A 56,822-nucleotide genomic window follows, 5' to 3' on the forward strand; every position below is an offset into this window, starting at 1 on the left:
GCGAGGCGCTCTCCGCCGGCGAGCTCGCACAGCTCGCCTTCGCCTGGAAGGCCTGCCGGGCGGTGAAGTCCAACGCGATCCTGCTCGCCAAGGACGGCGCCTCGGTCGGCGTCGGCATGGGCCAGGTCAACCGCGTCGACTCCTGCAAGCTCGCCGTCGAGCGGGCGGGCGAGGAGCGGGCGCGGGGCGCCTACGCCGCCTCGGACGCGTTCTTCCCCTTCCCCGACGGTCCCGAGATCCTCATCGCGGCGGGTGTGAAGGCCATCGTCCAGCCGGGCGGCTCGATCCGCGACGAGCAGGTCGTGGAGGCCGCCGAGAAGGCGGGCGTGACGATGTACTTCACCGGTACGCGGCACTTCTTCCACTGATTCCACTGATCACCCGAGCGTGACGCACCAGGGCCGTGCCCCCCTTGTACGGGTGGGACACGGCCCTTGGTGCGGAGGGAGCGCAGTGCTCAGTAGCGCGGGCGGTTGAACCAGGCCGAGCCGTTGGAGCCGCCGACGAAGCAGGCGATCAGAATGGCGAGCACCGTGTGGACGAGGCCCACGATGATGAACGGGTACAGGCCCAGGACCGCGGTGATGATGCCGAAGACGAGGGTCGTGACGCGGACGCCGTTGCGGCCGGTGTTGAACTTGATCGCCAGCACCGCCGCGAACACGCCCCAGGCCAGCGCGAAGACCACGAACGCCCACAGCATGCCGGAGGAGTAGTCGGCCACCCGCTGGAAGGCGGCGTCGTTCTGGAAGGTGGCGTCGTTCTTCGCGGCGCTGACCTTCGAGGCGGCGTAGGCGAAGGCGATGACGCCGATCAGCTGCAGAGCGACGATCACCCAGAGCATCACACGGGCCGCGCTGACCGAGCCGGGCATCGACTCCGGCACCGGCGCGCCGTACTGCTGGACGGGCGGGGCCTGCGGGTAGCCGTAGCCGGGGGCCTGGCCCTGCTGGGGGTAGCCGTAGCCGGGCTGCTGGGGGGCCTGCGGGGCGCCGTAGGGGTTGTTCGGGTCGCCGTAACTCATGGCGGTCTTTCCTCCGTTGATCAAGTGCGGGGACGACGCGCGGCACCGTACGGAGGAGAGTTCTACAGAATGCGGTCATTCCCCCCGATGAGCTGCCCGCGGCACTGTGCTGTTCATCGTTCTTGACCGGATGGTTACTTGTCCAGCCGCATTTCGCATGTGTTGTGCAAGTGCAACATCACTGATCATGGGCCGGGCCCGGGGCTGAGGGCCAAGGGGCACCCGGATTGGAACCACGGCGGGTTCATCCGCGAGGATGGGGGCATGACCGCCCAGATTCTCGATGGCAAGGCCACCGCAGCCGCGATCAAGTCCGATCTGACCGCCCGCGTGGCGGTGCTGAAGGAGAAGGGCGTCACGCCCGGCCTCGGCACGATCCTGGTCGGGGACGACCCCGGCAGCCGCAAGTACGTCGCAGGCAAGCACCGCGACTGCGCGGAGGTCGGCATCGCCTCCATCCAGCGCGAGCTGCCGGCCACCGCCACCCAGGAGGAGATCGAGGCGGTCGTCCGGGAGCTGAACGAGGACCCGTCCTGCACCGGCTACATCGTCCAACTGCCCCTGCCCAAGGGCATCGACGAGAACCGCATCCTGGAGCTGATGGACCCCGGCAAGGACGCCGACGGCCTGCACCCGATGAACCTCGGCCGTCTCGTCCTCAACGAGCCGGCCCCGCTGCCCTGCACCCCCAACGGCGTGCTGACGCTGCTGCGCCGCTACGGGGTGGAGATCAAGGGCGCCGAGGTCGTGGTCGTCGGCCGCGGCGTGACCATCGGCCGCCCGATGCCGCTGCTGCTGACCCGGCGCAGCGAGAACGCCACGGTGACCCAGTGCCACACCGGCACCCGTGATCTGTCCGCCCATCTCAGGCGGGCCGACATCATCGTCGCCGCGGCCGGCTCCGCGCACCTGATCCGCGCCGAGGACGTCAAGCCGGGCGCGGCCGTCCTGGACGTCGGAGTCTCCCGCAACGCCGAGGGCAGGATCGTGGGCGACGTCCACCCGGACGTTGCCGAGGTGGCCGGCTGGATCTCGCCGAACCCCGGCGGCGTCGGCCCGATGACCCGGGCCCAGCTGCTGGTCAACGTGGTCGAGGCGGCGGAGCGCAGTGTCGGCTGAGGCGGGCGGCGCCCCGCGTGACGCGGCCCCGGACCCGGTGTCCGTGGAGCCGGAGATCGAGGTACGGGATCCGGTCAGCGCGCCGGACGCCGAGGCCCGGGCGCGCCGGGTCACGCGCCGCTTCCCGCTGTTCACGAGGGACACCGCGCGTCCCGAGGGCGGCGGCCGCGCAGCGCCCGGCGACGCCCCGGCCCCCGCCCGGCAGTGGCCGATGCTCGCCGTGCTGTCCATGGTCGGGCTCGGGCTGCTGGTGACCGCCTTCGACGCCTTCCGGGTCGGGCTGCTGCTGATCGGCGCGGCCCTGCTCGGCGGCGCCGTGATGCGCTGGCTGCTGCCCCGCGTCGGCATGCTCGCCGTCCGCTCCCGCTTCACGGACATCGTCACCTACGGCGTCCTGGGCTCCGCCATCGTCCTGCTGGCGCTGATGGCCCAGCCGAAGCCCTGGCTGGAGATACCGTTCCTGGACGACGCGCTGCACTTCACGGTCCGTAACAGTCAGTGACCGCCGTGTGCGCGGTGCCGAGGGCACTGCGGTGCGGTGCGCGGGGTGCGGTGTGCGGGATGACGTGCAGGCACGGCGACGGCGGCCCATCCTCTCCCCCGAGTCAGGACGGGCCGCCGTCTCGTGTCCAGCCTGCTGCACAGTGCAGGGGCTGTTCAACGGCTGTCCGTACGCTGTGGCACGGAAGTGACCGTTCCGCTACGGTGTCCGCGCTCTGCCACAGCGGCGCCCGGACCCGGCGTGGGAACCGATCGGACCGCCCGTGTCGTCACTCGCTGCGATCGGGCCACGCGAGGGACGCCGGGAGGTGAGCGATGGGCGCCTGGCAGCCGCTGCCGGACGATCTGCCGCCGGAGGTGCGGCACTTCGTGGAGCAGCTGCGGCTCCTCAAGGACCGCACCGGTCTCAGCCTGGTCGCGCTGGGCGCGCGGACCGCGTACAGCAAGTCCTCCTGGCAGCGCTACCTCAACGCCACCCAGCCGCCGCCCAGGCAGGCGGTCGCCGCCCTCTGCCGGGTCGCGGGGCTGACCGGCCCTGACGCCGAACGCCACACCGTGCGCTGGGAGATGGCCGTCAAGGTCTGGCCCCGCCCGGCGACGGCGCTGCCGAGAGACGCGGAGACCGAGGAGTACGAGGAGGACCCCACCGTGCCGTGGTGGGACCGGCCGGAGGAACGGCCGCGGTCCGGGCCTGGCGGACGCCTTCTGCTGTACGCCGTCCTGCTGCTCCTGGTCCTGCTGCTCACCGCGGTCGTGGGCGCGATGACTCTCGGGTGAGCCGAGAGCCCGACACCTCTGTCACCTTCTGGGGCGTACGGGGCCGGGTGCGTGCCACCGGTGTGTCGATGTATTGACACACCGGGGAGACCGGGGTCAACTCGGCCGACATCCGGTCGCAGCACTGGCGTGGGCAATCGGCGCAACGGCGCGAACGGCGTGCGCCCCGGCCCGAATGCTCCCGTGCGCCCCCGCCCCGGTGCCTGAGACCCTGGCGGGGAGCGTCTGCGTGGGTAGCCACAACGGGGGTTCGGCACAGGGCGCGACGCGCGGGGAACAGCCGGCACGTACCGGGGGAAGAGGGGGGAAGCGATGCCTCGTTGGAAGGCCTTGCCCGAGGAAGTCGATCCGCAGGTGAGGGAGTTCGCGAGCCAGTTGCGGCGGCTGGTGGACCGCAGCGGCCTGAGCGTCGCCGCGCTCGCCGACCGCACGGGCTACAGCAAGACGTCCTGGGACCGTTACCTCAACGGCCGGCTCCTGGCGCCCAAGGGCGCGGTCATCGCCCTCGCCGAGGTCACCGGCACCAATCCGGTCCACCTCACCACGATGTGGGAACTCGCCGAGCGTGCCTGGAGCCGCGCGGAGATGCGGCACGACCGGACCATGGAGGCCATCCGGATAGCCCAGGCGCGCGCCTCGCTCGGGGAGTTGGGCGCGGCGGCGCCCACCGCCGGGGCGAAGGGCGGCAAGACGCCCCGCAGGGCCGCCGGCACCACGGCAGCCCCGGGAGTCCCGGGCACCGCGGGCGTGTCCCCGGCGGTGCCGGTACAGCCGACGGCGTCCGACGCTGACGTACGGGAGGGGGCGCTGGGGACGGCCCCGCCCGCTTCGGGGCCTGCCGACTCCCGCTCCCGCTCCGAGTCCGGGGCCGAGTCCGGGGCCGAGCCCGGGTCCGGGGCCAAGTCGGGGGCCAGGTCCGGTTCGGGGCCGGACTCGGCCCCGGTGCCGTCGACCGGTGGCAATTCCTGGGGGCTGGCCGGATACCGGGGGCCGTCCGGGGCGGCCGGGCGTGCCGCCGGACCCGGCGCGTCCGCGCCCCAGGGAGCGAACCGGACACCGGGCGTCGAGAGCCCGCACGGCCAACCCGCGCAGGCCGCGCGGCCCGTGGCCGCCGGTGGCGAGCGCCGCAGTGGCGACGGCGGTGGCGGGGTGCGCCGGCGGCAGGTGACGATGTTCCTCGCGGGCCTGGTCGGTGTACTGGTGGTGATCGGCGCCGTTTTCTTCCTCACCGGCGGCAACGGGGGCGGCAAGGCCCGGAGCGCGGCCAAGTCGCCGTCCCCCTCCGCCAGTACGCCCCTCGATCTGCCGCCCGGCGTCAAGTGCGGCGGGGCCGGGTGCACCGGCAAGGACGCCGAGAGCATGGGGTGCAGCGGCGAGTTGGTGAGCACGGCGCAGAGCGCCACCGTCGGCAGCACCGTTCTCGAGGTCCGCTACAGCAAGACCTGCGGCGCCGCCTGGGGCCGTATCACCCAGGCCGCCCGTGGCGACGAGGTCCAGGTCACGGTCGGTACGCGCAAGGAGGCCGGCACGATCACGACGGCCGGCGACACGATCGCGTACACGCCGATGATCGCCGTGAAGGACGCCGCCCAGGCGAAGGCGTGCGCCACCCTGCGGTCGGGGCTGAAGGGGTGCACGAAGTAGCGGAACGGGGGCAAGCGGCCCTTAGGCCGCCGGCCGCCGTGCGGGGTCCGGGAAGCGGAGAGAAAAAAGTGGCCTGCGACGGGCATGAGGTCCGCCGATCGGGGCAGGCGCACTTCACCCCCACGGGAGTCCGGTTCTCCGGCAACCCCACCCGGCGGCCGTCTCCGTCCCCCCTCTCCCGGACGGGCGGCCGCCTTTCGCGTGGCGGCCCCTTCGCGTGGACCCGGTCGCTCTGTGGGCCGGGCCACAGGGGCCCGTACGTCCGGGGTCCCGGATGCGCGATAGCCTGACGGCTGGATCTCTCTTGACGCCAAGAGATCGATCATTCGTACCCGTGATCGATCAACGCGGTGGACGGGCGCCGGATCACCAGACCGGCGACCGGTCACCGCGAACCGGCTGCGGGGATCCCGCATCCCGGGGCAGGGACGCCCCACCGCCAGCTGTCATACGGAGAACGCCATGACCCGCACTCCCGTGAACGTCACCGTCACCGGCGCGGCCGGCCAGATCGGTTACGCCCTGCTCTTCCGCATCGCCTCCGGCCAGCTGCTCGGCGCGGACGTGCCGGTCAAGCTTCGCCTTCTGGAGATCACGCCGGCGCTGAAGGCCGCCGAGGGCACGGCCATGGAGGTGGACGACTGTGCGTTCCCGCTCCTGCAGGGCATCGACATCTCGGACGACCCCAACGTCGCCTTCGACGGCACCAACGTCGCTCTCCTCGTGGGCGCCCGCCCGCGCACCAAGGGCATGGAGCGCGGTGACCTGCTCGAGGCCAACGGCGGCATCTTCAAGCCGCAGGGCAAGGCCATCAACGACCATGCCGCGGACGACGTCAAGGTCCTGGTCGTCGGCAACCCGGCGAACACCAACGCGCTGATCGCCCAGGCCTCCGCTCCGGACGTACCGGCCGAGCGCTTCACCGCGATGACCCGTCTGGACCACAACCGCGCGCTGACCCAGCTCGCGAAGAAGACCGGTTCGACGGTCGCCGACATCAAGCGCCTGACCATCTGGGGCAACCACTCCGCGACCCAGTACCCGGACATCTTCCACGCCACGGTCGCCGGCAAGAACGCCGCCGAGGTCGTGAACGACGAGAAGTGGCTGGCCGAGGACTTCATCCCGACCGTCGCCAAGCGGGGCGCCGCGATCATCGAGGCCCGCGGCGCGTCCTCGGCGGCCTCCGCCGCCAACGCCGCCATCGGCCACGTGCACACGTGGGTCAACGGCACCGCCGAGGGCGACTGGGTCTCCATGGGCATCCCGTCGGACGGCTCCTACGGCGTCCCGGAGGGTCTGATCTCCTCCTTCCCGGTCACCTGCAAGGACGGCAAGTACGAGATCGTCCAGGGCCTGGACATCAACGAGTTCTCCCGCGCCCGCATCGACGCCTCCGTCAAGGAGCTCGAGGAGGAGCGCGACGCGGTCCGCGGCCTCGGCCTCATCTGAGGTCGGCCCACCCCGGCCCGTCCGGTCGACCGGTTCCGGTCCGCCGGCGGGTTCGGGTTCGCGGGCCGTTTCCGGTCGGTCCGGCCCGATCGTCGCCGTCGCATGCAGGCCCCGTCCCGTTTTCGTCAGGGACGGGGCCTGTCGGCGTGTACGCCGCTATCGTCGAGTTCTGTACGGCTTCTGGGGGACGGTACGTGATGCGCCAACGGTGGGACGCGGAACAGCAGCGGTGGGTGGACGACGACGGGAGCACCGGTAGGCAACCGCCGCCGGGAGGCCCGGAAACCCCGTGGTGGGCGGGGGCCGAGACCCAGGTTTCCGGCGTTCGCCCGCCGTCGCCGTCGCCGTCGCCGTCGCCGCCCACGGCGCAGCCCTCCGTGACGCCGGCGGCCCCGCCCCCCACCCACGCACCCACACCCACACCCACGCAGGCCTCCATACCCGCGCTCATGCCCGCGCCCGCGCCGATGCCCGCGCCCGGGCCGGCTTCCGGGGCGTCCCGGACCGCACTGGTCCTGGTCGCGGTGCTGGCCGTGCTGGCCGGGGGCGGGGCGGGCGCGGGAGTGTGGTGGCTGGCCCGCGACCACGCCAAGAACCATCCCCAGGCCCGCCCGTCCGTGACGGTCACCACCACCCGGGCCCCGGCGGCCCAGCCCACACCGGCGCCCACGCCCTCGGACACCCGGGCCTCCTCGTCGGCCACCGCGGAGACGCTGACCGGCCCGCAGCCCTCCCCGGGCTACCGCCGGGCGGTGGACCCGGTCGGCTACAGCCTCGATGTGCCGGAGAACTGGGTGCGCAAGGAGGAGCGGGGGGTCAGCGCCGAGGTCGTCACCTACAAGTCGCCCGGTGACGGCCGCAGCCTGAAGCTGTTCGAGGTGGTGGAGCGGACGCCCGCCGACTCACTGGACCTCGCGGAGAACGGCCCGAGCGGCTTCGTCCAGGAACTCTCCGGCTACCGTGTCCTGAGCCGCTCCTCCGGCGCCGGCTGGGCCGAACTGGACTACCGCTACGACGACGCCGGCTCCGGCCCCACCCAGGTCATCGACCGCCGCTTCACCGCCCCCGACGGCAGGCTCTACGCGATCCGCTCCAGCGGCCCCGAAGGCTCGGACGTCACGGAGCCGTTCACGGCGGCGTACAACTCCTTCTGCCCGACCGGAACGAGCTGCCCGGCCACCTGAGCCGTCGTACACGCCCGGTCACCCCCGGCGGCCGTGGTGCGCCGGCACCCGGTCGGCCCCGGACACGGAGGCGGGCGCACCGGGCCTGGCGCGGTCGCGGTGCTCCAGCACCACCGCGGCCGTGGCCGCCAGGAGCAGCAGGCCGGTCGTGCGCAGGGCCGGGCCCAGGCCGTGGGCGAGGTCGGGGTGGGCGGCCAGGACCGTGCCGGTGACCGCCACGCCGAGGGCCGCCCCCACCTCGCGGGCGGAGGTGCCGAGGCCGGAGCCCAGTCCCGCCTGGTGCGGCGGCAGCGAGGTGACGACGCCGAGGGTGAGCGTGGGCATCGACAGGCCCGTACCGGCGGAGACGACGAGCAGCCAGCAGGCGTAGACGGCGTACGGAGTACCGGAGTTCACCGTCGACACGCCCAGCAGCCCCAGGCCGATCAGGGCGAGGCCGCCGCCGATGACCGTGCGCGGACGGTCCGGCCAGCGGACCGCCAGCCTCGGGACCAGGGCCATGCCGGCCGTGAGCGGCACGATCGCCGCGCCGGTCAGGGCGGGGGCGTAGCCCTTGATCTCCTGCAGATACTGCGAGTTGACGTAGAACAGGGAGAACAGGGAGAACAGGGAGAACAGGGAGAACAGGCCGAAGAAACCGGCCGCGGTGCCCAGTGTGGTCGCGCGCAGCCTGGGCGAGGCGAACACCCGTGGGCCGAACAGCGGGGCGCGCGAGCGCAGGGCGTGCGCGGTGAACCCGGCGACCAGCAGCGCGCCGAGCGCGAAGGCGCCGAGGATACGGATCGACGCCCAGCCGTAGGACGGGCCCTCGATGATGCCGAAGAGCGCGGCCAGCAGACCGGAGGTCACCAGCAGCGTGCCGAGCGGGTCGAGCCTCGCGCAGGGAGGGGGCGTCTGCTGGGCGTGGTGCGGGTGGGACACCCGCTGCTGGACGGTGAGCTGACGCCGCGCCGGTTCGCGGAGGAGGCCGATCACCTGACCGTGCCACGGCGCGGCCGGTTCAGCGGCCCCGTCGACGGCGCCCTCGCCGAACTCGGCCTCGAGCGGAGGGTGGTGGCCAGCGTGGGCACATTTCTGGCGTCCCTCTTCACCGTCCGCGGCACCGATCTGGTCGGCCTGGTCGCCGCCTGGACCCGCCCGCGGGCCGAGGCGCTCGGGCTGGTCACCTTCCCCGTGCCGCTGGACCTGCCGCCCCTGCGCCTCGGTATCGCCTGGCACCCCCGCCACGAGGCCGACCCGGCCCACGCGTGGCTGCGGCGGTGCGTACGGGAGCTGCTGGCCGCGGCCCCGCCGCCGGCCCGCGAACGGTCACAGCCGGATGTCGGCGGGTGACCATCCGCTTCCGGCGCACCGCGTGTCCCTCTATGCTGATGACTCATCAAACAACGTGTGACGTCAGCAGGTTCGGACCATCGGGGGATGGGCGTGAGCACCGCCTACGTGCCGCAACAGCCACAGCCGGCCCGGGCCGCAGCACCGGCGCCGGCGACCCCGCCGTACGCCAGTGAGGCGACCCGGCTGCTGTGCGCGGGCACCTATCTGGATCCCGGTTACCGCGACCGGGTCATCGACGAGCTGTACCTGAACGAGCAGCGCATCGCCGCCCCGTCGCTCGGCTACGACGCCGCCCGCGTGCTGGCCCACGCCCTGCGTGCCCGGCGTCTGGAGCTGGCCTGGGGCGGGGCGGTCCTCGGGCTGTGGGCGGTGGGCGGCGCGCTGAGCGAGGGCTGGCTGCTGGTCTTCCTGGGGCTCGGCCTGCAACTCGCCATCGCCTCCCTGATCAGGGGCAGAAGCGACAACCCGCCGCTCTACCGGCGGCTGCCGGCCTGGATCCTGCGCTGGTGGAGCCGCATCGGCCTGCTGTACTGGGTCGTCGCCACCGGGTTCCTCGCCTTCGGCGGCGGGGACGACCCCTCCTCCGGCACCCCGTCGGCCTACGACAGCAGGTACGGCACGCCGACCACGTCGAGCAGCTTGTGGACGGACACCCTCGACCCCGGCGGAAGCAGCGGCTTCGGCACCCTGCATGCCTGGCTCTCGCTCGCCGTCCTCGCGCTCATCGCCCTCTGCCTCGCCGCCCAGCGCGCCCAGGTCACCCGCTCACTGACCGCGGAGCTCTCCGCGCAGCGCTTCCCGGACGCGGCGGGCGATCCGGCCTTCCGGTCGGAGGGCGGACGGTTCCGGCGACTGGTCGCGCGGATCCGCACCGAACAGCACCAGCCGCTGATCATGTACCACGAGGCCCGTCCGTTCTGCGGGGCGGGCGGCGCGCACGACACCTGGGTGCTCGCCGTCGAACTTCGGCCCGACGGCATGAAGAAGCAGCGCCCGCTGAGCAACCGGACCGTCCTGGACACCGTCCGGCCCCTGCTGGAACAGTTGCGCGAGTCCGCCACGACCGCCCGGTTCCCGGTGCGCGACCGGTTGCGCCGGCTGGAGATCGACGAGTGCGTTTTCCTGCCCGTGGAGGGGCTGCTGCGCCGCTCGGACGCCCCCTACGATCCGCAGGTCTTCGAGGACCACCGGGCGCGGGCGGTGGAGGAAGGCGCAGAGAAGCGGCGGCACTTCCTGCGCGTCCGGGTCGGCGGCTGGGAGGAGGAGCTGGTCGTCAGCGTCTTCGTCCGCGTCCACACCCAGGGCCGGATGCTCATGCTGGAGGTCGCCCCGCACGTACTGAACCCGGTGCGCGAGGAGTTCAAGGACGCCGACCGCACCGCCCACCGCTACAACCGCAACAACCTGCTGGGCAAGGCCGCCTACGCCGTGCCGCGGGTGGCCGGATCGGCGGGTCTGGCCCTGCTGGGCCTGGGGCGGCTGGCCCTGTTCGGCTGGCGGCTGGTGACCTCCGGGAACGCGGGCGCGCTGCCGGAGGGCCCGGCCCTGTCGGTGCGCGAGCTGGGGTCGGCCCCGAACGGCTCGCTGTTCCAGGAGATGGACGTCGACCGCTACCTCCGTACGGTGCAGGACCGGATCGCGCACGGGGTGCGCACCGCCCTCGCCGACGCCGGCTACCAGACCGGCGAGTTCGTCCAGAAGATCGTCAACGTCAGCAACGGCGGCGTGAACATCGACTCCGTGGAGGGCTCCACCTTCGCCGTCGGCTCCCACGCCACCGCGAGCAGCGGCACCGAGCCGCAGAAGGGAACGGACAGCGATGGCCGGCCCGCATGAGCCGAACGTGACCATGGGCAACGTCTCGGGCAGCACCTTCGCCATCGGCAGCCACGCCAGGGCGGTCGGCCACCACGGCACCGGCCCGCGGCGCGACGAGGCCGCCGAGCAGCTGCTGGCCGCGGTGCGCGAGCTGCGCGCCGACCTGACCCGGGTGCGCGGCACCGAGCAGACCGCGGCGCTGGACGCCGAACTGGCCGAGGTGGAGGAGGAGATCACCAGCACCGGCCAGGCCGCCCCGACCCGCCGCGAGCGGCTGCGCGCACTGCTCGCCGACTCCCAGTCCCTGCTGAACGTCCTCGCCTCCGCGGGTGCCGTGGCGGGGCTGCTGGGTCTGTGAGAGCGCGATGAGCGGGGGACAGCGGTACTGGAACGAGGAGACCCAGCGCTGGGAGGACGCCACCACCCGCCCGGCCCCGGCGACCGCCCCGGCCCCGGCCCTTCCGGAGCGGCTGCCACCACCGTCACCAGTGGCATCGAGCGCACCGGCGACACCGGGCGCATCAACAGCCTCCGAGGCACCAGCGGCCTCCAACGCACCAGTGGCCTCCGAGGCACCGGGCGCCTCCAATGCACCAGTGGCCTCCGAGGCACCGAGCGACTCCGAGGCACCGGTGGCACCATCACCCGCACCACCACTGCCTTCGGTACCCCCGGTGCCGGCGGAGTTCGCCGGCCCTCCGGCGGCCTCCGAGCCCGACGCCGGATGGCGGGCGCCCACCGTGCCCGTGGCGCCCGCCCCCGAGTACCGGGAGGCCGGGCGCGGGGAGGCCGGGCGCGGGGATGCCGGGCGCGGGCTGTGGTGGAAGGTGGCGGTGGTCTCCGCCGTGGTCGGGGTCGGTGTCGCGGTGGGCGTGGTGAAGCTGGGCGGCGGCAGCGGCTCCGACGCGTCGCGCACGTCGGCGAGTACCTCACCCTCCACGGGCGCCGCGGCCACCGCCCAGCCGCCCTCCGGCACGGCCACCCCCACGGACGGCGGTGCGGCCGGCGCCACGGCCTCCGCCTCCGCGTCCTCCTCGGCGTCCGCGGCACCCGCGGGGTACCACACCGTGGCCGACCCCGCCGGGTTCACGATCGCCGTACCCGACGGCTGGCAGCGCAGCGAGCGCTCGACCGGCGTCTTCTACGCCACGGACGGCGACCGCAGGCTGCTGCAGATCTTCGTCGTCACCGAAGCCGGGATGACGCCGTACGAGGCGGTCCGGCAATCCTCCGCGAACCTGAGCCGGCAGCCCGCGTACGAGGAGATCAGCCTGGACGGGGCGGCCGCTCCGTCCGGCGCGTCCAGCGCGGTGGGCAAGGACGCGGCCAGGCTGGTGTACGCCTACGACAGCGAGAAGCTGGGGGAGCGCAGACAGGTGGTCGAGTACGCCTTCACCGCCGACGACGGCAAGAAGTACGCCGTGCTGGCGGCCGGCCCGGCCACCGACTGGCCCGCCCCGAAAGCGGACGCCGACACCGCACTGAGGTCCTTCGCGACGCACTGAATTCCGTCTCTTTTGTCCTGCTCTATCCTCAGGCTCCGTGACACACGACACTTTCGGTCATGGATTGCGCATGCAATCGGTCGGGAGGGGCATGCGCTCACGGTCCCTGTGGGTGACATCGGCGTAACCCAGGGCCACTGAGCAGGAGCGGAAGGCAGTATCGATCATGGCGGACAGTGCGAAACGCAAGGCGCGCAACACCATTCACGCGGGAGGGGAATGGCTGGAAGCGGTCTCCGGTGCCACGCGCGACATCCTCGACCCCGCGGACGCGACGCCGTTCGCCGTGGTCGCCGAGGGCGACGAGAAGGACACGGACCGCGCGGTGGAGGCCGCCCGGCGCGCCTTCGACGGCGGCGAGGGCGCCTGGCCCCGCACGCCGGTCGCCGAGCGCGCCGCCCTGCTGCGCCGGGTCGCCGACCTGCTGGTGCGTGACCGCGAGCGGCTCGGGCTGCTGGAGAGCCGCGACGCCGGCAAGACCGTGGAGGAGGGCCGCGTCGACGTCGACTGCGTCGCCGACGCCTTCCGCTACTTCGCCGACCTCGTCGCCGCGGAAGCCCCCGGCCGGGTCGTCGACGCGGGCTCACCCGACATCCACAGTGTCGTCGTGCACGAGCCCGTCGGCGTCTGTGCGCTGATCACTCCCTGGAACTACCCGCTGCTCCAGGCCAGCTGGAAGATCGCGCCGGCCCTCGCTGCCGGGAACACCTTCGTGGTCAAGCCCAGCGAGATCACCCCGCTGACGACCGTCGCCCTGATCGAACTGCTCGTCGAGGCGGGCCTTCCCGCGGGCGTCGCCAACATCGTCACCGGCCCCGGCCACACCGTCGGCGCCCGGCTCGCCGAACACCCCGACGTCGACCTCGTCTCCTTCACCGGCGGCCTGGTCAGCGGCACCAAGGTCGCCCAGGCCGCCGCCCCCACCGTCAAGAAGGTCGCCCTCGAACTCGGCGGCAAGAACCCCAACGTCGTCTTCGCCGACGCCTGCGCCACCGACGAGGGCTTCGACACCGCCGTCGACCAGGCCCTCAACGCGGCCTTCATCCACAGCGGCCAGGTCTGCTCGGCCGGCGCCCGGCTCATCATCGAGGAATCGGTCCGCGAGCGCTTCGTCGCCGAACTCGCCCGCCGGGCCGAGCGGATCCGCCTGGGCCGCGGCACCGGAGCCGGCGTCGAGTGCGGCCCGCTCGTCTCCGAGCAGCAGCGTGCGAAGACCGAGGCCTACGTCGCCTCCGCGCTCGCCGAGGGCGCGGTGCTGCGCTGCGGCGGCAAGCGGCCCGAGCCCGGCGAGACCAGGCCGGCCACCGGCTACTTCTACGAGCCGACCGTCCTCGACCACTGCAACCGCCAGATGAAGGCCGTCAGGGAAGAGGTCTTCGGCCCCGTCCTGACCGTCGAGACCTTCCGCACCGAGCACGAGGCGGTCGCGCTCGCCAACGACACCGAGTACGGCCTCGCGGGCGCCGTCTGGACCGCCGACGCGGGCCGGGCGCGCCGGGTGGCGGGCCGGCTGCGCCACGGGACCGTCTGGATCAACGACTTCCACCCCTACCTCCCGCAGGCGGAGTGGGGCGGCTTCGGCAAGAGCGGCACCGGCCGCGAACTCGGCCCGGCCGGGCTCGCCGAGTACCGCGAGACCAAGCACGTCTACCAGAACCTCGCCCCCAGGCCGGTGCGCTGGTTCGCGGGCCGACCCCCCGCCTCCCGCGGCGGCAGGCCCGGCCCTCCGGCCGCCCCACCCGGCCCCAAGGACTCCCGAACTCCTCATCCCCCCACCGGAGTACCACCACGATGCCCGACAACACCCACGAGTACGACTACGTCGTCATAGGCGGCGGCACGGCAGGCTCCGTCATCGCCTCCCGCCTCACCGAGGACCCGGACGTCACCGTCGCCGTCATCGAGGGCGGCCCCAGCGACGTGGACCGCGAGGACGTGCTGACCCTGCGCCGCTGGATGGATCTGCTCGGCGGCGATCTGGACTACGACTACCCGACCACCGAACAGCCGCGCGGCAACTCGAACATCCGGCACAGCCGCGCCCGGGTCCTCGGCGGCTGCTCCTCCCACAACACCCTCATCGCCTTCAAGCCGCTGCCGTCCGACTTCGAGGAGTGGGAGGCGGCCGGCGCCAAGGGCTGGGGCGCGGTCCCGATGGAGGCGTACTTCGCCCGTCTGAAGAACAACGTCGTCCCGGTCGACGCCAAGGACCGCAACGCCATCGCCCGCGACTTCGTCGACTCCGCGCAGACCGCGCTCGGCGTGCCGCGCGTCGAGGGCTTCAACCGCAAGCCGTTCACCGAGGGCGTCGGCTTCTTCGACCTCGCCTACCACCCCGAGAACAACAGGCGCTCGTCGGCGTCCGTGGCGTATCTGCACCCGGTGATGGACGAGCGCGCCAACCTGACGATCCTGCTGGAGACCTGGGCGTACCGGCTGGAGCTGAACGGCACCCGCGCCGAGGGCGTGCATGTGCGCACCAAGGACGGCGAGGAGATCCTCGTAAGGGCCCGCCGCGAGGTGCTGCTGTGCGCCGGCGCCGTCGACTCGCCCCGGCTGCTGCTGCACTCGGGCATCGGCCCGAAGGCCGACCTGGAGAAGCTGGGCGTCCCCGTCGTGCTCGATCTGCCGGGTGTCGGCGAGAACCTGCTCGACCACCCCGAGTCGGTCATCGTCTGGGAGACGAACGGCCCCATCCCGGAGAACTCCGCGATGGACTCCGACGCGGGCCTGTTCGTGCGCCGCGACCCCGAACAGGCGGGTCCGGACCTGATGTTCCACTTCTACCAGGTCCCGTTCACGGACAACCCCGAGCGCCTGGGCTACGAACGGCCGCCGTACGGCGTCTCGATGACTCCGAACGTCCCCAAGCCGAAGAGCCGCGGCCGGCTGTACCTCACCAGCGCCGACCCGTCCGTCAAGCCGGCCCTGGACTTCCGCTACTTCACCGACGAGGAGGACTACGACGGCCGGACCCTCGTCGACGGCATCCGTATCGCCCGCGAGATCGCGAAGACCGAGCCGCTGGCCGGCTGGCTCAAGCGGGAGGTGTGCCCCGGCCCCGGCGTCACCGGCGACGAGGAGCTCGGCGAGTACGCCCGCAAGGTCGCGCACACCGTGTACCACCCCGCGGGCACCTGCAGGATGGGCGCCGCCGACGACGAACTTGCCGTGGTCGACCCAGAGTTGCGTATCCGAGGCCTGGACGGCATCCGTATCGCGGACGCGTCCGTCTTCCCGACCATGACCGCCGTGAACCCCATGATCGGGGTGCTCATGGTCGGGGAGAAGGCCGCCGACCTGATCGGAGATGAAGCCTGATGGCTCTCGCAGTCCCCACCCGCAAGCCCCCCGCCGGCGACTCCGCCGACGCCCCCGTCTTCTCGGTCGAGGGCCTCTGGAAGGTCTTCGGCCCCAAGGCCGGCCGGGTCCCGGAGGACCCGGAGCTCAGCGCGCTGAGCCCAGCCGACCTGCGCGAACGCACCGGCTGCACGGCCGCCGTCCGGGATGTCGGCTTCGATGTGCGCAAGGGCGAGGTCTTCGTCGTCATGGGCCTGTCCGGCTCCGGCAAGTCCACCCTGGTGCGCTGTCTGACCCGGCTGATCGAGCCCACCGCCGGCGCCATCGCCATCGACGGCGAGGACGTCCGTGCCATGGACAGGTCCCGGCTGCGCGAACTGCGCCGGCACCGCGCCGCGATGGTCTTCCAGCACTTCGGCCTGCTGCCGCACCGCAGCGTCCTCGACAACGTCGCCTACGGCCTGGAGATCCAGGGCATGGGCAAGTCCGACCGCCGCGAGAAGGCCGCCGAGGTCGTCGCGAAGGTCGGCCTGGAGGGCATGGAGCAGCGCCGCCCGGCCCAGCTCTCCGGCGGTCAGCGGCAGCGAGTCGGCCTGGCCCGGGCCCTGGCCGTCGACCCGGAGGTCCTCCTCTTCGACGAGCCGTTCAGCGCCCTCGACCCGCTGATCCGGCGGGACATGCAGGAGGAGGTCGTCCGCCTGCACCAGGAGGAGGGCCGCACGATGGTCTTCATCACCCACGACCTCCAGGAGGCCCTGAGGCTCGGCGACCGCATCGCCCTCATGCGCGACGGCCGCATCGTCCAGCTCGGCACCCCCGAGGAGATCGTCGCCTCCCCGGCCGACGACTACGTCCGCGCGTTCGTCCGCGACGTCCCGCGCGAACAGGTCCTGACCGTGCGTACGGCCCTGCGCCCCGCGTCCGGGGCGGAGGCCGGCGACGGACCCGCCATCGCCCCGGACGCCACGGTGTCGGAGGCGATCGAGGCGGTGGCCCGCGCCGGTTCCCCGGTCCGGGTGATGGACAGGGGCCGCTGCCTGGGAGTCGTCGACCACGAGCGGCTGCTCGCGGTGGTGGCCGGAACGGAGCCGCGCAAGGAGGCCAACTGATGGCGACGATCACCGCATCCGCCGCCCGGCCCGCCCTGTCCGCCGCCCTGCAGCACCGCGCGGTGCGCAAGCTCCTGGTCCTCGCCGTCCTCGCCGCGGTCCTGGTGCCGCCGGCGGCCGCCCGCTGGTCGAGCGGCACCTGGCCGCACGAGCTGACGGTGGACCTGTCCAGACCCCTCACCGGCGCCAGCAACTGGATCATCGACAACCGCGACAGCCACCCGCTGTTCCTCTACTTCTTCGGCTACATCAGCAACGCGGTCGTCCTCTGCGTCCGCGCCGTGTACCTGTTCCTCCTGGCCGCGGGCTGGGCGGGCGTCACGGCTCTCGGCGCGGCCGTCGCCTGGCGCGTGGCGGGAGTCCGCCTCGCCGCCGGCACAGCGGCGGCGCTCCTGGCCTGCGGCCTCCTCGGCATGTGGGTCCCGACCATGCAGACCCTCGCCCTGATGGTGGTCGCGGTGCTCGCCTCGGTCGCCTTCGGCGCGCTGCTCGGTCTCGCCGCCGGACTGTCCGACCGCATGGACCGCGCCCTGCGCCCGGTCCTGGACACCATGCAGGTGCTTCCGGCGTTCGCCTACCTCCTCCCGGTCGTCCTGGTGTTCGGCATCGGCGTCCCCGCCGCGGTCCTCGCCACGGTCGTCTACGCCGCCCCGCCCATGGCCCGGCTGACCGCCCTCGGTCTGCGCGGCGCCGACAGCGAGGTGCTGGAGGCGGTCGACTCCCTCGGCGCCACCGCGCGCCAGCGGCTGCTGACCGCCCGTATACCGCTGGCCCGCAAGGAGCTCCTGCTCGGCGTCAACCAGGCGATCATGATGGCGCTGTCCATGGCCGTCATCGCCTCGGTCATCGGCGCCGGCGGCCTCGGCGACCGCGTCTACCAGGCGCTGGCCTCGGTCGACGTGGGCGCGGCCCTCGCGGCCGGCATCCCCATCGTGCTGCTGGCCGTCGTACTCGACCGCGTCACGGGCGCGGCGGCAGGGGGGCACCACCCCGCTCCGGCGAAGTCGGGAGTTCGGGGCAGCATCGGGCAGGAACAGCGCGGCCTGCGCACCTGGCAGTACGCCACGGTGGCCGCCGCGGCCACCGTGGCCGTCGCCCTGGCCGCGCGTCTTTCCGGCCATCTCGACTGGCCCTCGGGCTGGACCGTCGACATCGCCGAGCCGGTCAACCGCGCCGTCGACTGGATGACCGCGCACCTGTACTCCGGAGTCCCCTACATCGGCGGTACGGCGGACTGGGCCGGCCACTTCACCACCTGGGTCCTGGACCCGGTCCGTTCGGGCCTGCTGTGGCTCCCGTGGTGGTCGGTGCTGCTGATCGTCGCCGCGCTCGCCTGGCTGATCGGCACCTGGCGCACCGCGCTGACCGCTGTGCTCGCCATGGCCGCGGTCGGTGTGCTCGGTGTGTGGAAGCCGTCCCTGGACACCCTCTCCCAGGTGCTCGCGGCCGTCGCCGTGACCCTCGTCCTCGGCTTCGCGACCGGCATCGCGGCCGCCCGCAGCGACCGCTTCGAACGAGCCCTCCGCCCCGTCCTGGACGTCTTCCAGACGATGCCGCAGTTCGTGTACCTGATCCCGGTCGTCGCGCTGTTCGGCGTGGGCCGCGCCCCCGCGGTTGCCGCGGCCATCGTCTATGCCCTTCCCGCGGTGGTACGGATCACCGCACAGGGCCTGCGCCAGGTCGACCCGGCGGCCCTGGAGTCGGCCCGCTCGCTCGGCGCGACCAGCGGGCAGCAACTGCGCCAGGTGCAGCTTCCGCTCGCCCGCCGGGCGCTGCTGCTCGCGGTCAACCAGGGCGTGGTCCTCGTCCTCGCCGTCGTCATCATCGGCGGCCTGGTCGGCGGTGGCGCGCTCGGCTACGACGTCGTCTTCGGCCTCGCCCAGGGCGACCTGGCGACCGGTCTGGTCGCGGGCCTCGCGATCGTCTGCCTCGGGCTGATGCTCGACCGGGTGACCCAGCCGACCCGGCGCCGAACGCAGAAGGGAGCGTGACATGAGGCTCGAACGCAGGGCGGCCCTGATCGCCGCCGGAGCGGCCACGTGCTCGCTCCTCACCGGCTGCGGCGCCGCCGACATGACCAAGCAGGCCTCGCCGTTCGCCAACGCGCAGGGCTCCAGGACCGTGACCCTGTCCGTGCAGTCGTGGGTGGGCGCCCAGTCCAACGTGGCCGTGGCGCAGTACCTCCTCGAACACGAGCTGGGCTACCGGGTCGACACCGTTCAGGTCGACGAGGTGCCCGCCTGGGACGCGCTCAGCCAGGGCCGGGTCGACGCCATCCTGGAGGACTGGGGTCACCCCGACCAGGAGAAGCGGTACGTCGAGGACAAGAAGACCATCGCGCGCGGTGGCGGACTCGGGGTGACCGGGCACATCGGCTGGTACGTCCCCACGTACCTGGCCAGGCAGCACCCCGACATCACCGACTGGCACAACCTCGACAAGTACGCCTCCCTCTTCCGCACCGCGGAGAGCGGCGGCAAGGGTCAGCTGATGGACGGCTCCCCGTCCTACGTCACCAACGACAAGGCGCTGGTGACGAACCTGAAGCTGAACTACCAGGTGGTCTTCGCCGGTTCCGAGGCGGCGCAGATCACCCAGATGCGGCAGTTCGCCAAGGAGAGGAAGCCCTTCCTGACGTACTGGTACGCGCCGCAGTGGCTGTTCAAGAAGGTCCCCATGACGGAGGTGAAGCTGCCGCCGTACAAGGAGGGCTGCGACGCGGACGCGGCCAAGGTCGCCTGCGCCTACCCGCACACGCCGCTGCAGAAGTACCTCAACGCCGGCTTCGCGAAGTCCGGTGGCAGGGCGGCGGCCTTCCTGAAGAAGTTCAAGTGGACGACCGAGGACCAGAACCAGGTCTCCCTGATGATCGCCGACCAGAAGCTCACCCCGGCCGAGGCGGCGAAGAAGTGGGTGGACAGCCACCGGTCCACCTGGAAGGCGTGGCTGTCCTGAACCCTGCTACGGGCGCAGGCCGCCCGCGATCTCCCGCAGCGCCGCCGTGGCCCGGCGCTGCAACCCGGGCCCGAAGGTGATCCGGGTGGCCCCGAGTTCGCCGAGGTCGGCGGGCGAGGGGCCCTCGCCGTCGAGCCGCGCGAACACGTTGAGCGGCCCCTGGACCGCGGACCGCAGCAGCGGCAGTACGTCCGCCGGGGCGCCGATGGGATACACGCAGTCGGCGCCGGCGGCGACGTACCGCGCGGCCCGGTCGATGGTCCGGTCGGGATCGGTGACCCCGTGCAGGAACGTGTCGACGCGGGCGTTGACGAACAGCCGGCCGGCCGCGGCCCCGCATACCTGTGCCAGCCAGTCGGCGTGCCGGCGCGGGTCCTTGAGGACACCCCCGTGCGAGTCCTCCAGGTTGCAGCCCACGGCCCCCGCCTCCAGGAGCCGTTCCACCAGTTCCCCGGGCGCCAGGCCGTACCCGTCCTCGACGTCCGCCGAGACGGGCACGTTCACCGCCCGCACGATCCGCGCCACGGCGGCGAACATCTCGTCCGCCGGGGTCGCCCCGTCCTCGAAGCCGAGGCAGGCGGCGATCCCGGCGCTGGGCGTGGCGAGCGCCGGGAACCCGGCCTCGGCGAACACCCGGGCACTGGCCGCGTCCCAGGGGCCGGGCAGCACGAGAGGATCACCGGGCACGCGGCCCCGGTGCAGGGCGCGGAACGCCTCGACCCCGGTCACCACCGCGTGCTCCCGGCCGGGACCCGCCGGGCGACCATCAGCCGGTTCCAGCTGTTGATGACGGTGATCAGCCCGATCGGATGGGCCAGCCGGGTCCCGTCGAAGTGCTTGGCGGCCTGCTCGTACACCTCGTCGGGCACGAAGCCGTCGGTGAGGACGGTGATCGCCTCGGTCAGTGCCGGCGCCGCCCGCTCCCGCTCGCCGAAGACGTCCCCCGCCTCCTCGCGGGCGGCCAGGAGTTCGAGCTGCCTCTCCCAGGCTCTCGGCTCCGTTCCAGCGGGGACCGGCGTGCTCACGCCGTACCGCCGGGCGAGCGCGAGGTGCATGTCGGGGCAGAACGCGCAGTGGTTGAGCTGCGAGGCGCGCACCTGGACCAGCTCGGCGAGGGCGGGCTCGCCCAGGCCCTTCTTCGCGGCGGCGCCCACGGCCTGCAGCGCGGTGCGCATCCCGTCGTCCAGCAGGGTGGTCCGGGCCGTCACCTGTACTGCCCCGGTGTGTAGTGGCCCGGCGTCATCCGGGTGGTCACGCCGAAGCGGTTCCAGGCGTTGATCACCGTGATCGCGGCGATCAGCCGGGCCAGTTCGGCCTCCTCGAAGTGCTTGGCGGCCCTCTCGTAGACCTCGTCCGGCACGAAGCCGTCCGTCAGGACAGTGATCGCCTCGGTCAGCTCGATCGCCGCGAGCTCCTTCTCCGTGTAGAAGTGCCGCGACTCCTCCCATGCGCTGAGCTGCACGATCCGCTCCACGCTCTCGCCGGCCGCGAGCGCGTCCTTGGTGTGCATGTCGAGGCAGAACGCGCAGTGGTTGATCTGTGAGGCGCGGATCTTCACCAGCTCGTACAGCGTGGGGTCAAGGCCCTGCCTGGCGGCGGTGTCCAGCCGGATCATCGCCTTGTAGACCTCGGGGGCGTGCTCGGCCCAGCGCAGCCGCGGGGCGTTCTCGGTGGCGTACTCGACCGTTTCCTCAGTGCTCATGCCTTCGACCCTAGGAGGCAGGCAGCCCAGGAGTATGGTCCATTTCCATGGCGAAACCATGGGCCATTCAAGGTGTGGACCTTCACCTGCAACCGACCGGTCCGGGTGTGCGCCGGGGGCTGACCGACGCACTGCGCGAGGCGGTCCGCACCGGCCGGCTGGCCCCCGGCACGCGGCTGCCCTCCTCCCGGACCCTCGCCGCCGACCTGGGCATCGCCCGCAACACGGTCGCCGACGCCTATGCCGATCTGGTCGCCGAGGGCTGGCTCACCGCCCGCCAGGGCTCGGGCACCCGGGTGGCGACGGGGACACCGCCCACGGCGTTCGGGCAGTGGGGGAGTGCGGTGGCCCCGCCGTCCGACGCGACCCGCCCGGGCCGCGAACGCCGCCGGCCGGTGCACGACCTCGTCCCCGGCACCCCGGACCTGGCCTCCTTCCCCCGCGCGCAGTGGCTCAGGGCTGCCCGCCGCGCCCTGACCGCCGCCCCCAACCACGCCCTCGGCTACGGCGACCCGCGCGGCCGCCCCGAACTGCGCACCGCCCTGGCGGGCTACCTCGCCCGCGTCCGGGGCGTGCGCACCGATCCCGAGCGCCTGCTGGTGTGCTCCGGCTTCTCGCACGGCCTGAAGATCCTCGGCGCCGTGCTGCGGGCGCGCGGTGTGCGCACGGTCGCCGTGGAGTCGTACGGCCTGGACGTGCACTGGCGGCTGCTGGCCCGGGAGGGCCTGCGCACCCGCCCACTGCCCTTCGACGAACTCGGCACGGTGACAGAGGACCTGAGCGGCACCGGGGCCGTCCTGCTGACCCCTTCTCACCAGTTCCCGATGGGCGTGGCGCTGCGCCCCGACCGCCGTGCGGCCGTGGTGAACTGGGCCCGCCGCACCGGCGGCCTGGTCCTGGAGGACGACTACGACGGCGAGTTCCGCTACGACCGCCAGCCGGTCGGCGCGCTCCAGGCCCTGGACCCCGACCACGTGGTCCACCTGGGCACGGCCAGCAAGTCCCTGGCCCCCGGCCTCCGTCTGGGCTGGATGGCCCTGCCCCCGTCCCTCGTCCGGGAGGCCACGGCAGCCAAGGGCCACACCGACACCTGCGGGGTCCTCGACCAGCTGACGCTGGCGGAGTTCATCGCCTCCGGCGCCTACGACCGCCAGGTGCGCTCCGCCCGCCTGCGCTACCGGCGCCGCCGTGACGCCCTCGTCGAGGCGCTGAACACCCGGGCCCCCGGTGTCCGGCCCACCGGCATCGCCGCCGGCCTGCACGCCGTCCTGCGCCTGCCCCCCGGCACCGAGCCCACGGTGGTCCAGGCCGCCGCCTGGCAGGGCCTCGCCGTCCACGGCCTGACCCGCTACCGCCACGACCAGGCCGCCGCGGCTGACCTGGACGCCCTGGTGGTCGGCTACGCCACCCCACCGGACCACGCCTGGACAGCCGCCCTGGACGCACTGTGCCGGGTGCTGCCGTGACCGTGCGCGGGCGGGCGGCGCTCGCTCAGGCCTCCTGGACGGGCTCTGGTGCCGTCTCGACCGGCGCCTCCCCGAACCGAGCCAGTGCCAGCGCCCCCGCCACCGCCACCGCGAAGCCCAGGACCGCGAGCCAGGTCAGGCCCTCGCGGGTGCGGTCGCCGAGGAAGATCACACCGATGGCCGCGGGGCCGATCGTCTCGCCGATCACCAGGCCGGCGGTGGCGGTCGTCACCGAGCCGCGCTGCAGGGCCGACGTCAGGAGTATGAAGGCGGCGCCCCCGCCCAGGAGGAGCGCGTAGGCCGCCGGGTTGGTGAACAGCTCGGCGGGGGCGAGGGAGTCGATCAGGCGTACCGTCACCTCGACCACGCCGAAGCCGAGGCCCGCTCCCAGGCCGAGCAGCAGGGCACGGCCGCGTTCCGGAAGACGGCTGCCCACCGCGCCCAGGGCGAGTACACCCAGTGCCGCGCCGAGCATCGCCCACTTCAGCGCCGTGGAGCCGGGCTCGCTGCCCTCCGTCCCCGAGGCCAGGCCCAGCATCCCGAGCCCGCCGCAGACCACGCCCACCGCGGCCCACTCCACCGAGCGCAGCCGGACCCCCAGCAGCCGGGCCGCGACCACCGCCGTCACCGCCAGGCTGGAGGCGAGGGCCGCGCCGACCGCGTAGATCGGGATCGACCGCAGGGCGGCGATCTGGAGCAGGAAGCCGAGGCCGTCCAGGGCCAGGCCCGCCACGTACCGCCACTGCCGCACCGCCCGCAGCAGCAGCGCCGCGTCCCCGCCCCCGCCGCCCGAGTCGGCGGCGGCGCGCGCGGCGATCGCCTGGAGCACCGTCGCCGTACCGAAACACACCGCCGCGCCGAGCGCGCACACCATTCCAAAGAGCACGCAGTGACTCTAGGGGAGCGCGAAAACCCCGGGCCGCCCGGGCGGACGCTCGCACCGATCTCCGGGCCGCGGCCGCCGAAACCGGCAGCGGCTCACCAAGGAGCCGGCGGTCAGGCGGCCGGGCGGCAGCCGGGCGGTCGGGCGGTCGGGCGGTCGGGCGGTCGGGCGGTCGGGCGGTCGCGCGGTCAGGTGGCCGGGCGGTCGGGCGGTCAGGCGGTCGCGCGGTCAGGTGGCCGGGCGACCAGGCGATCGGGCGACGAGGCGGTGAGGCGGTCGCGCGGTGAGGCCGTCGCGCGGTCAGGCGGCCTTCTCTACGGCCAGCACCGCACGCAGCTGGTCCAGCCCCCAGTCCAGGTCCTCCTTGCCGATCACCAGCGGCGGGGCGATCCGGATCGTGGAGCCGTGGGTGTCCTTCACCAGGACACCCCGGTCCATGAGCCGCTCGGAGAGCTCCCGGCCCGTGCCGTACGCCGGGTCGACGTCCACCCCGGCCCACAGCCCGCGCCCGCGCACCGCGCGCACCCGCCCCGTGCCGGCCAGCAGCCCCAGCTCACGGTGCAGATGCTCGCCGAGCTCCGCGGCCCGCGCCTGGAACTCGCCCGAGCGCAGCATCGCGATCACCTCCAGCGCCACCGCGCACGCCAGCGGATTCCCGCCGAACGTCGAACCGTGCTCGCCGGGCCGGAACACCCCGAGCACCTCCCGCGAGGAGACCACCGCCGAGACCGGCACGATCCCGCCGCCGAGAGCCTTCCCGAGGACGTACACATCCGGTACGACCCCCTCGTGCTCGCACGCGAAGGTGCGGCCCGTGCGGCCCAGCCCCGACTGGATCTCGTCGGCCACGAACAGCACGTTCCGCTCCCGGGTCAGCTCCCGCACCGCCGCCAGATAACCGGCCGGCGGAACGAGGACCCCTGCCTCGCCCTGGATCGGCTCGAGGAGCACGGCGACGGTGTTCTCCGTCACCGCCGACCGCATCGCCGTCATGTCCCCGTACGGCACGATCTCGAAGCCCGGCGTGTACGGGCCGAAGTCCGCCCGCGCCTCCGGGTCGGTGGAGAAGCTGATGATCGTCGTCGTGCGGCCGTGGAAGTTGTTGCCCGCGACCACGATCTTCGCCATCTCCGCGGGCACGCCCTTGACCTTGTAACCCCATTTGCGGGCCGTCTTCACGGCCGTCTCCACCGCCTCCGCGCCGGTGTTCATCGGCAGCACCGTCTCCATGCCGCACAGCTGTGCCAGCTGCGCGCAGAACGCGCCGAACCGGTCGTGGTGGAAGGCCCGTGAGGTCAGCGTCACCCGGTCCAGCTGCGCCCTGGCCGCCTCGACCAGCCGCCGGTTGCCGTGCCCGAAGTTCAGCGCCGAGTAACCGGCCAGCAGATCCAGGTACCGGCGCCCCTCCACGTCCGTCATCCAGGCGCCGTCCGCGGTGGCGATCACCACGGGCAGCGGGTGATAGGTGTGTGCGCTGTGGGCGTCGGCGGCGGCGATGAGATCTTCCGTGGCGGTCACTGCGGCTCCCGAGGATGCCCGAGGACGAGGGTCGCCCTCCTTCCTATCCTCGCTCGCATGCTGGACGTGGGAACCCGGCCGTCACAGCCGCCCGGTAGGCTGATCAACGGGCCGTGACTGGCGCGCTGGGTTCCGACGACCGGAACCCGAAGATGGGACCGACCATCGGGGAGCGGCCCGAGCGGAAAGAGTGCCGTGCGCCTGGGCCGTACCGTGAACGCTGTACGCACGCCGTCCGGAGGTCCCCATGCCAGAGCAGCCCCTCTCCACCGAGTCCACCGCCTTCCGCGCCGCCCTCGACGTGATCCGTGCCGTGGAGCCGCGCGTCGCCGACGCGATCGGCCAGGAGATCGCCGACCAGCGCGAGATGCTCAAGCTGATCGCCTCCGAGAACTACGCCTCCCCGGCCACCCTGCTCGCGATGGGCAACTGGTTCAGCGACAAGTACGCCGAGGGCACCGTCGGCCGCCGCTTCTACGCCGGCTGCCGCAACGTCGACACCGTGGAGTCGCTGGCCGCCGAGCACGCGCGCGAGCTCTTCGGCGCCCGCCACGCCTACGTCCAGCCGCACTCCGGCATCGACGCCAACCTCGTCGCCTTCTGGGCCGTGCTCGCCCAGCGCGTCGAACTGCCCGCCCTGGAGAAGGCCGGCGTCCGCCAGGTCAACGACCTCTCCGAGGAGGACTGGGCCGAGCTGCGCCACGCCTTCGGCAACCAGCGCATGCTCGGTATGTCCCTGGACGCCGGCGGCCACCTCACCCACGGCTTCCGCCCGAACATCTCCGGCAAGATGTTCGACCAGCGCTCCTACGGCACCGACCCGGCCACCGGTCTGCTCGACTACGAGGCCCTGCGCGCCTCCGCCCGTGAGTTCAAGCCGCTGATCATCGTCGCCGGCTACTCCGCCTACCCGCGCCTGGTGAACTTCCGGATCATGCGCGAGATCGCCGACGAGGTCGGGGCCACGCTCATGGTCGACATGGCCCACTTCGCGGGCCTGGTCGCCGGCAAGGTCCTCACCGGCGACTTCGACCCGGTCCCGCACGCCCAGATCGTGACCACCACCACCCACAAGTCGCTGCGCGGCCCGCGCGGCGGCATGGTCCTGTGCGACGACTCCCTCAAGGACCAGGTCGACCGCGGCTGCCCGATGGTGCTCGGCGGCCCGCTCCCGCACGTCATGGCCGCCAAGGCCGTCGCCCTGGCCGAGGCCCGGCAGGACTCCTTCCGCGACTACGCCCAGCGCATCGTCGGCAACTCCCGCGCGCTAGCCGAGGGCCTGATGCGCCGCGGCGCCACCCTGGTCACCGGCGGCACCGACAACCACCTCAACCTGATCGACGTCGCCTCCTCCTACGGCCTCACCGGCCGCCAGGCCGAGGCCGCCCTCCTCGAGTCCGGCATCGTCACCAACCGCAACGCGATCCCGGCCGACCCCAACGGCGCCTGGTACACCTCCGGCATCCGCATCGGCACGCCCGCCCTGACCACCCGGGGCCTGGGCACCGCCGAGATGGACGAGGTCGCCGGCCTCATCGACCGCGTCCTGACGACCACCGAGCCCGGCACCACCAGCAAGGGCGCCCCCTCCAAGGCCCAGCACATCCTCGACCCGAAGATCGCGGACGAGATCTCCCGCCGGGCGACGGACCTGGTGGCGGGCTTCCCGCTGTACCCGGAGATCGACCTCGGCTGACGCCTGCACCTCCGGCAGCCCGCACGGCACCCCGCACCACCCCCGGTACATCCCACGGCGGCCCGGCCTGAGGCCGGGCCGCCGTGCGTCTGTCACACGACTGGGGACGGATCGCATCCCGCCTGTTTCCGGCCAGTTCCGGATCGGGGCCCGACACCTGAGAGAATGGTGAACATGGCCTCAGACCGACCTCGCGTGCTCTCCGGAATCCAGCCCACCGCAGGCTCGTTCCACCTCGGCAACTACCTCGGCGCCGTCCGCCAGTGGGTGGCCCTGCAGGAGACCCACGACGCGTTCTACATGGTCGTCGACCTGCACGCGATCACGGTGCCGCAGGACCCGGCGGAGCTGCGCGCCAACACCCGGCTCGCCGCCGCCCAGCTGCTGGCCGCCGGGCTCGACCCGGAGCGCTGCACGCTCTTCGTCCAGAGCCACGTCCCCGAGCACGCCCAGCTCGCCTGGGTCATGAACTGCCTCACCGGGTTCGGTGAGGCCTCCCGGATGACCCAGTTCAAGGACAAGTCCGCCAAGCAGGGCGCCGAACGGGCGTCGGTCGGCCTGTTCACGTACCCGATCCTCCAGGTCGCCGACATCCTGCTGTACCAGGCCAACGAGGTGCCGGTCGGCGAGGACCAGCGCCAGCACATCGAGCTCACCCGCGATCTCGCCGAGCGCTTCAACGGCCGCTTCGGCCGGACCTTCACCGTCCCCAAGCCCTACATCCTCAAGGAGACGGCGAAGATCTACGACCTGCAGGACCCGGCGGTCAAGATGAGCAAGTCGGCGTCCACGCCGAAGGGCCTGATCAACCTCCTCGACGAGCCGAGGGCGACGGCCAAGAAGGTCAAGAGCGCGGTCACCGACACCGACACCGTCATCCGGTACGACCTTCAGACCAAGCCCGGCGTGAGCAACCTCCTGTCCATCTACTCGACCCTGACGGGTGCGGGTATCGATGAACTGGAGGAGAAGTACGCCGGCAAGGGCTACGGTGCGCTCAAGACGGACCTCGCCGAGGTCATGGTCGAGTTCGTGACGCCGTTCCGGGAGCGCACCCAGAGCTATCTGGACGACCCCGAGACGCTGGACTCGATCCTGGCCAAGGGCGCGGAGAAGGCGCGCACGGTCGCCGCGGAGACGCTCTCCCAGGCGTACGCCCGGGTGGGCTTCCTGCCCGCCAAGCACTGAGGCGCACCACCGCACACACCTACCGGGGCAGAGCGCTGCACATCACTGTGCCTGCGCCTGCCCACAACACGGCCGTGGTCGTACAGTCGAAGCCGGACGGCGGTGACGAAACGGCCAAACGACCGAGAACGAAACAGACGACCCATTCGGCACGACGACAGGAGACGACGTGGGGACCGTAACGATCGGCGTGTCGATCGCGGTCCCGGAGCCCCACGGCAGCCTGCTCCAGGAGCGGCGCGCGGGCTTCGGCGACGCCGCGGCTCACGGAATCCCCACGCACGTCACCCTGCTGCCGCCGACCGAGGTCGACTCCGCCGACCTGCCGGCCATCGAGGCGCACCTGACCGAGGTGGCCACGGCCGGACGCCCCTTCATGATGCGGCTGTCCGGCACGGACACCTTCCGGCCGCTGTCGCCGGTGGTTTACGTCCGGGTCGTCGAGGGCGCCGAGGCGTGCACATGGCTGCAGAAGCAGGTCCGCGACGCCTCCGGTCCGGTGGCGCGCGAACTCCAGTTCCCCTACCACCCGCACGTCACGGTGGCGCACGGCATCGAGGACGCGGCGATGGACCGTGCCTTCGAGGAGCTCGCCGACTACACGGCCGAGTGGCCGTGCACGGGCTTCGCCCTGCACGAGCAGGGTCCCGACGGAGTCTGGCGCCAGCTGCGGGAGTTCACCTTCGGCGGCTGCGCGGTGGTGCCCCCGCAGGCCGCCCCGGTGGACCGCGGCACGCTGCCCGCCCGTTAGGGCTCTGCGGGAACCGTGGGGACCGGAGGAACCGGGGACCGCAGGGGCAGCCGGCGGCCCACTACAGCGGCAGCCGCCGGAACACCGCCCGCGGCAGATGCCGCACCGCAGCCGTCACCAGCCGCAGCACCCCCGGTACCCACACCGTCTCCGAGTGCCGCCGCAGGCCCAGTTCGACGGCCGTGGCGACCTCTTGGGGCGTGCTCGCGAACGGCTCCGGCGCACGGCCGGCCGTCGCTCTCGACCGCACGAATCCGGGCCGTACGACCATGACGTGCACCCCGGTGCCGTGCAGCGCGTCACCCAGGCCCTGCGCGAAGGTGTCCAGGCCCGCCTTGCTGGAACCGTAGATGAAGTCCGCGCGGCGGGCCCGTTCGCCGGCCACCGAGGAGAGCACCACGAGCGAGCCGTGCCCCTGGTTCTGCAACTCCCGCGCGGCCACCAGGGCGCAGGACACCGCGCCGGTGTAGTTGGTCTGCGCGACCCGCACCGCGTTCAGCGGCTCCCGCTCGTCGTAGGCCTGGTCGCCGAGCACGCCGAAGGCCAGCAGGACCATGTCGATGTCACCCTCGGCGAACACCTTGCCCAGCGCGGCCTCGTGGCCCTCGATGTCGAGCGCGTCGAAGGCGACGGTGTGTACCTGGGCGCCCAGGGTGCGCAGCTGGGCGGCGGCCTCCTCCAGGGCGGCCGAGGGGCGGCCCGCCAGCCACACCGTGCGGGTGCGGCGGGCGATCAGGCGGCGCGCGGTGGCCAGCGCGATCTCGGACGTGCCGCCGAGGACGAGCAGGGACCGGGGGAGACGGTCGAGACGGTCGAGAGGAGTGAGGCGGTCGAGACGGGCGAGACGGGGCAGTCCGGGGGCGTCCTTCACGACAGACGACTGTATCGCCCCCTTTTGGGCTTTTTGTCGCAGAAACGCTGTGTTGACACGGTCGTACAGCGGGCACGTTGTGATCGTGGACTGGCTGAAGAAACTCCCCGTCGTCGGCCCGTGGCTGGCGCGCCTGATGCTCACGCACGCCTGGCGCTCGTACGAGCGTCTGGACCGGGTGAAGTGGACGCGGCTGGCCGCGGCCATGACGTTCATCAGCTTCGTCGCGCTCTTCCCGCTGCTGACGGTGGGCGCCGCGATCGGCGCCGCCACGCTCAGCACCGAGCAGCAGCACACGCTCCAGAACAAGATCGAGCAGCAGTTCCCGGGCCTCGGCCAGCAGCTGGACATCAGCACTCTGGTGCAGAACGCCGGCACCGTCGGCGTCATCGCGGGCGCCGCCCTGCTGCTGACGGGCATCGGCTGGGTCGGTCAGGTCCGGGACTGTCTGCGGGCGGTGTGGGAGCTGCCCGACCCCGAGGAGAACCCGCTGCTGAGCAAGGTCAAGGACGGCGGCATCCTCGTCGGCTTCGGCGGCGCGGTGCTCGTCACGCTCGCCGTCTCCACCATCGCCTCGGCCGCGGTCGGCTGGACCTCCCGGCAGGCCGGCCTCGACGAACAAGGCTGGGGCAGCCTGCTGTTGCGGATCATCGCCTTCGCCGTCGCCGTACTCGCCGACTTCCTGGTCCTGTTGTACGTCCTCACCCTGCTGCCCGGCGTCGAGCCGCCGCGCCACCGTCTGCTGGTCGCCGCGCTGCTCGGCGCGGTCGGCTTCGAGCTGCTGAAGCTGCTGCTGAGCGGCTACGTCCAGGGCGTGGCGGCCAAGAGCATGTACGGCGCCTTCGGTGTCCCCGTCGCCCTGCTGCTGTGGATCAACTTCACGTCCAAGCTGGTGCTGTACTGCGCCGCCTGGACGGCGACGGGCAGCAAGCGGGCGGACGTCACGGACGGCTCCGGCGGCGCACCAGATCCGGCAGCGGCCAGCGGCGGTTGACCAGGAACGCCCCGGCCCCGAGCAGCGCCAGCACTCCGCCGGCGATCCCCAGGGCGATCCCGGCGCCGCCGGAGCCGCCCTTGACGGAGGCGCCCGCCACGGGACCGGACGACGAACCGCCCTCCCCGCCGCCCGCCTGGCCGGACGAGGGCTTCGCGCCCGGCTGGACCGCGTTCTTCGGCGGCACCAGCTCACCCACCGGCTGCACCTTGCCGGCCGCCTTGAAGCCCCAGTCGAACAGCTTGGCGGTCTCCCGGTAGACCTCGTTGTGCTCCTTCTTCTCCGGGTTCATCACGGTGACGAGCAGCACCCGGCCGTTCCGCTCGGCAACGCCGGTGAAGGTGGCGCCCGCGTTGGTGGTGTTGCCGTTCTTCACGCCCGCGATGCCCTGGTACACGGAGATGTCGTAGTCGCCGCTCAGCAGCCGGTCGGTGTTCTGGATCTCGAAGGAACTGCGGGAGGATTTGCCCTTCTTGTCCTTCTTTGTCTCGCCCGGGAAGGATGCCCGCACGGTCGAGCAGTACTCCCGGAAGTCCTTCTTCTGCAGCCCGGAGCGGGCGAACAGGGTCAGGTCGTAGGCCGAGGAGAGCTGCCCGTCGGCGTCGTAGCCGTCCGGGGTCACCACGTGGGTGTCCAGTGCCTGCAGGTCCTGGGCGTGCGCGTTCATGTCCTTGACGGTCTGCGCGACGCCGCCGTTCATCGCGGACAGCACGTGCACGGCGTCGTTGCCGGAGCGCAGGAAGACGCCCAGCCACAGGTCGTGCACCGTGTAGGTCTCGTTCTCCTTTATCCCCACCAGGCTGGAGCCGGCGCCCATCCCGGCCAGGTCGGTCACGGCCACCTTGTGGGTCTGCGACTTGGGGAACTTCGGCAGCACCGTGTCCGCGAACAGCATCTTCAGCGTGCTGGCCGGGGGCAGCCGCCAGTGCGCGTTGTGTGCGGCGAGCACCTGGCCGGACTCGGCGTCGGCCACGATCCAGGAGCGCCCGGTGAGGTCCTTCGGCAGCACGGGTACGCCGCCGGCCGGATTGACCTGCGTGCCGGCCCGGCCCAGACGGGCGCCGCCCACGCCGGACATGTGCGCCGGGGGAGTGGCCGACGGACTCGTCTTCGGGGCCGGTGCCGCGAGGGCGGCGGGCGCGGTCAGTGAAACGGACAACAGGGCGGCGGAAGTGACCAATAGGGATCGCCTGGCGGTCTGCAGAGTTGCGGGCACGGTCGGAAACGTACCTGCCGTGGACATCGGAGTCCCGTCCGCCCTCCCACCCCGGACACGGAGGCGGACGCCCGGCAGCGATACTGAACCCATGAAGCTCAGCCGCCCCCTCTCCTGGTTCCTGCTCGCCTTCGGGGTGTGGAGCTGGGTCATCTGGGTCACTTTCGTCAAGAATCTCGTCAAGGACAGCAGCGGGCTCGCGTTCGACCACGGGCAGCCGACGGCGTACTTCTGGGTGCACCTGGCGCTGGCCGTCGTCTCCTTCGTATTGGGGACGATCATCGGAGGCGTCGGGTTGCGCGGACTGCGCGCACTGCGCCGGACGACATAGCGTTCCGGACATCCCGCGCGGCGGACGGAAGGGGCGGGCAGCATGGTGGTCGTCTTCGTGTTCGTGGCACTGCTCGTACTGGCCGCCGTCGTGGCGGCCAACTGGTACGTGTGGCGCCGCCTGTTCCGCGACACGACCCGGGGCCCGGGGTGGGCGCGGCGCGGTGGCGCGGCGCTGATCGCCGGTGGCTGGGTGCTGGCCGTCGCGGCCCTCGTCGCCGAGCGCGCCGGCGCCCCCTTCTGGCTCCAGCGCACTCTGGCCTGGCCCGGCTTCCTGTGGCTGGCGCTGTCGATCTACCTGCTCCTGGGGGTGGTGGCCGGGGAGGCCGTACGCCCGCTGCTGCGCCGCCTGGTGGAGCGACGGGCCCGGCGGATGCGACCGGATACCGCCGCCGCGGACGCACCGCCGGAGCCCCCCGTACCGGCGGCCGTCACGGGAACCTCCGGCCCGGAGCTCCGGACGGCGCCCGGGCGGACGTCCGCCCCGGAGCCCCGGACGGCGTTCGGCCGGACGTCCGCCTCCTCCCCGGCCCCGGTACCGCCCGCGTCAACCGTGTCACCCGCCGCGCCCACGCCCGCCACCGCGCTCGCCGCCCCGTCCCGCCGGGTCTTCGTCTCCCGGGTCGTCGGCGGGGCGGCCGCCACGGCCGCCGTCGGGACCGTGGGCTACGGGACGTACGGGGTGCTGCGCGGGCCCCGGGTGAAGCGGGTCACCGTGCCGCTCGCCAAACTCCCGCGCTCCGCGGACGGTTTCCGGATCGCCGTCGTCAGTGACATCCACCTCGGGCCGATCCTGGGCCGCGGCTTCGCGCAGAAGGTCGTCGACACCATCAACGCCACCCGGCCCGACCTCATCGCGGTCGTCGGCGACCTGGTGGACGGCAGCGTCAAAGACCTCGGGCCGGCCGCGGCACCGCTCGCGCAGCTCAGGGCCCGGCACGGCGCGTACTTCGTCACCGGCAACCACGAGTACTTCTCCGGCGCCGAGCAGTGGGTCGAGGAGGTGCGGCTGCTCGGCCTGCACCCGCTGGAGAACGCCCGCACCGAGCTGCCCGGCTTCGACCTCGCCGGCGTCAACGACCTGCAGGGCGAGAGCGAGGGGCAGGGCCCCGACTTCGGCCGGGCGCTCGGCGACCGGGACACGGCACGCGCGTGCGTGCTGCTCGCCCACCAGCCGGTGCAGATCCACGAGGCCGTCCGGCACGGCGTGGACCTCCAGCTCTCCGGTCACACCCACGGCGGGCAGCTGTGGCCCGGCAACCTCATCGCGGCCGCCGCCAACCCGACCGTCGCGGGCCTGGAGCGCTACGGCGACACCCAGCTGTACGTCAGCCGCGGCGCCGGTGCGTGGGGGCCGCCCACGCGGGTGGGCGCGCCGTCCGACATCACTGTGATCCGGCTCGTTTCCAAACAGGCGTGAACAGGGATGGTCGCCGCCCTCCTGGGAGTCGGCTGAGAACATCCTGTGAAACAAAGCGAGAACAATTCTCCGTAACTTCTTTTCAACCTCTCCAGATCCCTCTTCCCCGGGTGAAAGACCTGTGATTAGGTGTCGGCGCCACTCAGGGGGGTGGCATGCGCACAGGGCCTGTGAAGGGCTTGGGGAGGGCATCGCCGATGCGATCGATTCGCATGCGGATTCTTCTGTCGCTGCTGGTACTGGCCGTCGTCGGCGTGGGCGGCTGGCAACTGCTGCCGTCGCAGGGCGACAAGAACAAGACGATCACGGTCGGTACCACGGACGCCGTCACCTCGCTGGACCCGGCCGGAGCCTACGACGCCGGTTCCTGGGCCCTGTTCAGCAACGTCTTCCAGTCACTGCTGACCTTCGAGCCGGACGGCGCCACGCCCGTGCCGGACGCGGCCAGGAGTTGCGGCTTCGAGGGCACCGGGCTGCGCACCTACCGCTGTGAGCTGCGCGACGGCCTGAAGTTCCCGGGCGGCCGCACGATGACCGCCGAGGACGTGAAGTACTCCTTCGACCGGGTCAAGAAGATCAACTCCGATGTCGGCCCGGCGTCGCTGCTGTCCACCCTGGGCTCGGTGTCCGCCGACGGCATGACGGTGACCTTCCACCTGTCGACGCCGGACGCCACCTTCCCGTTCAAGGTGGCCACCGGGGCCGGCTCCATCGTGGACAGCACCCGCTACCCGAGGAACGCGCTGCGCACCGGTACCGAGGTCGACGGCACGGGCCCGTACGAACTGACCGGATACACCAAGGACAAGAGCGCGGTGCTGGCGCCGAACGGCTCCTACAAGGGCGCCGTCACCGGCACCGGCCGGCCGGCCGAGCTGCGGTACTACGCCGACGGCGAGGCGCTCGACAAGGCCTGGCAGGACAAGCAGGTCGAGGTCGCCACCCGCACGCTGACCCCCGAGATCCTCGCCGCGCTCAACCCCAGCGACCCCGACCTGCGCGTGTCGGAGTCCGACAGCTCCGAGACCCGCAACCTCTACCTCAACACCCGTGCCTCCTCACCGCTGCACGACGTCCGCGTCCGGCGGGCCATCGCCTGGCTGATCAACCGCGAGCAGCTGGCCACCACCGTGTACGACGGCACCGTCGACCCGCTGTACTCGCTGGTCCCGGCCGGCATCACCGGGCACACGACGTCCTTCTTCGACAGCTACCCGGCGCAGAGCGCCAAGCGGGCGCGGGCACTGCTGACCGAGGCCGGCGTGTCGCTCCCGGTGCGCTTCACCTACGGCTACGGCAGGGGCCGCGGCGCGGCCGCCGAGGAGGCCACGGAGCTCAAGCGGCAGCTGGAGGCGAGCGGCCTGTTCAAGGTCGACGTCAAGGCCTACGAGTGGACCGACTTCCAGAAGCGGTGGGCGGGCGGCAAGCTCGACGCGTACGCGGTCGGCTGGGTCGCCGACTACCCGGACCCGGACACCTTCGGCGCGCCACTGGTCGGCACCGGCAGCACCATGAGCACCGGCTACAGCAACAAGGGCGTCGACCACCTCATCCTCGACAGCCAGCAGTACGCCGACCGCAGCCGCGTGGCCGCCGACTTCCGCACGCTGCAGTCGGACGTGGCGGACGACGTCCCCCTGATCCCGCTGTGGCAGCAGAAGGAGTACGTCGTCAGCACCGAGGACGTCGGCGGCGGTCAGTACCTGTCCGACGGCACAGGCGTCTTCCGCCTGTGGAAACTCGCCAGGATCTGACACCGGGCACGACGGGCGGTCCCGGCACGGGCCGCCCGGCTCCCGCCGCCCCCGTGTGCGTGGGCCGCCCGCCCCGGCCGCTCCTGCGCGCGCGAACGCCCGGCCCGCCCAGCACAACAGCCGTACCGTGCCTCGCCCCGTGCCTCGCGCCGGCACCGGTCCCGGTCCCACGCCCCGGCGCCGGTGCCATTCCCCCCTACCGGCGCTGCGTCGCCGGTACCCGTCCCACGCCCCCCGGACCCCCGGACCCCCGGACCCGTCCCACGCCCCCCGGACCCCCGTACCCGTGCTCGCCTCCCCCGGCACCTGTGCCACCGCCCCCCGCACCCGCGTTACGCCACTGCCACCGCCCCGGCCGCGCCCGGCAGGGTGACCGTCACCGCCAGGCCCTCGCCCGGGGCCGTGCGGACGGTGACCTCGCCGGCGTGGGCCTCGACGACCGCCTGCACGATGGCCATGCCGAGGCCGCTGCCCGTGCCGCCGCCCGCGCGGAAGAAGCGGTCGAAGACCCGCGCCGCGTCCTCCTCGGCCAGCCCGGGTCCCTGGTCCGCGACACACAGCCGTACCGCCCCGTCGGCGCGCTCCACCCACAGCCGCACCGGGACGTCGGCGGGCGTGTGGACGCGGACGTTGGTCACCAGGTTGCCGAGCACCTGCCGCAACCCCGACTCGTCGGCGTGCACGAGCAGGGCGCCGTCCGCGTCGACCGTCAGGGGCCGCTCCGGCTGCTGCGCGCGCAGGTCCTGCGCCGCGTCGCGCACCAGACGGCTGACGTCGACGTTCCTGAAGCGCAGTTCCGGCCGCTGGTCGAGGCGGGCGAGGGTGAGCAGCTCGTCGACGAGCCGCCCCATGCGGTCCACCTCGGCGTTCACCCGGTCCCAGGCGCGCCTGCGCTCGGCCGGCTCGGTCAGCATCCCCTTGTCGTACAGCTGGAGATAGCCGCGTATCGCGGACAGCGGGGTGCGCAGCTCGTGCGAGGCGTCGGCGACGAAGCGGCGCAGCTGGGACGCGCTGCGCTCGCGCGTGCGGTACGCCGACTCCACCTGGTGCAGCATCGAGTTCAGCGCGACCCGCAACTGCTCGACCTCCTGCGTCGGATGGTGGCTGGAGGGCACCCGGCGGGTCAGGTCGCCCTCGGCTATGGCCGAGGAGGTCTCCACCATGTCCTCCAGCGGCCGCATCCGGCGCCGCACGGAGAACATCGTCAGGCAGGCCAGCAGTGCCAGCAGCAGCGTGCCCACGGCGAGGTCGAGCTTGAGGGCCTTGCCGACGCCCTTGTGCAGGACGTCGGTCGAGGTGGCGAACACGATGTAGTTGCCGTCGGCGAGGCGGGCGGCGGACGCCCGGTAGGCGGCGCCGTGCACGGTGACCTCGTGCGGGGTGCTGTCGGCGGCCAGAACGCGGGGATCGCCGGCCCCCGCGGCCAGCGCGCTCTGGGTGTCGCTCGGCGCGAAACCCGCGATGGCGATCGGCCGGCCGCCGCCGTCGACGGCGGTGAAGACCGAGTCGGGCCGCGACCGCTGGCTCGTGGGCTGCACGAACCGGTCCCGGACCAGGGACAGCGCGGCCAGCGAGTCGACCTGCCGCATGGTCAGCCGCGAATGGCTCAGCGACTCACGCGTCTTGGCCAGCTGGGTGTCGATCTGCGCCAGCACGTAGTGCCGCATCCCCATCAGGCTCACGGCCGTCGCCGTCACGATGCCCACCGCGAGCAGTCCGACGTTCGCCAGGGTCAGTTTGCCGCGCAGGGAGTGGATGCCGTGCCGGCGGCGCGGCGCACGCGACCCGGCCGCCCTCACGCCAGCCCGTATCCCACGCCGCGCCGGGTGGTGATCACCGGGGGCCCGAGCGTGTCCAGCTTGCGGCGCAGATAGCTGATGTAGGTCTCGACGACGGTCGACTCGGGCGGTGTGTGCTCGTACTGCCAGACGTGACGCAGGAGTTGCTCCTTGGGCACGATCCGCCCGCCGTTGCGCACCAGGAAACGCAGCAGGGCGTACTCGGTGGGGGTGAGCTCGACCGTCCGGCCCGCGCGGTGCACCGAGTACGTCGTCTCGTCCAGCTCCAGGTCGCCGTAGCGCAGCGGCGGGCGCTGCGGGAGGACGTCGGCCGGCCGGGTACGGCGCAGCACGGCGGTGATCCGGGCGACGACCTCGTCGATGTTGAACGGCTTGGTGATGTAGTCGTCGCCGAAGCCGAGGGCGCCGACGATCTCGGCCGGCGAGTCGCGGGCCGTGAGGAAGATCAGCGCCAGATCCGGCCGCCGCGCCCGCAGTTCGCGGCCGAGCCCCCGGCCGTCGCCGTCCGGGAGCATCACATCGAGCAGAGCCACGTCGATGGGGGTCCCCCCGGCTCGGGCGGAGCCTCGAGCAGGGGGGAGGGTGCTCTCGGCGAGCGCGAGGGCCTCGCGGACGGTGCCCGCCGTCATCACCTCGAAGCGGTGGTAGCGCAGGGCGATCGCCAGGACGTCCGCGATGCTCGGCTCGTCCTCCACCACCAGCACGGTTCCTGGAGCCGTCGTCATGTCACCAGTATCGGCGGGACCACCGGCGGCCGGGGCCGCCCCCGCTTTGGAGTTCCTTGAGAGTCACCGGCGGCGCCCCTTCCACGCGCGTGCCGTCGAGCATGCTGGTGCCCAGGACCTGGGGGACCGACCGGCGAGCGACGAAGGAGTGTTGAAGCGTGGCGGCATTGGCTCGGTGGTGCTACCGGCACCGGCTGGTGGTCCTGTTGGTGTGGGTGGGGGCTTTGCTGGGGCTGGGAGTTGGGGCCTCGTACACGGGTACGGACTACGCGAACGAGTTCTCCCTCCCCAACACGGACTCCAAGCGCGCGTACGACCTGATGGAGAAGGCCTTCCCGGCCCGCGCCGGAGACACCGACACGGTGGTGTGGAAGGTCGGCCGGGGCACGGTCAGGGACGAGGCCGTACGGTCCCGGATCCAGCCCGCGCTGGCGCGGATCGCGAGGATGAAGGGCGTCGGCGACGTCGCCGGCCCCTACGCGGGCCCCCAGGGCGCGGCGCAGATCAGCCGGGACGGACGGATCGCGTACGCGCAGATCACCTTCACCGAGCGGGCGAACGCCGTGCCCAAGGATCTGGTGCAGCACGTCGTCGACACCGCCCGGGGGGCCGGACAGAGCGGCCTGGAGGTCGAGCTGGGCGGCCAGGCGATCCAGCGGGTGCAGCAGCCGCCCCAGGGTCTGGCCGAGATGGTCGGCCTGGTGGCCGCGGCGGTCGTGCTGTTCCTGGCGTTCGGTTCGCTGTTCGCGATGCTGCTGCCGATCTGCGTGGCCGTCTTCGGGGTCGGCACGGGCATCCTCTCCGTCCAGCTCCTCAGTCACACCACCGACATCCCCGACCTCGCCCCGCTGCTGTCCTCCCTGATCGGGCTCGGCGTCGGCATCGACTACGCGCTGTTCATCGTCACCCGGCACCGGCGCGGCATCCTGCGCGGCGCCGAACCCGAGGAGTCGGCGGTCACCGCCCTCAACACCTCAGGCCGGGCGGTGCTGTTCGCGGGCGGCACGGTGTGCATCGCGCTCGCCGGAATGCTGGTGACGAATCTGCGCTTCCTGGACGGCGTGGTCATCGGCACCTCCCTCACCGTCGTGCTGAGCGTGCTGGCGGCCACCACCCTGCTGCCCGCGCTGCTCGGCTTCCTCGGCCCGCGCGTGCTCAGCCGCCGGCAGCGGCGGAAGCTGGCCGCGGGCGGCCCCGAGCAGGAGCGGGCGAGCGGCCCCGCGGCCCGCTGGTCGGCCAAGGTGCAGCAGCGTCCCCGTACCGTCGCCGCCCTCGCCGTCGTCGTCATGGCCGTCCTCGCGCTGCCCGTGCTGTCGCTGCGCCTCGGCGCCGTCGACCAGGGCAACGACCAGCCCTCCACGACCACCCGCAAGGCCTATGACCTGCTCGCCGAGGGCTTCGGCCCCGGCTTCAACGGCCCCCTCCAGGTCGTCACCGTCAGCGGCGACACCACCACCCTGGTCAAGGACATCCGGGCCACCTCGGGCGTCGCCCGGGCCGTCGCCCTGCCGCCCCAGCACGGGGTGACGGTGGTTCAGGTCGTCCCGACCACCTCACCCCAGTCCCGGCAGACCGACGAACTCATCGACACCCTGCGGGACAGGGTGATCCCGCAGGCCGGGGCGCAGGGCCACGTCGGCGGTGTCACCGCGGTCTCCAAGGACTTCGCCTCCGTCACCGGCGACCGGCTGCCCTACTTCGTCGCCACCATCGTCGGCCTCGGCTTCCTGCTCCTGCTGGTCGCCTTCCGCTCCCTGGTGGTGCCGCTGACGGCCGCCGTGATGAACCTGATCGCCGCCGCGGCCTCCTTCGGCGTCCTCGTGGCGATCTTCCAGTGGGGCTGGGGCCTGGACCTGCTCGGCCTCGGCAAGGAGGGCCCGATCAACGCCTTCCTGCCGGTGATCATGCTGTCGTTGCTGTTCGGCCTGTCGATGGACTACCAGGTGTTCCTGGTCAGCCGTATGCACGAGGAATGGGTGCACACGAAGGACAACGCCCGCGCCGTCCGCGTCGGCCTCGCCGAGACCAGCCGGGTCATCAACTCCGCGGCCCTCATCATGGTCTGTGTCTTCCTGGCGTTCGTGCTCAGCGGCGACAACGGCGCCGCGACGGCGGGCGTCGGCCTGGCGGCTGCGGTCGCCCTGGACGCGTTCATCCTGCGTACGGCGCTGGTACCGGCCGCGATGCACCTGCTGGGGCGGTCCAACTGGTGGCTGCCGGGGTGGCTGGAGAGGCGGCTGCCGCATCTGGCGGTGGAGCCGGCGGAGGAGGCCGAGGCGGCTGAGCGGGCTGAGGCGGTCACCGTGGAGCGGACCGGCCCCGCGTCGGTCGTCCACGGTTTCATCCGCACCGCCGAGGGCGAGCCGGTCGACGGCGCGTCGGTGACCCTGCTGACCAAGGGCGGGCGGCAGCTGGACCGGGTGACGTCCCTGGCCGACGGCTCCTACGTCGTCTCGGTCCCGGCGCCGGGCACCTATCTGCTGGCGGCCACGGCATCGGCGTACGGCGCCCGGGCACGGCACGTGCGGGTGGCGGACGGGCCGATGGTGTACGACGTGGAGCTGGTGGAGGGCGAGGTGGACGAGATCAATCAATCCTCTGCAGACCGGCTTTGAGGATCTGATCCGCATCGAGGCCGACCCTGGCGCCGATGGAGTCGGGCAGCGTCACGACTTCACCGGGGGCGTGAACGCGCTGCTCGCGTAATCGTCTCCGGTGGGGTCGGGAACCGCGAATTCCGGGTTCGCCATTTCGGGTGGCCAGAGCCGGACTCGCCGGACCACGCCTGGACATCACGCGCCTCCCATGGGCTGGTGTCCACCCGAAAGCGATCACCCTGCCCCGGCCCGCCGCCCCTTGCCCGCCGGATCCGGCAGCACCCTGGTCATCCCCGGCAGGAAGTCCGTGAACAACTCGTGGACCTCGTGCACCAGTGGCCGCAGCACCCGGAACCGGGCCAGTGACACCCCCCGAGCGGTGAGCCGCGCTCCCCGCTCGGCCAGCCGGTAGCTGCGCTCGCGCCCCTCGATGCGGTCGAAGACCCAGTACAGCACGAGCCCCATCTGCGCGAGCCACATCAGCTCGGGCAGTACCTCCCGCAGCTCCTCCGGCACCTTGGTCCTCGCCCCGTACAGCACCTGCTTGTGGACGCTGATGGCCGCCAGGCGCGCGTGCTCGGACTCCGGGGAGAAGGGGCTGAGCGGGCTGTCGGGATCGGCGGCGTTCTTGAAGAACTGCACCGCGAACTCGTGGTACGGCGTGGCGATGTCCAGCCAGGCCTTCAGCACGCCGGCCAGCCGCGCCTCGAGGTCGGTCTCCGTGGCCAGGACCTCCCGGACCGCCTCCCGGTGCTCGGCGGCGATCCGGTCGTAGAAGCCCTGGATCAGGTGTTCCTTGCCCTCGAAGTAGTAGTACGCGTTGCCGACGGAGACCCCGGCCTCCCTGGCGATGGCCCGCATGGTCGTCTTGTCGTAGCCGCGCTCCTGGAACAGCCGCATGGCCGTCTCCAGGATGAGGGCGCGGGTCTGCTCGGACTTGCTCGGGGCCGGAGCCGGGGCCACGCCCTCACCGGGGCCGTCGGCGTTCCCGTGGTTCCCGTGGTTCTCGTTGTTCGGGTCGTTCGGGTCGTTCGGGTCGTTCGGGTCGTTCGGGTCGTTCTCGTCGTTCGGGTCGTTCTCGTCGTTCTTCGCGGGCACGCAGAGAGCCTAGCCAGTGGGGCGGACGCCGCCGTCACGGCCGGACGGGCAGTACTCGACGGCGCCGCACGACGCCCGGCTCAGGGGCGGCGCCCCAGCTCCGGCCGCTTGCCGTAGTCGGTGAAGCCGATGACGTTCCCCCAGGGATCGGCGATCTCGACCGTCCAGCCGGTCGCCCCTGAGTACGGCTCGTCGAGCAGTTCGATCCCGGCCGCCCTCAGCTCCCGCGCCGCCGCCCGCGCGTCGGCGACCTCCAGCCATACACGCGGGGTGAGCCAGGGCGGTGGCCGGTGCCCGAGCGCCTCCTCCTTCCTCAGCAGGATCCCCGGCGCCTCGCCCCCGACCTTCAGCCCCGCGATCCCGGCCTCGTCCAGCCGGAACCCCACCACGAACCCGGCGCGTTCGTAGAACCCCACGGCCTCACCGAGGTCCCCCACGGACAGCAGCACGTTGTCGAACCCGAGCAGCTCGTACGATTCGTCATCTGACATGCCATCAGATATTAGGCGCGTACCGGCGCGGAACCGCGCAACGACGCGGACCCCGCAACGACGCGGACCCCGCAACGACGCGGACCCCGCAACGACGCGGACCCCGCAACGACGCGGACCCCGCACCGGCCGGCAGCCGGTGCGGGGTCCGCGTCGTCGTTGCGGCGGGGCCGGGCTCAGAAGCGGCGCGTGATCAGCGCGCGCTTGACCTCGGCGATCGCCTTCGTGACCTCGATGCCGCGGGGGCAGGCGTCGGTGCAGTTGAAGGTGGTGCGGCAGCGCCAGACGCCGTCCTTGTCGTTGAGGATCTCCAGGCGCTGCTCACCGGCCTCGTCACGCGAGTCGAAGATGAAGCGGTGGGCGTTGACGATGGCCGCCGGGCCGAAGTACTGGCCGTCGTTCCAGAACACCGGGCACGAGGACGTGCAGGCCGCGCACAGGATGCACTTCGTCGTGTCGTCGAAGCGCTCGCGGTCCTCGGCCGACTGCAGGCGCTCGCGCGTCGGCTCGTTGGTGTCCTTCGTGATCAGGAAGGGCATCACGTCCCGGTACGCCTGGAAGAACGGCTCCATGTCCACGACCAGGTCCTTCAGGACCGTCAGGCCCTTTATGGGCTCGACCGTGATCGGCTTCTCGGGGTTGATGTCCTTGATCAGCGTCTTGCAGGCCAGGCGGTTCTTGCCGTTGATCCGCATGGCGTCCGAGCCGCAGATGCCGTGGGCGCAGGAGCGACGGAAGGTGAGGGTGCCGTCCAGGTCCCACTTGATCTTGTGGAGGCCGTCGAGGACGCGCTCCTTGGGGTCGATCTCCAGCTGGAAGTCTTCCCAGGTGGCCTCGGCCGAGATCTCCGGGTTGAAGCGGCGGACGCGGAAGGTGACCGTGATGTACGGGGACGCGGCCTGGGCCTCCGCCTCGGCCTTGTCCAGAACAGGGGTTGCCATCAGTACTTACGCTCCATCGGCTGGTAGCGGGTCTGGACGACCGGCTTGTAGTCGAGACGGACGGTTTCGGACCCGTCGGCGCCGACCTCGCGGTACGCCATGGTGTGGCGCATGAAGTTGACGTCGTCGCGGTTGGGGTAGTCCTCGCGGTAGTGACCGCCGCGGGACTCCTTGCGGGCCAGGGCGGAGACCGCCATGACCTCGGCCAGGTCCAGCAGGTTGCCCAGCTCGATGGCCTCCAGCAGGTCCGTGTTGAACCGCTTGCCCTTGTCCTGGATCGCCACGTTCCTGTACCGCTCGCGCAGCTCGGCGATCTTCTCGACCGCCGTCTTGATCGTCTGCTCGGTGCGGAACACCATGACGTTGGCGTCCATGGTCTCCTGCAGCTCCCGGCGGATGTCCGCCACCCGCTCGGTGCCGGTGGAGGTCCGCAGCCGCTCGATCTGCTCGACCACCAGGGACTCGGGGTCCTCCGGCAGCTCGACGAAGTCGGCCCTGGCCGCGTACTCCGCGGCCGCGATGCCGGCCCGCTTGCCGAACACGTTGATGTCCAGCAGGGAGTTGGTGCCCAGGCGGTTGGCGCCGTGCACGGACACGCAGGCGACCTCGCCGGCCGCGTACAGGCCCGGCACGACCGTGGTGTTGTCCGCGAGCACCTCGCCCTGGACGTTGGTCGGAATGCCGCCCATCGCGTAGTGCGCGGTCGGCTGGATCGGGATCGGGTCCGTGTAGGGCTCGATGCCGAGGTACGTCCGCGCGAACTCGGTGATGTCCGGCAGCTTGGCGTCCAGCTGCTCCGGCGGCAGGTGGGTCAGGTCCAGGTAGACGTGGTCGCCCTCGGGACCGCAGCCGCGGCCCTCGCGGATCTCGGTGTAGATCGAGCGCGACACCACGTCACGCGAGGCGAGGTCCTTCATGACCGGCGCGTACTTCTCCATGAAGCGCTCGCCGTCCTTGTTGCGGAGGATGCCGCCCTCACCGCGGGCGCCCTCGGTCAGGAGGATGCCCATGCGCCAGATGCCGGTCGGGTGGAACTGGAAGAACTCCATGTCCTCCAGCGGCAGACCCCGGCGGTACACGGCGGCCTGGCCGTCACCGGTCAGCGTGTGCGCGTTGGACGTCACCCGGAAGAACTTGCCGCAGCCGCCCGAGGCGTAGATCACGGCCTTCGCCTGGAAGAGGTGGATCTCGCCGGTGGCCAGCTCGTACGCCACCACGCCGGCCGAGCGCTTGACGCCGTCGACCTCGGTGATCAGCTGGTCCAGGACGTAGAACTCGTTGAAGAACTCCACGCCCTCCTTGACGCAGTTCTGGTACAGCGTCTGGAGGATCATGTGACCGGTGCGGTCGGCCGCGTAGCAGGAGCGGCGGACCGGGGCCTCGCCGTGGTTGCGGCTGTGACCGCCGAAGCGGCGCTGGTCGATGGTGCCGTTCGGGGTGCGGTTGAACGGCAGGCCCATCTTCTCCAGGTCGAGGACGGAGTCGATGGCCTCCTTCGCCAGGATCTCGGCGGCGTCCTGGTCGACCAGGTAGTCACCGCCCTTGACCGTGTCGAAGGTGTGCCACTCCCAGTTGTCCTCCTCCACGTTGGCCAGCGCGGCGGCCATGCCGCCCTGCGCGGCGCCCGTGTGGGAGCGGGTGGGGTAGAGCTTGGTCAGGACCGCGGTGCGGCTGCGCTTGGTCGCCTCGATGGCGGCACGCATACCGGCGCCACCGGCGCCGACGATGACGGTGTCGTACTTGTGGATCTTCATCAGGAAATACCTCGGTCCCGGGGCCTAGCGGATGTTCGGGTCGAAGGTGAAGATCACCAGCGTGCCCAGGAGGATGGTCCACACCGTGGCGGTGTACAGCAGCGCCTTCAGCCACAGCCGGGTGTTCGCCCGCTCCGCGTAGTCGTTGATGACGGTGCGCAGGCCGTTGCAGCCGTGCAGCATCGCCAGCCACAGCATGAGCAGGTCCCAGACCTGCCACCAGGGGGAGGCCCAGCGGCCCGCGACGAAGGCGAAGCCGATCTTGGAGACACCGCCGTCCAGCACGAGCTGGATCAGCAGGTGCCCGAGGACCAGAACGACCAGGACGACGCCGGACAGCCGCATGAACAGCCAGCCGTACAGCTCGAAGTTGCCCCGGGTCGACTTCGGGGTCTTCTTGGTGCGCTTGCGCGGGGCCTCGATGAAGGGCGCCGGGTTGTCGACGTTGTAGGAGCCGCCCTCGACCGGGCCGACGCCGGAAGCGGTGGTTTCAGTGGTGGACATGTGCGTCAGCTCCCGAACACAACTCGAGCGGCGTGGCCCAGGACGGGGTAGATCGCCCCGATCATGAGCAGGACCCAGACACCGACGACGGTCCAGAGCATCTGCTTCTGGTAGCGCGCGCCCTTGGCCCAGAAGTCGACGGCGATGACGCGCAGGCCGTTGAGCGCGTGGAAGAGGATGGCGGCGACGAGGCCGTACTCCAGGCACGCGACGATGGGGGTCTTGTACGTGGACACGACCTTGTCGTAGTCCTCGGGGGAGACACGCACGAGTGCGGTGTCCAGCACGTGAACGAACAGGAAGAAGAAGATGAGGACGCCGGTGACTCGGTGAGCCACCCAGGACCACATTCCTTCCCGGCCGCGGTACAGCGTTCCAGCCGGCACGGAAGAACCCTCCGGGAGCGGGGATTAGGGCCGCGCCGGCTTCACTGTCGGTCGGGCCCGGCCGGGTACGGTCCACCGGCCCCCAGCATCGTATCCATGCGTCGGCGCGACGCTTACGGGGGGCCTACCCGTGTGATCAAACTGGCACTCAAAGGTGCACGGACGGGTTAGCGGGGGGCGCCCGCGGAGGGGGCGTGCCGCCCCTGGGTGGCGCGTACCAGCCGTCCCCGTGCGAGGCGCCGGAGTTCCTCCGCCGTCACGACCCGTTCGTCCTCGGGATCGTTCGCCAATCGTGATCGGATCGCCGCCAGCAGGCGGTCGAGGGCCTCTCCGGGGGAGACGTCGTCCAGACAGATGACGAACACGTGTCCGAAGCGGCTCTCGTATGCGGCGTGCGCGGCGGCGAGAGCCGTGTGGGCGGCCGAGTACGCGTCGTCGGGCAGCGTCGGCAGCGACTCCGCCGCCAGGGCCTCCGCCAGATCCGCCGGTCGCAGGTCGTACGCCGCCTCGTCCGCCGCCGCGAGAAGCGCGGGCAGATCCGGGTAGGGACGGTGGTCGGCGACCCGTCGGGCCCAGCGTGGGCTGTGCAGGCAGGTCAGGAGAGTGCGGTGGGCCTCGTCGGGGGAGGCGGTGTTGAAGTGCTCCAGGTTCTGCGCGGGCAGCGTGGGTCCTCGGCGTGGGATGCGGTGACGGCCCCTGTGGGCGTCCCGTGTGTGTCGGCAGGGGATGCTGTGAGAGATGTGCCGCTACGTTATCGGGTGTGCTCATGACGTGTCCGGTCGATGCCCGAATTTCACTCGGACGGGAGAGTTTGGGAACGTCTGATGGACGCACGCCGTGCGTCCAGGTCTTAGGTTGGGGACGTGAGTCAGCACAGGCACCGGGCTCCGAGGCAGAAGGTGCAGCACAGGCAGGCACTGGCCGGCGGGGCGTTCGCCGTGACGGTCGGGCTCGGCGTCGGCCTGGGCGTATGGGCCTCCGGCGGCGACGACTCCCCGGCGGGTTCGGCGCAGCGCACCTCGGACGCCGCCGCCACGGCCTCCTCCGCCGCCACTCCGAGCCCCAGTCCCACCCGCAGCTACCCCCTGTCCCAGGCGCCGCGCACCATCCCCGCCGTGCGCTCGCACACCGCGGCCCGCGGCCCCGGCTGGCGCCCGGCGCACGGCGAGCGGGTGGTCGTGAGCGACGCGTCCCTGGCCGACGAGGGCAGGCTGATAGCCGGTGAGCTCGGCCTGACGTACGCGGGCCAGAAGAACGACGTGCGCGCCGGGGACGTACGCCTCGCGCTCAGCGGAGGCGAGGGCGGGAACCCGGAGTCGTACGGCATGACCGTGCGCGGCGGCCGGGTGGTGATCAGCGGGCCGGCCGACGCGGGCGTCTTCTACGGCACCCGCACGCTCAAGCAGGAGGTGCACGGCGGCGGCACCGCGCCGGAGGGCGTGGTCAACGACGCGCCGGCCAAGCCGCGGCGCGGCTTCATGCTGGACATCGCGCGCAAGCCGTACACGGCGGGCTGGATAGCGGACCGCATACGCGAGCTCGGCGACCTGAAGTACAACGAGCTCGGCCTGCACTTCTCCGACGACCAGGGCTTCCGCATCCAGTCCGACACGCATCCGGAGATCGTCTCCAAGGACCACCTCACCAAGGCGCAGGTCAAGCAGCTGGTCGACCTCGCCGGCAGCCGGCACATCACCGTCGTGCCCGAGATCGACTCGCCCGGCCATCTGGGCGCGGTGATCGCCGCCCATCCCGACCTGCAGCTGCGCAACGCGCAGGGCGTGCCGACGCGTGGCGCCATCGACATCTCCAAGGACCAGTCCGCCCAGATCGTCGACGACCTCATCGACGAGTACGCGGACGTCTTCCCCGGCGGCTACTGGCACCTCGGCGGCGACGAGTACCAGGCGCTGACCGTGCGCGACCCCGAGGCGTCCTATCCGCAGCTGGCCGCCGCCGCGCAGAAGGCCTACGGCTCCGGCGGCACCGTCGCCGACCTGACCACCGGCTGGCTGAACGACCGCGCCGCCACCGTCCGCAACCACGACCGCACCCCGCGCGCCTGGAACGACGGCTTCCTCCGCAACACCTCCGTGCAGCCGGCCAAGGACATCGAGGTCGCCTACTGGACCGGCAAGGAGCTCGGCGCCCGCCAGCCGGCCGAGTACCTCGCCGCCGGCCGCAAGGTGCTCAACCACAACGACGAGTTCCTCTACTACGTCCTGGGCCAGCCCCAGACCTTCGTCTATCCGACCGGGCAGCGCATCTACGAGCAGTGGACCCCGCGGGTGCTGCGCGGCACCCAGGCCGTGCCGGCCCGGTACGACGCGCAGATACCCGGCGGCTCCTTCGCCGTGTGGTCCGACCTGGCGAACTCCCAGACCCAGGACCAGGTTGCCGCCGGCATCCGCATGCCGCTGCGGGCCACCGTCCAGAAGCTGTGGGACCCGGGGAAACCGGCCATGTCCTGGGCGGAGTTCAAGGCGCTGGCGGGCCGGCTGGGCTGACCGGACCCGTCTGCGCCGCGGCTGGCCGAAATCTTTTCTTCCGTCTCCACCCTCGACTGCGTGTGATGGCCGTGTGACACTACCGGGCGGTCGCACGCAGTAAGGGCAAGTGTGGGCTCCGTAAAGGTCGGCGCCCTGGCAAGGAGGCGTGAATGAGCCTGGTGGAACTGATCGCGCAGGCCGACGAGCGCGGACTGGCCGCCAGCGGGCTGGCTTGTTTGGATCGGTGCGTGCCGCTGCTCGGCGGGGACGACGAGGTGCTGCGGCCGCTGTGGGGTGCCCTCACGGACGGCAGTGGCGGTGACTGGGCCGAGCGCCTGGAGCAGGCGCGCGGCGCGCTGGACGCCGCCGGTCCGGAGGGACCCGCCGAGGACGAGGCCGCGGTGCTGGCCCGCCGGATGCTGGCCGCCGCGCCGGCCGCCCGGTCCGCCGCCGAGGTGCGGGTGTGGGCCGACGCCTGCTCGGTCGCCTCCCTCCAGATCCACCGGCTCCTGGACCCGGCCGAGGACGCCGCCTCGGTCGACTCCCTCCCCCAAGCTCTCGAACTGGCTCGAGCAGGGGGGACCCCCATCGAGGGCCGTACCGAGGGCATGTCGCCGCTGGTCGCCGCCGAGCTGCGGCGCCAGGTCACCGTCCTCGAACTCCTCGCCGACCATGGCCAGGCCGGCCTCCGCCAGGCCCTGGAGGTCTCCACGGAGGGCCGCCGGGTCCTGCGCGCGGTGGTGTCCCGCCGGGCACGCGGCCGGGTGTGAGCCCCAGGCAGACACGGGCGCCCCGGAGGCGAGGAGGGGCGGGACGGGACGTTGCGGGTCGGGGCGAAGACGGGTCGGGGCGAAGACGGATCGGGGCGGGGCGTAAACCCTCAGCCGTGGAAGGGTCCTGTGACCGTCGTGGCCGTCCTGCGGGCGCCGTGGGGTAGTCCTGCGGCGGTTGTCCGAAGCCGCCGGATCCGAGTGACGGAAACCACGCCTGCCTCGCTCTTCCCAATGTGACAGCGCAGTATGTGACGACTCAGCAGCAGGCCAGGCCGAACGCCGCCGCCAAGCCGGCGCGGTGGGCGGCGGACACCGTGGCGGCGATGCGCGAGGGCGCCCGGCTGCGCCTGGACTACTCGGCGCAGAGCCTGTGGCGCGTGGACCGCGTCATCGACGAGATCCGGCGCGAGGGCACCCCGTACGCCGCCGTGGAGAACGCGCTGCGCGGCTTCGGCGCCTACGCCGGTGAGGTGATCGCCCGCGAGGGCGGAGCCGAGTGGTGGGCGACCGGCGGCGAGCACTGGATCCGCACCCCGGACGGGCGGCTGTGGGACCCGATCGAGGAGGCCCGCCGCTGCTACGACGGTCAGGGGTCCCTTCGGCTGCTGTGCCGGGACGCGATGGCGGCGGAGCACTCTCCGCGGCCCTGAGACAGCCGGGGTCCCGCCCACTGCACGGACCCCGGCCGGGAACGGCCCGAGGCCGTCCCGAGGGTTGAGGGTTACGGGTCGGCATCTGGCACTTCCCCGTCCCCGCCACTCGCTGCGACGCCGTCCGGCTCAACACCGGGCGGGGCCAACGGCGTCGTCGGCGGGGCGACACGGCGTCAGAAGGCCGCGGCGGGTGCGGGTGGGCGGCCGGAGGCTGTGACACTTCGGTGAGGCCCGACGCTGATGACCATGGGCCGTGCGCACTGCCGGTCGTATGGCACGGTGCGGGTTCGGCAGAACTCGCTTGGCGCTCGGTACGAACGAGGACAGTGTTGGGCCAGGGAGGGGAACCGCGCCGCGTGCAGGCGTATGACGGGGAGTTGGGCGCGGCGGTGGCGCGGGCCCAGGAAGGTGACGAGGCCGCCTTCGCGCTCGCGTACCGGATCGTGCAGCCAGGACTGCTCGGCTATCTCCGCGGGATCGTCGGCGACGAGGCCGAGGACGTGGCGTCCGAGGCCTGGCTGGAGATCGCCCGGGACCTGGGCCGGTTCAAGGGGGACGGGGCCGGCTTCCGGGGGTGGACGGCGACCATCGCCCGGCATCGCGCCCTGGACCATCTGCGGCGCCGGCGGGTACGTCCCAGGGCGACGGCGCCGGAGCAGGACGTGCTGGACCTGCCCGCCCCGCACACCGCCCACGACCAGGTCCTTCAGTCCCTCTCCACCGAGCGGGCCCTCGAACTCGTCCGCGCCCTGCCGCGGGACCAGGCCGAGGCAGTGCTGCTGCGCGTCGTGATCGGCCTCGACGGGCCCGCCGCGGCCCGGGTCCTGGGCAAGCGGCCCGGCGCGGTGCGCACGTCCGCGTACCGGGGGCTGAAGCGTCTTGCCGCCCGGCTGGGTGTGGCAGGTGTGACGGAGGACCGTCCCCGGACGCCGGGGGAGTCGAAATGAGTGGCAACGGCGGCCCGAACCGTATGGAGGGTCGACCGTCGGACAGAGGTGGATACGGGCATGGGTGAACGGCAGAGCGACCGCAGTGCACGCGGCCGTCGGCGCGTGCACCCGGACGGTGCCGGGCCAGGGGTCGTGGCCGGGACGCGGGACGCGGGTGTCCCGCCGGAGGCGCTGCTCGCCGCCGCGCTGCGCGTGGGCCCCCTGGACGCCGCGGCCGAGCAGCGGGCGGTGGAGGCGTTCCGGGCCGCCCGGGCCGCCGGAGCCGACCGGGCGGCCCGGACCCGGCGCCGGGACGACTGGCGCCCGCGTGAGCGCCGGCGGGTCCGCCGTGAGGTGAAGGCGACGATCGCCCTGTTCCTGGCGAGCCTGACGCTGGGTGGTGTCGCCGTCGCCGCGATCGGCCCCGCCGGGTGGCCGGGCGCCGAGCCCGGGGGCGGGCCGCGGTCCTCGCCGTCCGCCGCCACCCCAGCCGGCACCTCCGAGGAGAGGCCCACGGCCGGTTCCCGTACGCCCGGCGCCTCCGCCACGCCCAGCCGTCCGGACACCGCCCGGGACACCGAGGCGCACTGCCGCGCCTATGAGCAGGTCAAGGGCCGCGGCAAGGCACTCGGCGCCACGGCCTGGCAGCGGCTCGTCGCGGCCGCGGGCGGCGAGGAGAACGTCACCGCCTACTGCGCGCAGCGGCTGGAGCGGGCGGCGGCCGGGAAGGGCGCGGACAGGGGCGACGGCACGGGGAAGGCCGGGAAGGCCACCGGCACACCGCAGGACCCGCGAAGAAACCGTTCGAAGGACGCCGGCCGGGGCAGCGGGAAGAACGGCTGATCCGGCGCGCCCGGTTGCCGCCTCCGGAGCCCCGCACCGCATCCGGCGGGCCCGGTTTCACGCACACCCCCGTGCCGCCGAGGCAACGGCCGGGGCCGCCACCCCCCACAGGAGAGGCCCCGGCCGTCGCGCGGCACGGGCCGCGCGGCGGCCCGTACTTCCTACAGCGCCGATGGTGCGTTTTCTGTCACACCTCACCCCCACATCAGTTAGTTGCACGTTGTACGGTCATGGACGGCAGACGGTTTCAGGCCGTAACGTGCCTTTCGCGCCGGGGCGGGGCCGGCGCATGACCACCGCAGCAGGCTGCGGCCTCGAACACCGCAACCATCCATTGAGGAACCACGACGGCGAGAACCCGGCCCGCGAGAGCGACGCCGGTTCAGGCGCAAGGAAGGGCACCACGGGTGCTGGGGGACGACGCGGAGCTGACCGCCGCGGTGCTTGCGGCACAGGACGGGGACGAGACCGCGTTCCGGACTGTGTACCGCGCCGTGCACCCGCGGCTGCTGGGATACGTACGCACGCTGGTCGGCGAGCCCGACGCCGAGGACGTGGCCTCCGAGGCCTGGCTCCAGATAGCCCGCGACCTCGAGCGCTTCAGTGGGGACGCCGACCGGTTCCGCGGCTGGGCCGCCCGGATCGCCCGCAACCGCGCGCTCGACCACATACGGATGCGCGGCCGCCGCCCCGCGATCGGCGGCGACGAAACGGAACTGACCGGCAGGGCGGCGGAGTCCGACACCGCGGGCGAGGCCATGGAGGCCCTGGCCACCGGCAGCACCCTCTCGCTGATCGCCCAGCTCCCGCAGGACCAGGCCGAGGCCGTCGTGTTGCGCGTGGTCGTGGGCCTGGACGCCAAGACCGCCGCCGAGACGCTCGGCAAGCGGCCCGGTGCCGTACGCACCGCCGCGCACCGCGGCCTGAAACGGCTCGCGGAACTCCTCGGTGGCGATCCGGAATCCGCCGGCGCGCTCGACGCGCTGCCGCCCCCACGAGAACCGCGTGGCCGCGCGGTGACGTCCGCCGGTGTGACGCATACACGCGCCCGGACGCAGAAGGACATGTGATGGCCGACGAGCAGTACCGATGGCTGGACCGCGATACGGCGGAGCGCCTGCTGCGCGGAGAGCCACTGGACAACGTCGACCCCACCGTCCGTGACCAGGCCGAACGCCTCGCTCAGACACTGAAGGCACTGTCCGCCGAGCCCTTCGCCGCGCCCTTTGACAAGTTCTCCGCCGGGTCCTCGCCGGCCGGGGCCGAACTGCCCGGCGAGGCCGCCGCGCTCGCCGCCTTCCGCAAGGCGCGCGCGGAGCAGGCCGGCGGCCGGGCCTCCCCCGGCCGTCCGGACACCGGCGACGCCGCCGAGGCCACCGCCGACCCGGCGGGACTCGTCCGCATCGGCGCGCACGCCGCCCCGGGCACCGGGCGTTCCCCGCGTTCCCGAAGTCCCCGCCGGGGCCGTCGCGTGCGCCTGGCGCTGTCCCTGGCGCTCGCCGCCGGCGCGGTGGGCGGGGCCGCCGCGGCGGCCACGACCGGGGTGCTGCCGACGCCGTTCGGCGGCGACGAACCCGGCCCCGCCGCCTCCGTGTCGGCCCAGGCGACGCCCGACCGCCCGCTGGTCTCGCCCTCGCCGGACGGCACCGTCAGCCACGGGGCGGGCACGGTCACGTCCGGCGGCGCCACGGGGGGCCCCTCCGACGGCTCCGGCCGGAACACCGCCGGCGGCGGCAGCACCCCCGGCCACGACTCCACCGCCGGTACCGACGACGAGCAGGACGGCCACGGCTCCCGCTGGAGCCGCCTGGCAGCGGCCTGCCGCGACCTGCGCGACGGCAAGGACCTGGACTACGGCCGCAAGCACGTCCTGGAGGGCGCCGCCGGGGGCGCGACGCGCGTGTGGACGTACTGCAAGGACGTCCTGAAGACGGTCGACGGCCGCTCCGGCGACGCGGGCGGCAGCGGCAAGGGCGGGAACAGGGGCGGCGACGGCAGCGGCCGGGGCGGCCAGAACGGTCATGGGCACAAGGGCGGCGGCCAGGGTGGCGACGACGAAGGTGGCCACATAGGGGCCGGCATCCCGGGCCAGGACGCCACCACGCCCCCGCCCTTCGGCCCACTGCGCCAGGGCCGGACGGCCACGTCCGTGCCAACCGCTCCGCACCCCACCTACAGCGCGCTGTGATGCCCGGCGGCTGAGCAGACGGGCGCCCCTCGCCCGTCTGCTCCGCCCGTCGCCCCGCGCGGGTCTCCCTTCCCTCTCCCCCTCCTCCCTCTTCCCCTCCCGCCTCCACCCTTCGTCTCGTCCTTCCCTCGGTTCCCGGCGTGTCCGAATCAGCCCGTCGAGCGGCTCTGAGCTGCGGTTTCGTGAGTTCCGAAAATTTCTCCCCGCGGGGTGTGACGTTTTTGGCCGCCGCAGCGCAGTAATGAGTGAGCCGACTGGTCATCGGCCATCGCACTGAGCCGGGGTTCCCCCCGTACCCACGGCTCGTGCAAATGGCGCGGGCGGGACACGTTCCCCCGGTCCCGCCCGCGCCCCGAACCTTCTCCCCCGTGCTTCGCGCCGGACGGCGTCACCAGTGGACGACGACCTTGTCCCCCACCCGCACCTGCGCGAACAGCTGCGCGATCGCCGCCTCGTCCCTCACGTTGACGCAGCCGTGCGAGCCGCCGGCGTAGCCGCGCGCCGCGAAGTCGTAGGAGTAGTGCACGGCCTGGCCGCCGCTGAAGAACAGCGCGTACGGCATGGGGGAGTGATAGATCGTCGACACATGATGGCGCGACTTCCAGTAGATCCGGAACACACCCTCCCGGGTGGGCGTGTACTGCGCGCCGAACCGCACCGCCATCGTCGAGACCGTCCGCCCGCCGACCATCCAGCGCAGCGTGCGGCTGGTCTTGTCGATGCACAGCACCCGCCCGGTCAGACACCGCGCGTCCGGTGCGCCGGCCGGCTGACCGCCCATCAGGTACAGCTCCCACTGGCCCGGCTCGTGCGTCATCGCCAGCAGCCGCTGCCAGGTGACGGTGTCGGTCCGGCCGGTGCGCGGCAGCCCGCGCTTGCCCTGGAAGCCGCTGACGGCCTGTTCCGTCAGGTCGTCGTAGGTCCCGGTGGGCCCGTCGAAGAGCCAGTCCACCTGGCGCAGGCGGGCCTGGAGTTCGCGGACGTCCCGGCCGGTGTCGCCGCGGGACCACAGAACGGGTGCGCCCACCGTTCCGGGCGGGGCGGTGCTCGACGGGGCCGTACCCGGCCGGTCGTCGGCGGGGGCACGGCTGCCGGGCGGCCGGGTGCTCGGGATCTCGATGTGCACCGGCGAGCGGTGCCGGTCGTCCGAGCCGGGCGACTGCACCCTACAGCCGCTTGCCGCCGTCAGCGCCACGGCCGCGGCGACCGCGGCGGTCGATCTCCTCATGCCCCCGATACGCATACCGCCCCCCCGCCGTCTCACCGGTGTGCCGGCCGTGTCCGACCGGGCCCCTCCGTGTCCGTCCCGGGCCGTCCGGGTCGGGTCGTCCCCGGGATTTCTCCCCACGCGTGACGGGTGGTGAACCACGGGGCAAAGTGGGAGACACAACCGGTCTGTGAGCAAGGTCCCAGCGTGGGGCACTCCACCCGACGCACGGCCGCCGCTACAGTCCGTGGCGAGGGTCGGCTGTACTGGCGGGTAACTGGCGAGTAATTCAGAACGCGGAGGCACACACCATGGCGCGCGAGTCGGAGTCCGGGCTGCCCATCGAGCCGGTCTACGGACCGGACGCCCTGGAGGGCTGGGACCCGGCCGAGAAGCTGGGCGAGCCGGGGTCGTACCCGTTCACCCGTGGCGTGTACCCGAGCATGTACACCGGCCGCCCCTGGACGATGCGCCAGTACGCGGGCTTCGGTACGGCCACGGAGTCCAACGCCCGCTACAAGCAGCTGATCGCCAACGGCACGATGGGCCTGTCGGTCGCCTTCGACCTGCCGACCCAGATGGGCCACGACTCCGACGCGCCGATCGCGCACGGCGAGGTCGGAAAGGTCGGCGTGGCCATCGACTCCGTCGACGACATGCGGGTGCTGTTCGGCGGCATTCCGCTGGACAAGGTGTCGACGTCGATGACGATCAACGCCCCGGCGGCGCTGCTCCTGCTGCTGTACCAACTGGTGGCGGAGGAGCAGGGAGTCCCGGCCGGCAAGCTGACCGGCACGATCCAGAACGACGTGCTGAAGGAGTACATCGCGCGCGGGACGTACATCTTCCCGCCCAAGCCGTCCCTGCGGCTGATCGCCGACATCTTCAAGTACTGCAAGGCCGAGATCCCGAAGTGGAACACCATCTCGATCTCCGGCTACCACATGGCGGAGGCGGGCGCGTCCCCCGCGCAGGAGATCGCGTTCACCCTGGCGGACGGCATCGAGTACGTCCGTACGGCGGTCGCGGCCGGCATGGACGTCGACGACTTCGCCCCGCGTCTTTCGTTCTTCTTCGTGGCCCGCACGACGATCCTGGAGGAGGTCGCCAAGTTCCGCGCGGCCCGCCGGATCTGGGCGCGGGTGATGCGGGACGAGTTCGGCGCGAAGAACCCCAAGTCGCTGATGCTGCGCTTCCACACCCAGACGGCGGGCGTGCAGCTGACGGCCCAGCAGCCCGAGGTCAACCTGGTCCGCGTCGCCGTCCAGGGCCTGGCGGCGGTGCTCGGCGGTACCCAGTCGCTGCACACCAACTCCTTCGACGAGGCCATCGCGCTGCCGACCGACAAGAGCGCGCGGCTGGCGCTGCGCACCCAGCAGGTCCTGGCGTACGAGACCGATGTGACCGCGACGGTCGACCCCTTCGCGGGTTCCTACGTCATCGAGAAGATGACGGACGAGGTCGAGGCGGCCGCCGTCGAGCTGATGCAGAAGGTCGAGGACCTCGGCGGCGCGGTCAACGCGATCGAGAACGGCTTCCAGAAGCAGGAGATCGAGCGCAGCGCGTACCGCATCGCCCAGGAGACCGACTCCGGCGAGCGGGTCGTCGTCGGCGTCAACCGCTTCCAGCTCGACGAGGAGGAGCCGTACGAGCCCCTGCGGGTCGACCCGGCGATCGAGGCCCAGCAGGCCGAGCGCCTGGCCAGGCTGCGCGCCGAACGCGACCAGGCGGCGGTGGACACGGCTCTGGAGTCCCTCAAGAAGGCCGCCCAGGGCGAGGACAACGTCCTGTACCCCATGAAGGAGGCCCTGAAGGCCCGGGCGACCGTGGGCGAGGTGTGCAACGCGCTGCGGGAGGTCTGGGGGAACTACGTGCCGTCGGATGCGTTCTGACCCGGACGACTCCTTCGAATGGGTGATCGGGGGCGGAAACC

At 72.4% G+C, this 56,822-nt stretch carries 49 protein-coding genes, 3 pseudogenes and 1 riboswitch (1 of these 53 only partly in view); of the genes and pseudogenes, 33 read left to right on the forward strand and 19 right to left on the reverse strand.

What is annotated here, in order from left to right:
- A protein-coding gene (purH, locus tag ACH4UM_RS01640; protein ID WP_398172392.1) for a bifunctional phosphoribosylaminoimidazolecarboxamide formyltransferase/IMP cyclohydrolase crosses the window boundary here: on the forward strand, positions 1 to 368 show its final stretch. The gene continues 1,198 nt to the left of window position 1, outside the view; 368 of the gene's 1,566 nt are visible here — the last part of the coding sequence; the start codon falls outside the window, past its left edge; the stop codon is at positions 366 to 368.
- A gap of 89 nt (positions 369 to 457) precedes the next feature.
- Here the strand turns inward: purH and ACH4UM_RS01645 are convergent, their stop codons facing one another.
- Complete coding sequence (locus ACH4UM_RS01645; protein ID WP_398172394.1) at positions 458 to 1,024, reverse strand: hypothetical protein; 567 nt, start codon at positions 1,022 to 1,024, stop codon at positions 458 to 460.
- 264 nt (positions 1,025 to 1,288) lie between these two features.
- Between ACH4UM_RS01645 and ACH4UM_RS01650 the strand changes: the two genes are divergently transcribed.
- The 6 genes from ACH4UM_RS01650 (at position 1,289) to ACH4UM_RS01675 (ending at position 7,701) form a co-directional block, all read left to right on the forward strand.
- Positions 1,289 to 2,143 (forward strand): bifunctional methylenetetrahydrofolate dehydrogenase/methenyltetrahydrofolate cyclohydrolase, encoded by an 855-nt coding sequence (locus ACH4UM_RS01650; protein WP_398172396.1) that lies wholly within the window; start codon positions 1,289 to 1,291, stop codon positions 2,141 to 2,143.
- 37 nt (positions 2,144 to 2,180) lie between these two features.
- Positions 2,181 to 2,645, forward strand: coding sequence for a DUF3017 domain-containing protein (locus ACH4UM_RS01655; RefSeq protein ID WP_398173550.1), 465 nt, complete (start codon positions 2,181 to 2,183; stop codon positions 2,643 to 2,645).
- A gap of 314 nt (positions 2,646 to 2,959) precedes the next feature.
- On the forward strand, positions 2,960 to 3,421 hold the full coding sequence (locus ACH4UM_RS01660; RefSeq protein WP_398172398.1) for a helix-turn-helix domain-containing protein: 462 nt from the start codon (positions 2,960 to 2,962) through the stop codon (positions 3,419 to 3,421).
- Positions 3,422 to 3,733: 312 nt separating this feature from the next.
- A complete protein-coding gene (locus ACH4UM_RS01665) occupies positions 3,734 to 5,065 on the forward strand; it encodes a helix-turn-helix domain-containing protein (protein WP_398172400.1) in 1,332 nt (443 codons plus the stop codon).
- A 462-nt stretch (positions 5,066 to 5,527) separates the two neighbouring features.
- Complete coding sequence (locus ACH4UM_RS01670) at positions 5,528 to 6,517, forward strand: malate dehydrogenase (protein ID WP_398172402.1); 990 nt, start codon at positions 5,528 to 5,530, stop codon at positions 6,515 to 6,517.
- 449 nt (positions 6,518 to 6,966) lie between these two features.
- Positions 6,967 to 7,701, forward strand: a complete 735-nt coding sequence (locus ACH4UM_RS01675; RefSeq protein ID WP_398172404.1) for a hypothetical protein — start codon at positions 6,967 to 6,969, stop codon at positions 7,699 to 7,701.
- Between the two features lie 18 nt (positions 7,702 to 7,719).
- Here ACH4UM_RS01675 and ACH4UM_RS01680 read toward each other — a convergent pair.
- A pseudogene (locus tag ACH4UM_RS01680) lies at positions 7,720 to 8,586 on the reverse strand (MFS transporter); the annotation flags it as partial.
- A gap of 6 nt (positions 8,587 to 8,592) precedes the next feature.
- Here ACH4UM_RS01680 and ACH4UM_RS01685 point away from each other — a divergent pair.
- The 9 genes and pseudogenes from ACH4UM_RS01685 to ACH4UM_RS01725 all read left to right on the forward strand — a co-directional run.
- A pseudogene (locus ACH4UM_RS01685) lies at positions 8,593 to 9,033 on the forward strand (LysR substrate-binding domain-containing protein); the annotation flags it as partial.
- Positions 9,034 to 9,126: 93 nt separating this feature from the next.
- Entirely contained in the window at positions 9,127 to 10,872 is a 1,746-nt protein-coding gene (locus ACH4UM_RS01690) for a hypothetical protein (protein ID WP_398173552.1), read from the forward strand.
- A complete protein-coding gene (locus tag ACH4UM_RS01695) occupies positions 10,856 to 11,212 on the forward strand; it encodes a hypothetical protein (RefSeq protein WP_398172406.1) in 357 nt (118 codons plus the stop codon). Before ACH4UM_RS01690 ends, ACH4UM_RS01695 begins: the two co-directional genes overlap by 17 nt.
- Before the next feature lie 7 nt (positions 11,213 to 11,219).
- Positions 11,220 to 12,359 carry a hypothetical protein gene (locus ACH4UM_RS01700; protein ID WP_398172408.1) on the forward strand — a complete coding sequence of 380 codons (1,140 nt, stop codon included), beginning with the start codon at positions 11,220 to 11,222 and terminating at the stop codon, positions 12,357 to 12,359.
- Positions 12,360 to 12,525: 166 nt separating this feature from the next.
- Positions 12,526 to 14,049: pseudogene (locus ACH4UM_RS01705) on the forward strand (aldehyde dehydrogenase family protein); the annotation flags it as partial.
- Positions 14,050 to 14,150: 101 nt separating this feature from the next.
- Complete coding sequence (locus tag ACH4UM_RS01710; RefSeq protein WP_398172410.1) at positions 14,151 to 15,680, forward strand: GMC family oxidoreductase; 1,530 nt, start codon at positions 14,151 to 14,153, stop codon at positions 15,678 to 15,680.
- On the forward strand, positions 15,680 to 16,768 hold the full coding sequence (locus ACH4UM_RS01715) for a glycine betaine/L-proline ABC transporter ATP-binding protein (RefSeq protein ID WP_398172412.1): 1,089 nt from the start codon (positions 15,680 to 15,682) through the stop codon (positions 16,766 to 16,768). Before ACH4UM_RS01710 ends, ACH4UM_RS01715 begins: the two co-directional genes overlap by 1 nt.
- Complete coding sequence (locus ACH4UM_RS01720; RefSeq protein WP_398172414.1) at positions 16,768 to 18,759, forward strand: ABC transporter permease; 1,992 nt, start codon at positions 16,768 to 16,770, stop codon at positions 18,757 to 18,759. The genes ACH4UM_RS01715 and ACH4UM_RS01720 overlap by 1 nt, the downstream gene beginning before the upstream one ends.
- Position 18,760: 1 nt before the next feature.
- A complete protein-coding gene (locus tag ACH4UM_RS01725; protein WP_398172416.1) occupies positions 18,761 to 19,723 on the forward strand; it encodes an ABC transporter substrate-binding protein in 963 nt (320 codons plus the stop codon).
- Between the two features lie 6 nt (positions 19,724 to 19,729).
- Here the strand turns inward: ACH4UM_RS01725 and ACH4UM_RS01730 are convergent, their stop codons facing one another.
- From ACH4UM_RS01730 to ACH4UM_RS01740, 3 genes are read right to left on the reverse strand one after another with little or no spacing between them, the layout of a single operon-like run.
- Positions 19,730 to 20,452 (reverse strand): isocitrate lyase/phosphoenolpyruvate mutase family protein, encoded by a 723-nt coding sequence (locus tag ACH4UM_RS01730; RefSeq protein ID WP_398172418.1) that lies wholly within the window; start codon positions 20,450 to 20,452, stop codon positions 19,730 to 19,732.
- Complete coding sequence (locus ACH4UM_RS01735) at positions 20,449 to 20,931, reverse strand: carboxymuconolactone decarboxylase family protein (RefSeq protein WP_398172420.1); 483 nt, start codon at positions 20,929 to 20,931, stop codon at positions 20,449 to 20,451. The genes ACH4UM_RS01730 and ACH4UM_RS01735 overlap by 4 nt, the downstream gene beginning before the upstream one ends.
- The gene (locus ACH4UM_RS01740) at positions 20,928 to 21,425 is read right to left on the reverse strand and encodes a carboxymuconolactone decarboxylase family protein (RefSeq protein ID WP_398172422.1); all 498 of its coding nucleotides are present in this window, start codon (positions 21,423 to 21,425) and stop codon (positions 20,928 to 20,930) included. Before ACH4UM_RS01740 ends, ACH4UM_RS01735 begins: the two co-directional genes overlap by 4 nt.
- Before the next feature lie 47 nt (positions 21,426 to 21,472).
- On the opposite strand from ACH4UM_RS01740, the gene ACH4UM_RS01745 reads away from it, so the two are divergent.
- Complete coding sequence (locus tag ACH4UM_RS01745; RefSeq protein ID WP_398172424.1) at positions 21,473 to 22,891, forward strand: PLP-dependent aminotransferase family protein; 1,419 nt, start codon at positions 21,473 to 21,475, stop codon at positions 22,889 to 22,891.
- A 25-nt stretch (positions 22,892 to 22,916) separates the two neighbouring features.
- On the opposite strand, the gene ACH4UM_RS01750 is transcribed toward ACH4UM_RS01745, so the two are convergent.
- Both ACH4UM_RS01750 and rocD read right to left on the reverse strand, forming a co-directional pair.
- On the reverse strand, positions 22,917 to 23,765 hold the full coding sequence (locus ACH4UM_RS01750; protein ID WP_398173554.1) for a hypothetical protein: 849 nt from the start codon (positions 23,763 to 23,765) through the stop codon (positions 22,917 to 22,919).
- 309 nt (positions 23,766 to 24,074) lie between these two features.
- A complete protein-coding gene (gene rocD / locus ACH4UM_RS01755) occupies positions 24,075 to 25,292 on the reverse strand; it encodes an ornithine--oxo-acid transaminase (protein ID WP_398172426.1) in 1,218 nt (405 codons plus the stop codon).
- Between the two features lie 103 nt (positions 25,293 to 25,395).
- Positions 25,396 to 25,506: riboswitch (ZMP/ZTP riboswitch) on the forward strand.
- Positions 25,507 to 25,539: 33 nt separating this feature from the next.
- On the opposite strand from rocD, the gene ACH4UM_RS01760 reads away from it, so the two are divergent.
- The 3 genes from ACH4UM_RS01760 to ACH4UM_RS01770 all read left to right on the forward strand — a co-directional run bounded on the left by ACH4UM_RS01760 (position 25,540) and on the right by ACH4UM_RS01770 (position 28,927).
- On the forward strand, positions 25,540 to 26,988 hold the full coding sequence (locus ACH4UM_RS01760) for a glycine hydroxymethyltransferase (RefSeq protein WP_398172428.1): 1,449 nt from the start codon (positions 25,540 to 25,542) through the stop codon (positions 26,986 to 26,988).
- Positions 26,989 to 27,162: 174 nt separating this feature from the next.
- The gene (gene trpS, locus ACH4UM_RS01765) at positions 27,163 to 28,176 is read left to right on the forward strand and encodes a tryptophan--tRNA ligase (RefSeq protein WP_398172430.1); all 1,014 of its coding nucleotides are present in this window, start codon (positions 27,163 to 27,165) and stop codon (positions 28,174 to 28,176) included.
- Between the two features lie 169 nt (positions 28,177 to 28,345).
- Positions 28,346 to 28,927, forward strand: coding sequence for a 2'-5' RNA ligase family protein (locus tag ACH4UM_RS01770; protein WP_398172432.1), 582 nt, complete (start codon positions 28,346 to 28,348; stop codon positions 28,925 to 28,927).
- 61 nt (positions 28,928 to 28,988) lie between these two features.
- Here the strand turns inward: ACH4UM_RS01770 and ACH4UM_RS01775 are convergent, their stop codons facing one another.
- Positions 28,989 to 29,780: a decaprenylphospho-beta-D-erythro-pentofuranosid-2-ulose 2-reductase gene (locus tag ACH4UM_RS01775; RefSeq protein WP_398173556.1), complete on the reverse strand. Its 792-nt coding sequence runs from the start codon at positions 29,778 to 29,780 to the stop codon at positions 28,989 to 28,991.
- Between the two features lie 103 nt (positions 29,781 to 29,883).
- Between ACH4UM_RS01775 and ACH4UM_RS01780 the strand changes: the two genes are divergently transcribed.
- A complete protein-coding gene (locus tag ACH4UM_RS01780; protein WP_398172434.1) occupies positions 29,884 to 30,792 on the forward strand; it encodes a YihY/virulence factor BrkB family protein in 909 nt (302 codons plus the stop codon).
- On the opposite strand, the gene ACH4UM_RS01785 is transcribed toward ACH4UM_RS01780, so the two are convergent.
- Complete coding sequence (locus ACH4UM_RS01785; RefSeq protein WP_398172436.1) at positions 30,740 to 32,008, reverse strand: D-alanyl-D-alanine carboxypeptidase family protein; 1,269 nt, start codon at positions 32,006 to 32,008, stop codon at positions 30,740 to 30,742. The two genes, ACH4UM_RS01780 and ACH4UM_RS01785, sit on opposite strands and share 53 nt — an antisense overlap.
- 91 nt (positions 32,009 to 32,099) lie before the next feature.
- Here ACH4UM_RS01785 and ACH4UM_RS01790 point away from each other — a divergent pair, with 91 nt between their 5' ends.
- From ACH4UM_RS01790 to ACH4UM_RS01800, 3 genes are all read left to right on the forward strand, one after another.
- Entirely contained in the window at positions 32,100 to 32,339 is a 240-nt protein-coding gene (locus ACH4UM_RS01790; protein ID WP_398172438.1) for an SCO4848 family membrane protein, read from the forward strand.
- 42 nt (positions 32,340 to 32,381) lie between these two features.
- The gene (locus ACH4UM_RS01795) at positions 32,382 to 33,758 is read left to right on the forward strand and encodes a metallophosphoesterase (RefSeq protein ID WP_398172440.1); all 1,377 of its coding nucleotides are present in this window, start codon (positions 32,382 to 32,384) and stop codon (positions 33,756 to 33,758) included.
- Positions 33,759 to 33,970: 212 nt separating this feature from the next.
- Complete coding sequence (locus tag ACH4UM_RS01800) at positions 33,971 to 35,512, forward strand: ABC transporter substrate-binding protein (RefSeq protein ID WP_398172442.1); 1,542 nt, start codon at positions 33,971 to 33,973, stop codon at positions 35,510 to 35,512.
- Between the two features lie 332 nt (positions 35,513 to 35,844).
- Here the strand turns inward: ACH4UM_RS01800 and ACH4UM_RS01805 are convergent, their stop codons facing one another.
- Together ACH4UM_RS01805 and ACH4UM_RS01810 are read right to left on the reverse strand one after the other, a co-directional pair.
- Positions 35,845 to 37,311, reverse strand: coding sequence for an ATP-binding protein (locus ACH4UM_RS01805; protein ID WP_398172444.1), 1,467 nt, complete (start codon positions 37,309 to 37,311; stop codon positions 35,845 to 35,847).
- Positions 37,308 to 38,036 carry a response regulator transcription factor gene (locus ACH4UM_RS01810; protein ID WP_398172446.1) on the reverse strand — a complete coding sequence of 243 codons (729 nt, stop codon included), beginning with the start codon at positions 38,034 to 38,036 and terminating at the stop codon, positions 37,308 to 37,310. Before ACH4UM_RS01810 ends, ACH4UM_RS01805 begins: the two co-directional genes overlap by 4 nt.
- Positions 38,037 to 38,203: 167 nt before the next feature.
- Between ACH4UM_RS01810 and ACH4UM_RS01815 the strand changes: the two genes are divergently transcribed.
- Entirely contained in the window at positions 38,204 to 40,651 is a 2,448-nt protein-coding gene (locus ACH4UM_RS01815) for an MMPL family transporter (protein WP_398173558.1), read from the forward strand.
- Between the two features lie 216 nt (positions 40,652 to 40,867).
- On the opposite strand, the gene ACH4UM_RS01820 is transcribed toward ACH4UM_RS01815, so the two are convergent.
- From ACH4UM_RS01820 to ACH4UM_RS01850, 7 genes are all read right to left on the reverse strand, one after another.
- Positions 40,868 to 41,596, reverse strand: coding sequence for a TetR/AcrR family transcriptional regulator (locus tag ACH4UM_RS01820; RefSeq protein ID WP_398173560.1), 729 nt, complete (start codon positions 41,594 to 41,596; stop codon positions 40,868 to 40,870).
- Positions 41,597 to 41,811: 215 nt separating this feature from the next.
- Positions 41,812 to 42,222, reverse strand: a complete 411-nt coding sequence (locus tag ACH4UM_RS01825) for a VOC family protein (RefSeq protein WP_398172448.1) — start codon at positions 42,220 to 42,222, stop codon at positions 41,812 to 41,814.
- Positions 42,223 to 42,398: 176 nt separating this feature from the next.
- On the reverse strand, positions 42,399 to 43,163 hold the full coding sequence (locus ACH4UM_RS01830; protein WP_398172450.1) for a succinate dehydrogenase iron-sulfur subunit: 765 nt from the start codon (positions 43,161 to 43,163) through the stop codon (positions 42,399 to 42,401).
- Complete coding sequence (gene sdhA / locus ACH4UM_RS01835) at positions 43,163 to 44,917, reverse strand: succinate dehydrogenase flavoprotein subunit (RefSeq protein WP_398172452.1); 1,755 nt, start codon at positions 44,915 to 44,917, stop codon at positions 43,163 to 43,165. The genes ACH4UM_RS01830 and sdhA overlap by 1 nt, the downstream gene beginning before the upstream one ends.
- Before the next feature lie 24 nt (positions 44,918 to 44,941).
- Entirely contained in the window at positions 44,942 to 45,421 is a 480-nt protein-coding gene (locus ACH4UM_RS01840) for a succinate dehydrogenase hydrophobic membrane anchor subunit (RefSeq protein ID WP_398172454.1), read from the reverse strand.
- A gap of 5 nt (positions 45,422 to 45,426) precedes the next feature.
- Positions 45,427 to 45,807 (reverse strand): succinate dehydrogenase, cytochrome b556 subunit, encoded by a 381-nt coding sequence (sdhC, locus tag ACH4UM_RS01845; protein WP_398172456.1) that lies wholly within the window; start codon positions 45,805 to 45,807, stop codon positions 45,427 to 45,429.
- 167 nt (positions 45,808 to 45,974) lie between these two features.
- Positions 45,975 to 46,490 (reverse strand): 2-oxo-4-hydroxy-4-carboxy-5-ureidoimidazoline decarboxylase, encoded by a 516-nt coding sequence (locus tag ACH4UM_RS01850; RefSeq protein ID WP_398173562.1) that lies wholly within the window; start codon positions 46,488 to 46,490, stop codon positions 45,975 to 45,977.
- Positions 46,491 to 46,670: 180 nt separating this feature from the next.
- On the opposite strand from ACH4UM_RS01850, the gene ACH4UM_RS01855 reads away from it, so the two are divergent.
- The 7 genes from ACH4UM_RS01855 to ACH4UM_RS01885 all read left to right on the forward strand — a co-directional run bounded on the left by ACH4UM_RS01855 (position 46,671) and on the right by ACH4UM_RS01885 (position 53,682).
- Entirely contained in the window at positions 46,671 to 48,314 is a 1,644-nt protein-coding gene (locus ACH4UM_RS01855; RefSeq protein ID WP_398172458.1) for a glycoside hydrolase family 20 protein, read from the forward strand.
- Positions 48,315 to 48,466: 152 nt separating this feature from the next.
- Positions 48,467 to 49,066, forward strand: a complete 600-nt coding sequence (locus ACH4UM_RS01860; RefSeq protein ID WP_398172460.1) for a hypothetical protein — start codon at positions 48,467 to 48,469, stop codon at positions 49,064 to 49,066.
- 251 nt (positions 49,067 to 49,317) lie between these two features.
- Positions 49,318 to 49,719, forward strand: a complete 402-nt coding sequence (locus ACH4UM_RS01865) for a hypothetical protein (RefSeq protein ID WP_398173564.1) — start codon at positions 49,318 to 49,320, stop codon at positions 49,717 to 49,719.
- A 332-nt stretch (positions 49,720 to 50,051) separates the two neighbouring features.
- Positions 50,052 to 50,669 (forward strand): RNA polymerase sigma factor, encoded by a 618-nt coding sequence (locus tag ACH4UM_RS01870; protein WP_398172462.1) that lies wholly within the window; start codon positions 50,052 to 50,054, stop codon positions 50,667 to 50,669.
- A gap of 60 nt (positions 50,670 to 50,729) precedes the next feature.
- Positions 50,730 to 51,494: a hypothetical protein gene (locus ACH4UM_RS01875; protein ID WP_398172464.1), complete on the forward strand. Its 765-nt coding sequence runs from the start codon at positions 50,730 to 50,732 to the stop codon at positions 51,492 to 51,494.
- Between the two features lie 407 nt (positions 51,495 to 51,901).
- Complete coding sequence (locus ACH4UM_RS01880) at positions 51,902 to 52,564, forward strand: RNA polymerase sigma factor (RefSeq protein WP_398172466.1); 663 nt, start codon at positions 51,902 to 51,904, stop codon at positions 52,562 to 52,564.
- Complete coding sequence (locus ACH4UM_RS01885) at positions 52,564 to 53,682, forward strand: extensin (protein ID WP_398172468.1); 1,119 nt, start codon at positions 52,564 to 52,566, stop codon at positions 53,680 to 53,682. The genes ACH4UM_RS01880 and ACH4UM_RS01885 overlap by 1 nt, the downstream gene beginning before the upstream one ends.
- Positions 53,683 to 54,070: 388 nt before the next feature.
- Here ACH4UM_RS01885 and ACH4UM_RS01890 read toward each other — a convergent pair whose 3' ends face one another.
- Complete coding sequence (locus tag ACH4UM_RS01890; protein WP_398172470.1) at positions 54,071 to 54,925, reverse strand: L,D-transpeptidase family protein; 855 nt, start codon at positions 54,923 to 54,925, stop codon at positions 54,071 to 54,073.
- A gap of 275 nt (positions 54,926 to 55,200) precedes the next feature.
- Here ACH4UM_RS01890 and ACH4UM_RS01895 point away from each other — a divergent pair, with 275 nt between their 5' ends.
- Positions 55,201 to 56,781: a methylmalonyl-CoA mutase gene (locus ACH4UM_RS01895; protein ID WP_398172472.1), complete on the forward strand. Its 1,581-nt coding sequence runs from the start codon at positions 55,201 to 55,203 to the stop codon at positions 56,779 to 56,781.
- The last annotated feature ends 41 nt before the right edge of the window (positions 56,782 to 56,822 follow it).

The organism is Streptomyces sp. NPDC020801, assembly GCF_044334385.1.
Taxonomy (GTDB): domain Bacteria; phylum Actinomycetota; class Actinomycetes; order Streptomycetales; family Streptomycetaceae; genus Streptomyces.

Coding starts and splice junctions, on each gene's coding strand:
- ACH4UM_RS01660 (WP_398172398.1), top strand. CDS start 2,960: ATGGGCGCCTGGCAGCCGCTGCCGGACGATCTGCCGCCGGAGGTGCGG.
- ACH4UM_RS01875 (WP_398172464.1), top strand. CDS start 50,730: ATGGGTGAACGGCAGAGCGACCGCAGTGCACGCGGCCGTCGGCGCGTG.
- ACH4UM_RS01665 (WP_398172400.1), top strand. CDS start 3,734: ATGCCTCGTTGGAAGGCCTTGCCCGAGGAAGTCGATCCGCAGGTGAGG.
- ACH4UM_RS01760 (WP_398172428.1), top strand. CDS start 25,540: ATGCCAGAGCAGCCCCTCTCCACCGAGTCCACCGCCTTCCGCGCCGCC.
- ACH4UM_RS01885 (WP_398172468.1), top strand. CDS start 52,564: ATGGCCGACGAGCAGTACCGATGGCTGGACCGCGATACGGCGGAGCGC.
- ACH4UM_RS01795 (WP_398172440.1), top strand. CDS start 32,382: ATGGTGGTCGTCTTCGTGTTCGTGGCACTGCTCGTACTGGCCGCCGTC.
- ACH4UM_RS01710 (WP_398172410.1), top strand. CDS start 14,151: ATGCCCGACAACACCCACGAGTACGACTACGTCGTCATAGGCGGCGGC.
- trpS (WP_398172430.1), top strand. CDS start 27,163: ATGGCCTCAGACCGACCTCGCGTGCTCTCCGGAATCCAGCCCACCGCA.
- ACH4UM_RS01715 (WP_398172412.1), top strand. CDS start 15,680: ATGGCTCTCGCAGTCCCCACCCGCAAGCCCCCCGCCGGCGACTCCGCC.
- ACH4UM_RS01695 (WP_398172406.1), top strand. CDS start 10,856: ATGGCCGGCCCGCATGAGCCGAACGTGACCATGGGCAACGTCTCGGGC.
- sdhA (WP_398172452.1), bottom strand. CDS start 44,917: ATGAAGATCCACAAGTACGACACCGTCATCGTCGGCGCCGGTGGCGCC.
- ACH4UM_RS01740 (WP_398172422.1), bottom strand. CDS start 21,425: ATGAGCACTGAGGAAACGGTCGAGTACGCCACCGAGAACGCCCCGCGG.
- ACH4UM_RS01700 (WP_398172408.1), top strand. CDS start 11,220: ATGAGCGGGGGACAGCGGTACTGGAACGAGGAGACCCAGCGCTGGGAG.
- ACH4UM_RS01790 (WP_398172438.1), top strand. CDS start 32,100: ATGAAGCTCAGCCGCCCCCTCTCCTGGTTCCTGCTCGCCTTCGGGGTG.
- ACH4UM_RS01745 (WP_398172424.1), top strand. CDS start 21,473: ATGGCGAAACCATGGGCCATTCAAGGTGTGGACCTTCACCTGCAACCG.
- ACH4UM_RS01895 (WP_398172472.1), top strand. CDS start 55,201: ATGGCGCGCGAGTCGGAGTCCGGGCTGCCCATCGAGCCGGTCTACGGA.
- ACH4UM_RS01675 (WP_398172404.1), top strand. CDS start 6,967: ATGCCCGCGCCCGCGCCGATGCCCGCGCCCGGGCCGGCTTCCGGGGCG.
- ACH4UM_RS01800 (WP_398172442.1), top strand. CDS start 33,971: ATGCGGATTCTTCTGTCGCTGCTGGTACTGGCCGTCGTCGGCGTGGGC.
- ACH4UM_RS01725 (WP_398172416.1), top strand. CDS start 18,761: ATGAGGCTCGAACGCAGGGCGGCCCTGATCGCCGCCGGAGCGGCCACG.
- ACH4UM_RS01670 (WP_398172402.1), top strand. CDS start 5,528: ATGACCCGCACTCCCGTGAACGTCACCGTCACCGGCGCGGCCGGCCAG.
- ACH4UM_RS01890 (WP_398172470.1), bottom strand. CDS start 54,925: ATGCGTATCGGGGGCATGAGGAGATCGACCGCCGCGGTCGCCGCGGCC.
- ACH4UM_RS01720 (WP_398172414.1), top strand. CDS start 16,768: ATGGCGACGATCACCGCATCCGCCGCCCGGCCCGCCCTGTCCGCCGCC.
- ACH4UM_RS01750 (WP_398173554.1), bottom strand. CDS start 23,765: ATGGTGTGCGCGCTCGGCGCGGCGGTGTGTTTCGGTACGGCGACGGTG.
- ACH4UM_RS01840 (WP_398172454.1), bottom strand. CDS start 45,421: ATGTCCACCACTGAAACCACCGCTTCCGGCGTCGGCCCGGTCGAGGGC.
- ACH4UM_RS01810 (WP_398172446.1), bottom strand. CDS start 38,036: ATGACGACGGCTCCAGGAACCGTGCTGGTGGTGGAGGACGAGCCGAGC.
- ACH4UM_RS01650 (WP_398172396.1), top strand. CDS start 1,289: ATGACCGCCCAGATTCTCGATGGCAAGGCCACCGCAGCCGCGATCAAG.
- ACH4UM_RS01830 (WP_398172450.1), bottom strand. CDS start 43,163: ATGGCAACCCCTGTTCTGGACAAGGCCGAGGCGGAGGCCCAGGCCGCG.
- ACH4UM_RS01860 (WP_398172460.1), top strand. CDS start 48,467: ATGAGCCTGGTGGAACTGATCGCGCAGGCCGACGAGCGCGGACTGGCC.
- ACH4UM_RS01645 (WP_398172394.1), bottom strand. CDS start 1,024: ATGAGTTACGGCGACCCGAACAACCCCTACGGCGCCCCGCAGGCCCCC.
- ACH4UM_RS01825 (WP_398172448.1), bottom strand. CDS start 42,222: ATGTCAGATGACGAATCGTACGAGCTGCTCGGGTTCGACAACGTGCTG.